At 74.0% G+C, this 41,718-nt stretch carries 40 protein-coding genes and 1 pseudogene; 17 read left to right on the forward strand and 24 right to left on the reverse strand.

Going from position 1 to position 41,718, the window contains the following annotated elements; all coding sequences use genetic code 11:
- Window positions 1–54: 54 nt before the first annotated feature.
- From ACFCY1_RS36765 to ACFCY1_RS36790, 6 genes are all read right to left on the reverse strand, one after another.
- Window positions 55–1,044: a bile acid:sodium symporter family protein gene (locus tag ACFCY1_RS36765; protein WP_375877371.1), complete on the reverse strand. Its 990-nt coding sequence runs from the start codon at window positions 1,042–1,044 to the stop codon at window positions 55–57.
- Between the two features lie 152 nt (window positions 1,045–1,196).
- The gene (locus ACFCY1_RS36770) at window positions 1,197–1,544 is read right to left on the reverse strand and encodes a hypothetical protein (protein WP_375877347.1); all 348 of its coding nucleotides are present in this window, start codon (window positions 1,542–1,544) and stop codon (window positions 1,197–1,199) included.
- A complete protein-coding gene (locus ACFCY1_RS36775; protein ID WP_375877348.1) occupies window positions 1,541–2,428 on the reverse strand; it encodes an oxaloacetate decarboxylase in 888 nt (295 codons plus the stop codon). The genes ACFCY1_RS36770 and ACFCY1_RS36775 overlap by 4 nt, the downstream gene beginning before the upstream one ends.
- A gap of 271 nt (window positions 2,429–2,699) precedes the next feature.
- Window positions 2,700–3,575, reverse strand: a complete 876-nt coding sequence (locus ACFCY1_RS36780) for a PhzF family phenazine biosynthesis protein (protein ID WP_375877349.1) — start codon at window positions 3,573–3,575, stop codon at window positions 2,700–2,702.
- Window positions 3,576–4,467: 892 nt separating this feature from the next.
- Window positions 4,468–5,340, reverse strand: a complete 873-nt coding sequence (locus ACFCY1_RS36785; protein ID WP_375877350.1) for a class I SAM-dependent methyltransferase — start codon at window positions 5,338–5,340, stop codon at window positions 4,468–4,470.
- Window positions 5,341–5,705: 365 nt separating this feature from the next.
- Window positions 5,706–6,260, reverse strand: coding sequence for a PadR family transcriptional regulator (locus tag ACFCY1_RS36790; RefSeq protein WP_375877351.1), 555 nt, complete (start codon window positions 6,258–6,260; stop codon window positions 5,706–5,708).
- A gap of 183 nt (window positions 6,261–6,443) precedes the next feature.
- Here ACFCY1_RS36790 and ACFCY1_RS36795 point away from each other — a divergent pair, with 183 nt between their 5' ends.
- Together ACFCY1_RS36795 and ACFCY1_RS36800 are read left to right on the forward strand one after the other, a co-directional pair.
- Complete coding sequence (locus ACFCY1_RS36795) at window positions 6,444–7,850, forward strand: MATE family efflux transporter (protein ID WP_375877352.1); 1,407 nt, start codon at window positions 6,444–6,446, stop codon at window positions 7,848–7,850.
- Entirely contained in the window at window positions 7,801–8,328 is a 528-nt protein-coding gene (locus ACFCY1_RS36800) for a DinB family protein (protein WP_074003529.1), read from the forward strand. Before ACFCY1_RS36795 ends, ACFCY1_RS36800 begins: the two co-directional genes overlap by 50 nt.
- 258 nt (window positions 8,329–8,586) lie before the next feature.
- Here the strand turns inward: ACFCY1_RS36800 and ACFCY1_RS36805 are convergent, their stop codons facing one another.
- Together ACFCY1_RS36805 and ACFCY1_RS36810 are read right to left on the reverse strand one after the other, a co-directional pair.
- Entirely contained in the window at window positions 8,587–9,492 is a 906-nt protein-coding gene (locus tag ACFCY1_RS36805) for a hypothetical protein (RefSeq protein ID WP_375877373.1), read from the reverse strand.
- Window positions 9,493–9,909: 417 nt separating this feature from the next.
- Window positions 9,910–10,101, reverse strand: a pseudogene (locus tag ACFCY1_RS36810) (TetR/AcrR family transcriptional regulator); the annotation flags it as partial.
- Window positions 10,102–10,217: 116 nt separating this feature from the next.
- Between ACFCY1_RS36810 and ACFCY1_RS36815 the strand changes: the two are divergent.
- Complete coding sequence (locus tag ACFCY1_RS36815) at window positions 10,218–10,391, forward strand: hypothetical protein (protein WP_375877353.1); 174 nt, start codon at window positions 10,218–10,220, stop codon at window positions 10,389–10,391.
- A gap of 54 nt (window positions 10,392–10,445) precedes the next feature.
- Here the strand turns inward: ACFCY1_RS36815 and ACFCY1_RS36820 are convergent, their stop codons facing one another.
- Window positions 10,446–10,622: an antitoxin gene (locus ACFCY1_RS36820; protein WP_049656309.1), complete on the reverse strand. Its 177-nt coding sequence runs from the start codon at window positions 10,620–10,622 to the stop codon at window positions 10,446–10,448.
- Window positions 10,623–10,775: 153 nt separating this feature from the next.
- Here ACFCY1_RS36820 and ACFCY1_RS36825 point away from each other — a divergent pair, with 153 nt between their 5' ends.
- The gene (locus tag ACFCY1_RS36825; protein ID WP_375877354.1) at window positions 10,776–12,431 is read left to right on the forward strand and encodes a M28 family peptidase; all 1,656 of its coding nucleotides are present in this window, start codon (window positions 10,776–10,778) and stop codon (window positions 12,429–12,431) included.
- Between the two features lie 266 nt (window positions 12,432–12,697).
- On the forward strand, window positions 12,698–14,104 hold the full coding sequence (gene lpdA, locus ACFCY1_RS36830) for a dihydrolipoyl dehydrogenase (RefSeq protein ID WP_074003526.1): 1,407 nt from the start codon (window positions 12,698–12,700) through the stop codon (window positions 14,102–14,104).
- A 107-nt stretch (window positions 14,105–14,211) separates the two neighbouring features.
- On the opposite strand, the gene ACFCY1_RS36835 is transcribed toward lpdA, so the two are convergent.
- The gene (locus ACFCY1_RS36835; RefSeq protein WP_375877355.1) at window positions 14,212–14,976 is read right to left on the reverse strand and encodes a sigma 54 modulation/S30EA ribosomal C-terminal domain-containing protein; all 765 of its coding nucleotides are present in this window, start codon (window positions 14,974–14,976) and stop codon (window positions 14,212–14,214) included.
- A 280-nt stretch (window positions 14,977–15,256) separates the two neighbouring features.
- Window positions 15,257–16,522 (reverse strand): AI-2E family transporter, encoded by a 1,266-nt coding sequence (locus ACFCY1_RS36840; protein WP_375877356.1) that lies wholly within the window; start codon window positions 16,520–16,522, stop codon window positions 15,257–15,259.
- A gap of 258 nt (window positions 16,523–16,780) precedes the next feature.
- Between ACFCY1_RS36840 and ACFCY1_RS36845 the strand changes: the two genes are divergently transcribed.
- Entirely contained in the window at window positions 16,781–17,017 is a 237-nt protein-coding gene (locus ACFCY1_RS36845; protein ID WP_375877357.1) for a DUF6296 family protein, read from the forward strand.
- Window positions 17,018–17,183: 166 nt separating this feature from the next.
- Here the strand turns inward: ACFCY1_RS36845 and ACFCY1_RS36850 are convergent, their stop codons facing one another.
- Together ACFCY1_RS36850 and ACFCY1_RS36855 are read right to left on the reverse strand one after the other, a co-directional pair.
- Complete coding sequence (locus ACFCY1_RS36850) at window positions 17,184–17,408, reverse strand: hypothetical protein (protein WP_049656887.1); 225 nt, start codon at window positions 17,406–17,408, stop codon at window positions 17,184–17,186.
- Between the two features lie 137 nt (window positions 17,409–17,545).
- Window positions 17,546–18,031, reverse strand: a complete 486-nt coding sequence (locus tag ACFCY1_RS36855; protein ID WP_375877358.1) for a DUF6343 family protein — start codon at window positions 18,029–18,031, stop codon at window positions 17,546–17,548.
- Between the two features lie 250 nt (window positions 18,032–18,281).
- Between ACFCY1_RS36855 and ACFCY1_RS36860 the strand changes: the two genes are divergently transcribed.
- Window positions 18,282–20,273, forward strand: coding sequence for a LamG-like jellyroll fold domain-containing protein (locus ACFCY1_RS36860; RefSeq protein WP_375877359.1), 1,992 nt, complete (start codon window positions 18,282–18,284; stop codon window positions 20,271–20,273).
- Window positions 20,274–20,381: 108 nt separating this feature from the next.
- Here ACFCY1_RS36860 and ACFCY1_RS36865 read toward each other — a convergent pair whose 3' ends face one another.
- Window positions 20,382–21,128 carry a TetR/AcrR family transcriptional regulator C-terminal domain-containing protein gene (locus ACFCY1_RS36865; protein WP_375877360.1) on the reverse strand — a complete coding sequence of 249 codons (747 nt, stop codon included), beginning with the start codon at window positions 21,126–21,128 and terminating at the stop codon, window positions 20,382–20,384.
- An 85-nt stretch (window positions 21,129–21,213) separates the two neighbouring features.
- Here ACFCY1_RS36865 and ACFCY1_RS36870 point away from each other — a divergent pair, with 85 nt between their 5' ends.
- Window positions 21,214–22,617 carry an FAD-dependent monooxygenase gene (locus tag ACFCY1_RS36870; RefSeq protein ID WP_375877372.1) on the forward strand — a complete coding sequence of 468 codons (1,404 nt, stop codon included), beginning with the start codon at window positions 21,214–21,216 and terminating at the stop codon, window positions 22,615–22,617.
- 108 nt (window positions 22,618–22,725) lie between these two features.
- Here ACFCY1_RS36870 and ACFCY1_RS36875 read toward each other — a convergent pair whose 3' ends face one another.
- Window positions 22,726–22,899, reverse strand: a complete 174-nt coding sequence (locus tag ACFCY1_RS36875) for a CsbD family protein (RefSeq protein ID WP_082346046.1) — start codon at window positions 22,897–22,899, stop codon at window positions 22,726–22,728.
- Between the two features lie 130 nt (window positions 22,900–23,029).
- Window positions 23,030–23,668: an SRPBCC family protein gene (locus ACFCY1_RS36880; protein WP_117486453.1), complete on the reverse strand. Its 639-nt coding sequence runs from the start codon at window positions 23,666–23,668 to the stop codon at window positions 23,030–23,032.
- Between the two features lie 177 nt (window positions 23,669–23,845).
- Between ACFCY1_RS36880 and ACFCY1_RS36885 the strand changes: the two genes are divergently transcribed.
- The 3 genes from ACFCY1_RS36885 to ACFCY1_RS36895 all read left to right on the forward strand — a co-directional run bounded on the left by ACFCY1_RS36885 (window position 23,846) and on the right by ACFCY1_RS36895 (window position 26,601).
- Entirely contained in the window at window positions 23,846–24,505 is a 660-nt protein-coding gene (locus ACFCY1_RS36885) for a TetR/AcrR family transcriptional regulator (protein WP_375877361.1), read from the forward strand.
- Window positions 24,506–24,754: 249 nt separating this feature from the next.
- Complete coding sequence (locus tag ACFCY1_RS36890) at window positions 24,755–26,278, forward strand: threonine/serine exporter ThrE family protein (protein WP_074003516.1); 1,524 nt, start codon at window positions 24,755–24,757, stop codon at window positions 26,276–26,278.
- 167 nt (window positions 26,279–26,445) lie between these two features.
- Entirely contained in the window at window positions 26,446–26,601 is a 156-nt protein-coding gene (locus ACFCY1_RS36895) for a DUF6131 family protein (protein ID WP_143204583.1), read from the forward strand.
- Window positions 26,602–26,676: 75 nt separating this feature from the next.
- Here ACFCY1_RS36895 and ACFCY1_RS36900 read toward each other — a convergent pair whose 3' ends face one another.
- Window positions 26,677–27,018: a hypothetical protein gene (locus ACFCY1_RS36900; RefSeq protein WP_117486450.1), complete on the reverse strand. Its 342-nt coding sequence runs from the start codon at window positions 27,016–27,018 to the stop codon at window positions 26,677–26,679.
- 229 nt (window positions 27,019–27,247) lie between these two features.
- On the opposite strand from ACFCY1_RS36900, the gene ACFCY1_RS36905 reads away from it, so the two are divergent.
- The 3 genes from ACFCY1_RS36905 (at window position 27,248) to ACFCY1_RS36915 (ending at window position 30,210) form a co-directional block, all read left to right on the forward strand.
- Window positions 27,248–27,889 carry an L-threonylcarbamoyladenylate synthase gene (locus ACFCY1_RS36905; RefSeq protein ID WP_049660133.1) on the forward strand — a complete coding sequence of 214 codons (642 nt, stop codon included), beginning with the start codon at window positions 27,248–27,250 and terminating at the stop codon, window positions 27,887–27,889.
- Window positions 27,890–28,102: 213 nt separating this feature from the next.
- Complete coding sequence (ctaD, locus tag ACFCY1_RS36910; protein ID WP_375877362.1) at window positions 28,103–29,818, forward strand: cytochrome c oxidase subunit I; 1,716 nt, start codon at window positions 28,103–28,105, stop codon at window positions 29,816–29,818.
- Entirely contained in the window at window positions 29,815–30,210 is a 396-nt protein-coding gene (locus ACFCY1_RS36915; protein WP_049660513.1) for a cytochrome c oxidase subunit 4, read from the forward strand. Before ctaD ends, ACFCY1_RS36915 begins: the two co-directional genes overlap by 4 nt.
- Here the strand turns inward: ACFCY1_RS36915 and ACFCY1_RS36920 are convergent.
- On the reverse strand, window positions 30,176–31,885 hold the full coding sequence (locus tag ACFCY1_RS36920) for a cytochrome bc complex cytochrome b subunit (RefSeq protein ID WP_375877363.1): 1,710 nt from the start codon (window positions 31,883–31,885) through the stop codon (window positions 30,176–30,178). The genes ACFCY1_RS36915 and ACFCY1_RS36920 overlap by 35 nt on opposite strands.
- Window positions 31,886–32,244: 359 nt before the next feature.
- Here ACFCY1_RS36920 and ACFCY1_RS36925 point away from each other — a divergent pair, with 359 nt between their 5' ends.
- The gene (locus tag ACFCY1_RS36925) at window positions 32,245–33,444 is read left to right on the forward strand and encodes an enoyl-[acyl-carrier-protein] reductase FabV (RefSeq protein ID WP_375877364.1); all 1,200 of its coding nucleotides are present in this window, start codon (window positions 32,245–32,247) and stop codon (window positions 33,442–33,444) included.
- Between the two features lie 36 nt (window positions 33,445–33,480).
- Here the strand turns inward: ACFCY1_RS36925 and ACFCY1_RS36930 are convergent, their stop codons facing one another.
- The 6 genes from ACFCY1_RS36930 to ACFCY1_RS36955 all read right to left on the reverse strand — a co-directional run bounded on the left by ACFCY1_RS36930 (window position 33,481) and on the right by ACFCY1_RS36955 (window position 39,414).
- On the reverse strand, window positions 33,481–33,939 hold the full coding sequence (locus ACFCY1_RS36930) for a MarR family winged helix-turn-helix transcriptional regulator (protein ID WP_375877365.1): 459 nt from the start codon (window positions 33,937–33,939) through the stop codon (window positions 33,481–33,483).
- On the reverse strand, window positions 33,936–35,798 hold the full coding sequence (locus ACFCY1_RS36935; protein ID WP_375877366.1) for an MFS transporter: 1,863 nt from the start codon (window positions 35,796–35,798) through the stop codon (window positions 33,936–33,938). Before ACFCY1_RS36935 ends, ACFCY1_RS36930 begins: the two co-directional genes overlap by 4 nt.
- A 154-nt stretch (window positions 35,799–35,952) precedes the next feature.
- On the reverse strand, window positions 35,953–36,540 hold the full coding sequence (locus tag ACFCY1_RS36940) for a hypothetical protein (RefSeq protein WP_375877367.1): 588 nt from the start codon (window positions 36,538–36,540) through the stop codon (window positions 35,953–35,955).
- A gap of 177 nt (window positions 36,541–36,717) precedes the next feature.
- Window positions 36,718–37,926, reverse strand: coding sequence for an NAD(P)/FAD-dependent oxidoreductase (locus tag ACFCY1_RS36945; RefSeq protein WP_375877368.1), 1,209 nt, complete (start codon window positions 37,924–37,926; stop codon window positions 36,718–36,720).
- A complete protein-coding gene (locus ACFCY1_RS36950; RefSeq protein ID WP_049654383.1) occupies window positions 37,923–38,120 on the reverse strand; it encodes a ferredoxin in 198 nt (65 codons plus the stop codon). The genes ACFCY1_RS36945 and ACFCY1_RS36950 overlap by 4 nt, the downstream gene beginning before the upstream one ends.
- A 94-nt stretch (window positions 38,121–38,214) precedes the next feature.
- Window positions 38,215–39,414 carry a cytochrome P450 gene (locus tag ACFCY1_RS36955; RefSeq protein ID WP_117486442.1) on the reverse strand — a complete coding sequence of 400 codons (1,200 nt, stop codon included), beginning with the start codon at window positions 39,412–39,414 and terminating at the stop codon, window positions 38,215–38,217.
- A gap of 190 nt (window positions 39,415–39,604) precedes the next feature.
- On the opposite strand from ACFCY1_RS36955, the gene ACFCY1_RS36960 reads away from it, so the two are divergent.
- Complete coding sequence (locus tag ACFCY1_RS36960; protein WP_375877369.1) at window positions 39,605–40,210, forward strand: MarR family winged helix-turn-helix transcriptional regulator; 606 nt, start codon at window positions 39,605–39,607, stop codon at window positions 40,208–40,210.
- A 31-nt stretch (window positions 40,211–40,241) separates the two neighbouring features.
- Entirely contained in the window at window positions 40,242–41,696 is a 1,455-nt protein-coding gene (locus tag ACFCY1_RS36965; protein WP_375877370.1) for a PTS transporter subunit EIIC, read from the forward strand.
- Window positions 41,697–41,718: the final 22 nt, after the last annotated feature.

The following is a 41,718-nucleotide window of genomic DNA, read 5'->3' on the forward strand; positions in this document are numbered from 1 at the left end:
GGCTGCGCCCGCTCGGCCGACAGCCCGGGGCCTCGGCCAGGCTGCGCCGGGGGATCACCCGGGCGCTGGCGGAGCGCCCGGACCGGTGAGCGCGGGCGGGACCGATCCGGGCGCCGCGCCGCCCGCCGCCGCCCGCGACCAGCGACCGGCGAGGACGGTGCCGACGATCAGCTGGAGCTGGTGGTAGAGCATCAGCGGCAGCACCATCAGCCCGGCTTGCGCTCCGAACAGGACGGTGGCCATCGGCAGGCCGTTGGCCAGGCTCTTCTGCGAACCGCAGAGCACCGCCGCCACGGTGGCCGACCGATCGAGCCCCAGCAGCCGGGCACCGAGCCCGGTGGCCGCCAGGGCGGCGGCGAGCAGGGCGAGCAGCACCGCGAGGAGCCCGAGCAGTGCCAGCGGGGTGGCCAGGCCCCAGATGCCCTGGGACACCGCCGCGCTGAACGCCGTGTAGACGACCAGCAGGATCGAGCCGCGATCCACCGGCGTGAGCACCCGTTTGTGCCGGGACAGCGGACCGCCGAGCCACGGCCGCAGCACCTGCCCGAGCAGGAAGGGCGCGAGCAGCTGCAGCCCGATCCGCAGCAGCCCGTCGGCGGACAGCTCGGTGTGCGAACCCAGCAGCCAGGCCGCCAGCACCGGCGTCAGCACCAGGCCCGCCAGGCTGGAGTAGGTGCCGGCACAGATCGCCGCCGGGACGTTGCCCCCGGCGGCGCCGGTGAGCGCCACCGAGGACTGCACCGTCGAGGGCACCAGACAGAGGAACAGCACCCCGGTCTGCAACGGCCCGGTGAGCGGGACGGGCGTGAGCAGCGCGGTGGCCACGCCGAGCAGCGGGAAGAGGACGAAGGTGGTGGCCACCACCAGCCCGTGCAGCCGCAGGTGGCGCAGCCCGGCCAGGGCCTCGCGGGTGGAGAGCCGGGCGCCGTAGAGGAAGAACAGCAGTGCCACTGCGAGGTCGCAGGCCACTTCGGCGACCCGTGCCGAGGCGCCGGAGACCGGGAACAGCGCGGCCAGCCCGACCGTCCCGGCCAGCGCCGCCATGTACGGGTCCAGCCAGCGCGGCAGCAGTCTTCGGGAGCGGGGCCCGGAGCCGCGTCGCGTCCGCGCCCGTACCTCCAGCGCCTTTGCCCCGCGGGGCCGCTCCCCGCGCGCCCGGAGCCCTGGTGGCTGCTCCGGGCGCGCCAGGCCGTCGGTCACGGGCCGCCTCCCGTCACCGGGCGGAGGGCGGGCCCGGAGGAGGAACCCGGGCCGAGCAGGCCGCCCACCAGCGAGCCGGCGCCGTCGTGGTCGCTGCCCGCGGAGCCGCTGCCGTTCTGGAGGTTGGCCGTACGGTCGATCTCGAGCCAGGAGTCGGCGTTCGAGTTGTCCACGACCGTGATCAGCCCGCCGCCGGCGGCCGCGGGCGCCGCGGCCCCCGCGAGCAGGGCGCAGGCCCCGGCCAGCCCCAGCGCGGTGGCCCGCAGGGCGGCGGCCGCCGAGGGCTGGGCCGACGAGGGCAGGACGGGCGAGGGCCGGGCCGGCCTGAGCTGCCCGGCCCTCATGCCGTCACCGCCATCAGCCCCCTGGGGCGCGCGATGTTCCGCTCCAGCAGCTCGGTCGACTCCCGCACGCCGACCTGCTCACGCCCCCCGGACGGGGTGGGCAGCCGTCCGTCGGCGCTCTTCAGCTCGGACAGGGCGTCGTCCATCGCCCGGTGCGCGGCGAACAGGCACGGGGTGCTGTAGATGGCCACGTCCACCCCCAGGGCCGACAGCTCCGAGAGCGACAGCCGGGGCGACTTGCCGCCCGCGATCTGGTTGAACAGCAGCGGCTTGTCGCCGACCACCCGGCGGATCCGGCGGATCCACTCCTCGCTGCGCACGCCGTCCACGAGCACCACATCGGCGTCGGTGGCGGCGAGCGCCCGGGCCCGGCGCAGGATGTCGGCCTCCTCGGTGGCGTCGGTGCGCGCGACCACCACCAAGTCCGTCCGGTTGGCGAGGACGAGCTCCAGCTTCTCCAGGTACTCCTCCAGCGGGAGCACCAGCTTGCCGTCCGCGTGCCCGCAGCGGCGCGGCCGCTTCTGGTCCTCCAGGATCACGCCCGACGCGCCGATCCGTTCGAGCTTGCGCACGACGTGGCAGGCCACCTCCGGATCGACGTAGCCGTCGTCGATGTCGACCAGCAGGTGGTGCCGGGGAAAGGCTCCGCGCAGCCGTTCGACGAAGCCCACCATGTCGGGCCAGGCGATGAAACCGATGTCCGGCAGCCCGTAGTAGGAGGCCGCGAAGCCGAAGCCGGAGACGAACATGCCGTCGTAGTGCTCGGCCGCGATGGAGGCCGAGTACATGTCGTAGACGCCGATCAGCGGCGTCGCCCCCGGGCCCGCGATCTCCGCGCGCAGCCGCTGCCCGGGGCTGTCCGTTGCCGTGTTTCCGTGGAACAAGGTCTTCTCCTCACTGGGGATGACTTTGCCTGAACTTGGTGCTTACCAGACCGAACTGAGGTGTCATCACTATGCGCTCTTTAAGGTTCCGTGGGCAAATCTTTAAGTGAGATTCACTCGCGAGAGTGAAGAAATGTCGAAGATATGGAAGATGCTGATATGCATATCGGCTAAATGATGTGACGCTTCAGCAAGGTGGTCGGGGTCGGCGCCCCGGAGGCAGGGCTGTCGGAGTCGACTGCCGTCACGTGAATCGCCGGGCGGGCGGTTCTCAGGCCCGGTCGACCATTTTGCCCGTCATGAGCTGCCCTTTCAGCAAGGTGCGTACCCCGCCGCCGACGCTTGCGAATATGCCCCCATCGGCATTCCTGCGGACTTCCACCCGCAATCTGGAGAAGCCGAGTTCGGTGGTGCCCTGGACGATGTCGAACACCAGGGGCTTGTCGATCGGCCCCGTGTGCGCCAGCCATCCGGCCGTCGCCAGTGCGGCCGAGCCTGTGGCGGGGTCTTCCGCGCAAACCGGCTCGGGAACGAAGACCCGAGCGCGGACTTCGGGCAGTTGCGGAACGAACACTGCCACCCCGAAGACGCCGGCCAGTCCGGGCACCCTCTCGGCGAGCGCCGCAACCCTGTGCGGCAGGGCCTCGGCCGACTCCAGATCGGCGGCGCTCACCGGGAGGCAGGCGAACCCGAGCCCGGCCGATGCCAATCTCACGGGCCCCACTGCCGCGTCCGGAGCGAGCCCAACCGCTTCGCATACGAGATCCGGAACGACGGGCGGACCCACCTGGCAGGCCCGTTCCTCCAGTACCGCACTTTCCCCTGTCGGCCCCACCTGCGCGTGAACGATTCCGCCTCGAGTGCGCAGCGCCACCCGGCCGGGCTGGGCCAGGCCCTGCCGCACCGCCACTGCGGCTGCTCCCACGAGTGGATGACCTGCGAAGTCCAGCTCGACGTAGGGGGTGAAGATTCGCACCTCCACCTCTCCTCCGTCACCCCGGCGCAGGAAGACGGTTTCCGGCATGGCCAGGCGGGCCGCCAGGCGTTGCATCAGCGCATCGTCACATGCGGCAGCGCACGTGACCACTCCGAGTGGCCCTCCGGTCAGCGGCTCATTCCCGAATACTTCGACCAGTTCGAATTTCATGCACCCGTCATCGCCGGAGAAGGTCGAGTTGTCGCTCGCGAGTGTGGGGAGCGCAGGGGTGCCGGCGGAGTGGGTCGTCATCGCGGTTCTCTCTTCGAGTGGCTCTGCTGTCGTCGGCTGGGCTGTCGTCCGTGGCTGCCGGGGTCGACATTGAGCATGGTGATCATCGGGCCGGCGGGGTCGGTTCGTGGAGGACGGCCGAGGCGAGTGCCGAGTCCGGGGCGCCCAGGTCTGCACGCGCGGATCCGTGCGTGCGTCAGGGCTCCTCATGGATTGGACGTTATATCCAGCCTGGACTAAGTGTCCACCAGGGGTGCCTTCTCGCGAACGGTCCGGTGCGAGAGCAAGGTCGATCACGGGGTGCCGGACCCCTGCCGGCAAGCCCCTCCGAAGTGCGCCGACCGACCCGGACCCGCCGAGCGCGGACGTCCGCACCGCCCACTCCGCGCGTCAACCCTCGAAGGGCTCGACAGCGCGGCCCGCAAGGGCAAGGACAGCGGCGGACCGCCCGTCATCACCGACCTCATGGTGCACACCGTCCTGCGGCGCCGCGCGGGCGGCGGTCGGTCGAACAGATCCAGCCCGGCCTGATCATCCCCGCAGGCAAGCGGAAGGGGCGGAACCCCTCCGTCGCGAGCATCTACCGGGCGCCGGCCGAGCACGCCAAGTGCGAGGTGTGCCCCGAGGCCGTCGAACAGGCCCACATCGACTTCGCCGTCCTTCAGGTCGGCCAAGTCCCCGGTGCCCGCCTGGCTGTCCCGGGCCGAGTGCCGCTCTGACCGCAGAGCACTGTCTCTCGCTTCGCCGTGGCTTCGGGGGAGCAGGGCCGTGTACGGGGCGAAGCCGGCGCCGGGGCCCGGCCGGTGAGGAGTGGGCCCCGGCGCGTGAGGGGTCAGGCGCGCGGGAGCGGGGGAGCGGCGCGGCGTTCGCGCAGTGTCCGGAGCATCCGGCGGGTGGCCTTGGTCGCGACCGGGGGCAGGAGCTCCAGGGCGAGCCGCCGTGAGGTGGAGCGCTGGATCGGGCCCTTGACCTGGTAGTTGAGGCGCATCACCCGGGCGCCGGCGATGGTGTCCTCGTCGACGGTGTACCCCTCGGCCGGCCAGTCGCGCTCCCGCAGGACGGCCTGGGCGGCCGCCGCGTCGCCCCAGGTGCCGTAGAACTTCATCGGGGTGAGCAGGACCGGCCGCAGTCCGCCGGTGAAGACCGCCTCCCAGACCGCGGCGGAGACGCCCGGGGTGTGCTCGGAGCGGTAGTCGTCCAGGGCGACCACGCCGTTCTCGCCGAGCGCGGCCCGGGCCACCGCGATGTCCCCGGCGACGTGCTCGTAGAGGTGGGAGGCGTCGACGTGGACGAAGCGGCAGCTGTCCGCCCGGACGCGGCCGTCGGCCAGCACCGAGGTCGGGGCCTGCACTATCTCGGGCAGCTCGCCGTGGAAGGCGAGGTAGTTGGCCTCGAAGGCGCTGCGGGTGAGGGTCTTGCGGTAGGACATGTTCATCTCGGCGGCGTTGTCGGCGTCGCCCGCCTCGGAGTCGAACAGGTCGCAGACCGTCAGCCGCTCACCCGGCTGCAGGTGGTCGCCGAGCAGGACGGCGCTGCGGCCGAGGTAGCTGCCGAGCTCCAGGATGTCGCCGGTGACGCCGGCCGCGGTCTGGGCGGACAGCAGGTGGCTGAAGGCGGCCCGGTCGAGGCTGAAGAACCAGCCGGGAATGTCGTCCCGCTTCAGCGGCGCGGAGTGGACTGCGGCCTCGACCGCGGTCTCGGACATGGGCACGGCGGCCTCCAGGGGGACGGCGGGGCGCGGTGGCGGGTCACGCCCGCGGAGGGGGACGCCGAGGACGTGAGGCGGATCATCATAGCGACGCCGGGGTGGGGGAGAGCCAGATGCGGAACGGCCTAAATCCGGCTCTTCGCTCTGCCGTTCGGCAGCGGTTCACGCCTTCGTTTTCGCTCCCGAATCGCCTGGTCGGCCTGGGCCCTCTCTTTCGGATCATGCCGGGCGCACGACGCCGGAGCACGCACCTCGCCGCGTTGTCGTCGGTCGCCGATGCTCCGCATGGACTCCCTCCTCCGCCTTGCGATGCACGCACTCCGACGCCGCACGCTGATCCGACGTGATCCGAAAGAGAGGACCTAGCCTTCCGAGAGCTCCGCCCCACCCGGCCGTTCCAGCTCCGCGATGGTCTCGGACAGCCAGGCCCGCTCGGCCGCCGTGGAGGCCCGGGCGACGAGCAGCATCCCGCGCCGGAAGGGGTTCGGCTCGCGCTCGGCGGTCACCGGCTGCCCCGTCCCGTCGTAGAAGAAGCTGCTCGGAGCGTCCAGGAAGGCCAGTCGGCGGCGGAGCACGGCGGCCTGCCGGGGCGGGTCGGCGAGATGGTGCAGGAACGTGGTGACGGTGAAGAATCGGATCTGGTCGGTGATCTCGGCCTGCTCCGGGTCGGCCAGGCGGCGCAGCAGTTCGGCCCGCCCCCGCGCCGTCAGCTCCAGCGTCTGCCGCGGTGCGGCGCCGCTGCCCGGTTCGGTGCGGCGGTGCAGCAGTCCGGCCTTCTCCAGCCGGGCGATGGCGGGGTAGAGCGCGCCGTCGCTCACCGGTCGGACATGACCGGTCAGTCCGGTGATCCGGGACTTGAGCTCGTAGCCGTGAAGCGGCTGGTCGTACAGGAAACCGAGGATCGCGAGCGTCAACACGGCTGGAGCCCTTCGGTCGGAGTGCGCCCTGTGGAGTCGTCATGTTACCTCTTGTCGATGTGCCTCGAAACGATGTATCTCTATTCGAGGCAGGTCGAGAGGGCCGCAGCCGATCGAGGAGAGCCGAGGCGGGCCGGGGCCCGCCCGGTCACGTACGAGCACCACAGGGGAAGGGGAAAGGGCATGCGCGGCCAGTTGCGCCGACTCACGGCATTGGCGGTACCCGTCTACGCGGAGCTGCTGTCCGGGGTGATCGCCTCGGTGATCGGGGCCCTCTGGGTGGCCGGTCTCGGCGGGGCCGCGGTCGCCGCCGTCACCCTGGCCGGCACCGTCGAGAACCTGCTGCTCGGCCTGGTCCTGGTGGTCGCCTCCGGCACCAGCGTCAGGCTCTCCCACGCCCTCGGTGCCGGCGACCACGCCGAAGCCGCCCGGACCACCCGCGCGGCCTGGCGGCTCTGTGCCGCTGTCAGCGCGGCGCTCGCCGTCCCCGGCTTCCTGCTGCGCGACCGCCTGGCAGGCGCCTTCCTGGACGGCGAAGCCGCCGAGCAGGCCGCCGGTTACCTCGCCGTCGCGTTCCCGGCCTTCGCGCTCTTCGTCGGCCAGCGCGTCGCCGACGAGCTGTTCAAGGGCGCGGGCGACACCCGCACCCCGATGCGGATCGCCCTGCTCTCCAACGCGCTGCTGCTCCTCCTCGACCCCCTGCTGATCCTCGGCCCGGGGCCGCTGCCCGCCCTCGGCGTGCCGGGCGCCGCCCTGGCCCTGGTCCTCTCCCGGGCGATCGCCCTCGCCGTCACCCTGCGAGTGCGGCGACGGCGGCGACTACGGAAGCCGGTGAGACGCGAGGAACCGCAGCCGCAGGACCCCGGCGGCACCGGGGGAGCGGGCGCGGCGGCGGTACGGATCCTGCGCGCGGGCGCACCGTTCGGTCTGGACTTCACCGCCCGGATGGCCGTCGGAACCGCCCAACTCGGACTGGTCGCGGGCTTCGGCGTCGCGGCGGTGGCCGGCTACGGCCTCGGCTACCGCGTCCTGCTCGTCGCCACCATGGCCTTCTACGCGCTGCGCCAGGCCGCCGCGATCGAGGCGGCACGGCTGACCGGCGCGGGAGAGGTCGCCGCGCTGCACACCCTGCGCCGCGCCACCGGACGCCTCGCCGCGCTGCTCGGTGGGGTGGCGGCGCTGCTCGCCGTCACGCTCGCCGTGCCGCTGACCGCGCTCTTCACCGAGGACCGGGCAGTGGCCGCGCAGTCCGTCGGCTTCCTGCGCTCGGCGGCCCTCTACCTGCTGCCGTACGCGCTGGTGGTGGCGGTCGGCGGAGTGCACCAGGCGGCGGGCGCCGGGCGCCCGCTGGTGATCTCCGTCCTGCTCGGTCTCGCGGCCCAACTCGCCGCCTCGGCGGCCCTGTCCGGGCCGCTGGGGGTGTCGGGGGTGTGGCTCGGGCCTGCGGTGGGCGCGGCCGTGCAGCTCGCGCTGCTCGCCACACTGACACGGTCGCGGAGTCCGCGCGGGACTGTCGGTGGTGTGTGCCAGGGTGGGGGCCATGGCACACACCCCGGACGGGCGGCCGATCCCGCCCCCGCACACCGATGAACGCACCACGCTGGAGAACTGGTTGGACTTCCAGCGGGCCACGCTCGCCCGGAAGGCCGACGGCCTCGACGACCACCAGGTGCGGCTGGCGTCCGTCCCACCGTCCACGATGACCCTGCTGGGCCTGGTTCAGCACCTCGCCGAGGTCGAACGCACCTGGTATCAGCGGGTGTTCGCCGGGCAGGACGTCCCGCCGGTGTACGGCGCGGACAACGCCGACGGCTACGGGCTGGCCCCGGAGCGCGGGATGGCCGAGGCGCTGCGGGACTGGCAGACGGAGGTCGACCGGGGCCGGGAGCTGACCGCGGACAAGCCGCTGGAGGCGGCCGGCCCGCTCTCCCCGCAGGTCGCCGCGGTGATCGGCGCGGACAGCGTCTCGCTGCGCTGGATCCTGGTGCACCTGATCGAGGAGTACGCCCGCCACAACGGCCACGCCGACCTGCTCCGGGAGTCCGTCGACGGCGCCACCGGGGTGTGAACCAAACCGGGGTCTGACGGCACGGGCGTTGCTCAGCGCCGGCCGGCGGACTCCGGCCGCGCGCCCGACGCCGGACCGGCGGCCCGGCCGGCAGCCCCACCGGCCGTCGGTCCGGCCGCCCGTCCGGGCAGCCGCGCGGCGAGCAGCGTCCCCGCGGCCTGACGTCCTCCCGGAGTGAATGCAGCGGACGGGCGGAGGTGAGTCCCCGGAAAGGTCGAGGACCTTGTCGCGGGGTTCATGGCGCCGCTGTCCGCGTCGCTATCTCGGCGACGCGGGCGCGCCGAGTTCGGCGGGTGTGGTGCGGCGGCGCCCGAACGGCCAGACCCGGAGGCGTCGTTGTCTCGGAGCGTTGTCTGCTTGCCGAAGCTCGGCGTATCGGATGAGCGACTCCGGACTCGCCGTGCGGACCCAGACCGGGGCGCCGATCAGGATGCGCTCCGTGCCGACCAGCCCCTCATCGTGGAAGGTCCAGCGCCCGGGGTCGAGGACGATGTCCTCGTAGATCACGGCGAACCACTCGCAGCGGTCTGCGGAGCCGAGGGTGAACCCACGAGTCCAGGGGCGGCCTGCGTGCTCTTCATCGGGGCGTGAACTTCCCTGGTACAGGGCGATCTTCAGCGCTTCGACGGCCAGAGCCTGCGAGTCGCCCCAGAAGGACTCCGGATCAGCGCGTCGGGCCTCCAGCAGGTTCGACACCGCGAACCACGCCGACGAGGACCATCCGCTCTCCGGCGCGTCGGACGCTCTGAAGTGGGGCGTGTTGTCGAGGCTGCCGAACAGGACCAGGTCGACTCGCTGCCCGCTGGAACTGTGGGTCCGCGTGTGAAGCAGTAGACCCTTGTCCCGGGCAGGCCCGCCGATGAAGCGCGCGAACTCGACTCGGCCGACGCCTTCGGCGAACTGGGCGGGCGGCGGCGAGTCGAAGGTCACCGCTGTCTGCGGGCCCAAGGCCTTGCGGATGCGGATCGCCATCTCCCGGCGGTCCGGCTCCTTGGCCGGCGGAGCCGCCGACACCTGCGGTACAGGGGCACCACCGATCGATGACGGCATGCCAACCGAGGTCAGCGTCCACTTCCCGAGCGAGATCCCGTTGTCGCCGGCCAGACCGCGCACCTGTCGGTCGGACCAGTACAGGAACCTGCCGACGTCATCCTGGCGAGCCACCGGAACTCCTTCTTGTGCTGCGCGAGGCCTCCGTGTCGCGCAGTGCGTTGGCGGGAGCGGCGGATTCGAGTCGAGCTGCAGGCCTCCCCGCTCCCGGGACGGTACCAGGAGGGCAGGGCCCTGCGGCCCAGTATCCGGGGCGGCCATCCGCAACAAGGGCGCTGAGTGTGGCTGTGTCACCGGTCTGCGGCCGACCCGGCTGTGCTGCCGAGCCTTGCGCACCCAAGTGATCATGAAAGTGCCGTTCCCCGAGCGCGTTTGAACGGGTCGGACGGGACGGCTCCGGTGATGCTCGCGGCCAGGACGAGCCCCCGGTGGTGCCGTGGCGGGTTCACCGGGCGGAGGGCCGAGGTGGGCGTCCAGTGTGGCGTGCAGCAGTGGCTCGACGGAGTCGTCGCCGGTGATGAGGCGCAGGCTGCCCCAGGTGCGCAGTTGGGCGAGGCCGTGCAGGTTGGACCAGAGGGCGGCGGTGGCGGCGGCCGGATCGTCGGACTGAGGGTGCACCTCGGTGACCAGGCCGACGAAGGTGAGGAACAGCGGCAGGGTGGTGCGGCGGAGTTCGATGCCGCTGCCCTCCAGCAGGTCGTGACGGAACATCAGCTTGACCATGCCGGGGTTGGCGGCCGCGAAGCCGAGGTAGGCGCGGGCGAGCGCGTCGAGGCGGCCAGTTGCGTGTGGACAGTGTCTACTCGCGGCCGCACCGATGCCCGGGCAGAATCGATCGCGTGACCGATCACGTGGACGAAGGCGGCGAGCCGGCCTGCTGGTTGGACCGGGTGTGCCCGGAGTGCGGACGACTGCGCGAGCGGACCGGCCCGGGCCCCTGCGAGAACTGCGGCGCGGACGGCGCGGACGGCACGGACGGCGCGGACGCGCAGGGCGACGGGTCAGGCGACTGAGACCGACCCCGGCCCGGCCGGGGTCAGCCGGGCCGGCGCCCCGCGGAGCCGCCGCTACTGGGGCGGCTGGTCGCGGAACTGGTTCTTGAGCTGCTCCTGGGCGGCGTCGACCTGCCCGCTGTACTTGCCCTCGGTGCGCTGGTCGACGGCGTCGCCCGCCTTGTCGACGGCCTTGTCGGCCTGGTCCTCGTGGCCCTTCAGCAGGCTCTTGAGCTTATCCATCATGGACATCTGGTCACACTCCTGGATGAGACGCCCCCACCCCTCCAATATCGCCGCGTGCGCTGCGGTCCGCATCCCGCAAGGTGTGCGTAAAGGCTTGGCAACGGGATTCCGATCATGTCCAATCATGACCCTCACGGCCCGTCGGAAGGAGTCGCCCTGATGCTGCGCACCCGTCGCTCCACCTCGCCGCTCGACCGTTCCACCCCGCTCGACCGTTCCACCCCGTACGACCGTTCCACCTCCCCAGGACGCCCGCGAACCGCCGTCACCCGGCGGAGTGCGGGCGCCGCCCTGACCGTCGCCGCCCTGATCGCCCCGCTGCTGCTGGCCGGCGCCGGCAGCGCCTCGGCCGACCCGGACCCGGCGCGCAAGGGCGCCAAGCTGGCCTCCCGGCTGGTCGAGGCGAGCAGCGCCCGGGACGCCCGGGCCACGCTGGCCGCGCTCCAGCTGATCGCGGACCGCAACGGCGGTACCCGGCCGGCCGGTTCGAAGGGGCACGACCAGTCCGCGCAGTACGTCTACGAGCAGGCGCGGCGGGCCGGACTCAACGTGTCCAAGCAGGAGTTCGTCTACACCTACTTCGAGGCCCGCTCCGAGCACCTCGACGTGGTCTCCCCGAAGGCCGAGTCGGTGCCGGTGATCGCCATGACGTACTCGGTGAGCGGTCCGGAGGCGGGCCTGACCGCGGACCTGGCGGTCGCTCCGGTCGGCGCCACCACCGGCTGCACGCCCGCCGACTACCCGGCGGGCGCCTTCACCGGCAAGATCGCCCTGATCCGGCGCGGCGGGTGCAGTTTCGCCGAGAAGCAGGCCGCCGCGGCCGGCGCGGGGGCGGCCGGGGCGATCATCTACAACAACACCGAGGGCAGCCTCAACGGGACGCTCAGCGAGCCGACGGCGGGGAGGATCCCGACCGGCGGGATCACCGAGGCCGCGGGCGAGGCGCTGGCCGCCCAGGCCGCCGCCGGGCCCGTCCGGGTGACCCTGGACATCCGCACCTTCATGGAGCAGCGCAAGACCTGGAACGTCATCGCCGAGACCCGCGGCGGCGACCCGAACCACACCGTGATGGTCGGCGCGCACCTCGACTCCGTCCCCGAGGGGCCGGGCATCAACGACAACGGCTCCGGCACGGCCGGAATCCTGGAGGTCGCGAAGAACCTCAGCGTCCACCCGGTGAAGAACAAGGTCAGGTTCGCCTGGTGGTCGGCCGAGGAGTTCGGCCTCAAGGGCGCCGAGAAGTACGTGACCTCCCTCTCCGACGCGGAGAAGAAGAAGATCAGCCTCTACCTCAACTTCGACATGATCGCGTCCCCCAACTACGCGCAGTTCGTCTACAACGGCTCCGGCAGCGCCGGCGGGGACGCGGGCCCCGAGGGCTCGGCCCAGCTGGAGCGGGACATCAACGGCTACCTGGAGGGCCGGGGCCTGCCGCACGACCCGACCGCCTTCGACGGCCGCTCCGACTACGGTCCGTTCATCGACGCGGGCATCCCGGCCGGCGGCACCGACACCGGTGCCGAGAAGGTCAAGTCCCCGGAGCAGGCGGCCCGTTACGGCGGTACGGCCGGCGTCGCGTACGACCCGTGCTACCACAAGGCCTGCGACAACCTGGGCAACATCGACATGGGCGCCTTCGACGTCAACGTCGACGTGATCGCGAACGCCGTCGGCACCTACGCCTGGGACCTCTCCTCGCTGCACCGGCCCGTCCCGGCCCAGCGCCCGGCCGTGAAGGCGGCGCCCGGCGTCGGCGCGGGCGCGACGGGTATCGGCGGCACCAACGGCGACCGCTCCCACGGCGTGGCGGCCTGACGCCCGGGTGGGCCCACCGCCACCCCTGGCCGGCGGGCCCACCCGACCGCCGTACGCGACTGCTCCATCCGGGACCTCCCTCCGTCATCGCCCCTGGTGGCCACGGGTGCCGTCACCGTAGCGGAGAGCACTGACAAATCCGGCCGCGGGCCGGTACGGTGCCGCGCGGGGCGCATCCGCCGAGACCCGGTGGGTGCGCCGAGCACGGTCCTGACACCATGGGACCGAGATCACGACACCGTGACACCCTCGGAGGAGTCAGCAACATGAGCACGCACTACGACGTCGTCGTCCTCGGCGCGGGCCCGGGCGGCTACACCGCCGCCGTCCGTTCGGCCCAGCTGGGGCTGAAGGTCGCGGTCATCGAGGCCAAGTACTGGGGCGGCGTCTGCCTCAACGTCGGCTGCATCCCCTCCAAGGCCCTGCTGCGCAACGCCGAGCTCGCCCACATCTTCACCAAGGAGGCCAAGACCTTCGGCATCAAGGTCGAGGGCCAGGTGACCTTCGACTTCGGCGAGGCCTTCCGGCGCAGCCGGTCGGTGGCCGACGGCCGGGTCAAGGGCGTCCACTACCTGATGAAGAAGAACGGCATCACCGAGTACGACGGCTGGGGCACCTTCGTCGACGACCACACCCTCCAGGTGGCGCTCAGCGGCGGCGGCTTCGACGTCGTCACCTTCGACCACTGCGTCATCGCCGCCGGTGCCACCACCCGCCTGCTGCCCGGCACCAGCCTGAGCGACCGCGTGGTCACCTACGAGGAGCAGATCCTCACCGAGCAGCTGCCGGAGAGCATCATCATCGCGGGCGCCGGCGCGATCGGCGTCGAGTTCGCCTACGTGCTGCACAACTACGGCGTGAAGGTCACCATCGTCGAGTTCCTGGACCGCGTGGTGCCGCTGGAGGACGTCGAGGTCTCCACCGAACTCGCCAAGCAGTACCGCAAGCTGGGCATCGAGGTGCTGACCTCCACCCGGGTCGAGTCGATCGACGACAGCGACCCGAACGCCAAGGTCCGGGTCACCGTCACCAAGGACGGCCAGCAGCAGGTGCTGGAAGCCGACAAGGTGCTCCAGGCGATCGGCTTCGCGCCGCGGGTCAACGGCTACGGCCTGGAGAACACCGGGGTCAAGCTCACCGACCGCAACGCCATCGCGGTGGACGGCCGCGGCCGCACCAGCGTCGAGCACATCTTCGCGATCGGCGACGTGACCGCCAAGCTGATGCTCGCGCACGCCGCCGAGACGATGGCCGTGATCGCCGCCGAGACCATCGGCGGGGCGGAGACCATGGAGGTCGACTTCGCCATGATCCCGCGCGCCACCTACTGCCAGCCGCAGATCGCCTCCTTCGGCTACACCGAGGCGCAGGCCCGCGACCTGGGCTACGACGTCAAGGTCGCCAAGTTCCCGTTCACCGCCAACGGCAAGGCGCACGGGCTCGGCCACCCGATCGGCTTCGTCAAGGTCATCAGCGACAGCACCCACGGCGAGCTGCTCGGCGCCCACCTGATCGGCCCCGAGGTCACGGAGCTCCTGCCGGAGCTGACGCTGGCCCAGCAGTGGGACCTGACCGTCCACGAGGTCGCCCGCAACGTGCACGCCCACCCGACCCTGGGCGAGGCGGTCAAGGAGGCCATCCACGGCCTCGCCGGTCACATGATCAACATGTGACGCGCCCTCCCCGAGCGCACGCCGCGCCCCCGTCGAGCGACCGCTCGGCGGGGGCGCGGCGCGGTTCCGCCCAAGGGCCAGGGGTGCTGGAAAGGGCCCCGTGGCCGTCAGGCGTGCCCGGCGATCAGGCCGAGCCGGCCGTCGAAGCGGCGGTAGAGCACCCGGCCCCGGCCGCTGACCGGGTGGGCGAAGAACAGGAACGGCAGCTCCGCGCCCGCCAGCCGGTCGACGGCCTGCGCCTCCGTCAGCCGGGGCGCGCCGTGCGGGCTGAGGGTGATCGGCGAGGTCCGGCGGCCGGGCGGACCGGCGGGGACGGTACGGGCGAGGCGGTAGCCGGTCGGGCCGACCCGGTAGACCACGGCGTCGGTCTCGGTCGCCGGATCGGTGAACAGGTGGATGTCGTAGTCCATCGCGTCCATGGTCCGGGCGGCGGCCGCCGGCGAGCACCACACCAGCGAGGGCTCCTTGCGGCGGACCACCCGGAGCTCGCGGACGGCCCCGCCGCCCGGCCCACTGCCGTCCGGCCCACCGCCGCCCGGCCCACCGGAGTCCGGCGCACGGTGGCCCGGCCAGGGGCGCGGCGCCCAGGCCCCGGTGACGGCCCTGATCCTGCCGCGCAGCGCGTCACTCACCCGGTCGATCGAGTCGCCCAGCCCGGCCGCGGCCTCCTGGACGCGGATCCGCCGACCGTCCACCTCGGCGTTCACCTGCGCCAGCACGCCCCCGGCCACGGCCGCGAGCCGGACCCGCAGGGCCTCCACCAGCGTCCCGACCCCCGGAGCCGCCGCCGCGGCGGCCACCCGGGCCCGCGTCTCGGCCAGGACCTCGCCGGTCAGCCCCTCGAACGCCCTCACCGTGACCAACTCGCCCATCCCCAGGCCCTTCCACTCCCAGCCGGCGCATACCGGCGACCAGGATCCCGGGCCCCTGGCCGCGCGGCCAGGGCCCAACGGCCCCACTGCGGGGGGCCGGGCGGACCAGCCGGGCGGTGGGGAGGGCGACCCGTGCCGCAGGTGAACGGGACGGGAGAGGCACCGTGCCCCGGCCGGTGGGCGCCGCTACGGGGGAGCGCGGCACGTTGCGGTGGCGGCTGCTGACGGCGGACCGGGGACGACGATGAGTCGTGGCCTGTGACGAACAGGCGCCGCGCCCTCACCCGCCGGGCCGGCCGCCCCCGCCCTGCTCCGGGCGCCGACCCCGGTCCGCTCCGCGGCCGGGCCGGTCGCCCGCCGCAGCGGCCTGCGCCCCCGGGAGGCCGGGCGTGCCGCGGGTGCGCAGCTCGCCGAGCACCGCCCAGCCGACCGACACCACCGGCACCGCCACCACCGCGCCCAGGACCCCCGCCAGCACCGCGCCGCCGGCCACCGACACCGCGATCACCACCGGGTGGATGCGGACGGACCAGCTGAGCACCAGCGGATGCAGCAGATGCCCCTCGATCTGGCCGATGACCACGATCAGTGCGAGCACCAGCAGCGCGATCACCGGCCCCCGGGCGGCGAGCGCGACCACGGCGGCGACCGCCAGGGCGATCGGGGAACCGATCAGCGGGATGAGGGTCGCCGCGAACTCCAGCACCATCAGCGGCAGGACCAGCGGCACCCGCAGGATCGCCAGCGCGATGCCCACCAGCACCGCGTTGGAGGCCGCCACGATCAGCACGCCCCGGGTGTAGCCCGCGAAGGTGAGCCAGGCGGCGCGGCCGGCGCGGTCCCAGGCCGAACGGCTCCGGACCGGCAGCTGCCGCTGCGCCCAGGTCCACATCCGGTCGCCGGAGTGCAGGAAGAACACCGAGCAGAACACCGCGAGGGCCAGCCCGGTGACCAGCTCGACGATCCGGCCGGCGCCGCTCAGCGCGGTGCTGAGCAGGGTGGAGCGGTGGGCCGAGACGAACGCGCCGATCTTGGCCCGCAGGTCGGTGACGGTGCCGGGCCGCAGGTGGAAGGGGGCGCCGGTGAGCCAGTGGTCGATCCGGGAGAGGCCGCCGCGCAGCTCGTTGCCCAGCCGGCCCCACTCGTCGGCGACGGTGGTGCCGACCAGCGCCAGCACCCCGCCGACGACCGCGAGGGCGCAGAGGAGGACGACCAGGACGGCGAGCGAGCGCGGCATGCCGCGGGCCAGCAGGTCGACCGGCGGGCGCAGCACGGAGGTGATCACCAGCGCCACGAACAGTGCGACGACCGGCAGTTCGAGCCGGGCGAGGACGTCGACGACCAGGTAGGCGGCGAGCCCGAGCAGCACCAGCCGCCAGGTGTACCCGGCCGTCGTCCGCAGTCCGGAGGGGACGTGCTCCCCGGGCGGATACGGGTCGGGGCCCGGGCCCGGAGCCCCCGTCCGGGTCCGGCGCGCCGACACCCGGGGGCGGCGGCTGCCCAGCGGCACGGGCCGCCGGTCCGGTCCGGCGCCGTTCACTCCCACGGGCGGTCTCCTCGGGCTCGGCCGGGTGTCGTCCTCTCACGTCACGATGACCCATACCGCGACGGTTCGCCCTGCGGCGCCGCCGGGTCCCGTCACCCGGACAGCGGCATGTCGGCCGCGTCGGTGTGCGGGCGCACCGGGCCCGGGCAGACACGGGAACGGCGCCGGTCGCCCCGGGAAGGGCAATGGTCCTCCGTGTACAAGCGGCCGGATGAGGGGAGAATCCATGGCGCAGGGAGGGGGGAGAAGGAGGCCGAGATGAAAAGCCTCACCCGCCGCTACGCGGTGACGCTCCCCGGCCCGATCGGCGGGCACGCTCCACCGTCCGTCGTCGTCGTGTATGAGACGCAGGCCGTCGGTCCCGGCGGGGGCCTGGTCTGGGAGAGCTCGGACGGCGACCTTCGGGTGGAGATCACCGGCGGGGTGGCCACCGTCCTGGCGGCTCCCACAACGGGCAGGCGGCACCCCTGCCTGATGGCGGTGCCGCTGCCGTGAGCACCTCGTCGTGAGCCGTGAGCACCTCGTCGTGAACCGAGAGCGCGTCGTCGTGAACACGTGGGCCGTGAGCGCGTGGTCGTGGGCAGGTGGCCGAGCGCACACGGCCACGACGCGTGTCGAGAGGAAGAGGAAGGCGACGGAGGGCGGAGGTCGCGACGAAAGGTCACCGAGCGCTGGCGGCCAAGGCCTCGCGCACGGTGACCAGGCAGGGGTCGCAGTACCGGTCCGGCCCGGCCGCACCGGCGCCGTCGCCCACCGGGACGACGCGCTGGGAGGGCTCCAGGAACCGCCCGCACAGCGAGGAGCTCGCGTCGTCCTTGGCCACCACGTGCCACACCACGGCGGGTGGGGAGACCGCCGGGTCGTGCTCGGCCCACATCTCGTACACGGCGCTACCTCCGGATCGCTGGGGGCTCGGTGACTCCATGCAAACCCGCGATCTGCCGAACGGCCACCGGGCCAGACCCGGTGGGATGGTTGAGGCGCCGGTGACGGTTGGGCGGGCGACGGTCGGGGGCCGCACGCTCAGTCCCGCCGGTCGGGGCCCGGGTGTCCTGGGGGCCCCGGAGGCCTGATTCCTGAGGCCGTGGTCCCCGAGTCTGTGCTCCCCGGGCCGCCCGCCCGGTCGCGGCCCTGGCCGGCGGCCAGGCGGCGCCGGATCACCAGCAGGTCGAGCGCGGTGATGCCGGCGAACCCGGCGCACAGGGCGGCGAAGAAGGCGTAGGTCCCCTGGTTGGGTGCGGGGCCCGGGCCGGCCAGCGCGGCCAGCACGGCGAACGCCACCGCCCCGCCGAGGAACAGGACGAGGAAGACCCGGGAGAGCACCCGCCGCAGCTCCAGGTCCGAGCGGGCGGTCACCGGCTCGGTGCCCCGGCGCACCGTCTCCTGCGGCCGGAGCTGGGGCATCGTCCGGCCGGGGCCCTGCGGGGTGTGCGGGAAGTCGTGGCGCTCGCCGCTCCGGCGGCGGGCCCCGCCCGCGTGCGGCAGGTCTGGGCTGGGTCGTACGGCCATGGCGGCCCCCGAACGGATTCGGCCGGTTGTGTTCCGTCGGCGCGCCTACCCGGTTCCGGCGCCGGCACACGCCCGCGGGGCACCCGCCCGCACCGGCCCGCCGATGCCCGCCGTCGCCCACCGCCGCCCGCCGCCCGGGCCCCGAAGCCCGGCGGATTCGGCCGCTGTTCACCGGGGCATGGCCCGCCCGATGATCTCCGACCAGTCCCGGTCCCTACCGTCAGGGCCCACACCACTTCCGGGAGCGAACATGCACGACAACCAAGCGACCGAGCACGAGTGCGGCTGCCCGCGGACGGCCGACCTCGACGGGGAGGGGCCGGCCGCGGACAGTCGGCGCCGGTTCCTGCGCGGGGCCGGTCTGCTGGGCGCGGGGGTCGGCACCGCCGGGCTCGGTCTGCTCGGCGCGGTGCCGGCGCAGGCGGCCGGGCCCGAGGCGGCGGGCGCGGCGGGTGCGGCCGTGAAGGCGCCCAGGAAGGGCAAGGGGAAGGGGCGGTGGCAGCCCGACCCGGACGCCCGGCAGTTCACCGTCGTGGTCATGCCGGACACCCAGTACCTGTTCGACCAGGACCGGATCCACCCGGCGCCGCTGGAGGCCTCGGTCCGCTACGTGCTGGACGGCGGGGTCAACCGGGAGGACGGGACGGACGACAACATCGTCTTCCTGGCCCACCTCGGCGACGTCACCGAGAACGGCCTGGCCGTCGAGTACGCCGCCGTCACCAAGGTGTTCGGCCTGCTGGACGACGCGGGCGCGGCCTACGGCGTGCTCGCGGGCAACCACGACGTCCGCTCCTCGACCGACGACCAGCGCGGCACCACCCCGTACCTGGAGACCTTCAGCAAGGCCAGGGCCGCCCGCACCTCCGGCTACCGCGGCTCCAGCCCGGACGGCTACAACACCTGCCACGTGTTCCGGGCGGCGGGCCGCGACTGGATGGTGCTCTCGCTGGACTGGCGGCTCTCCGACGCGGGCTTCGCCTGGGCGAACGGGGTGATCGCGGCGAACCCCAAGCTTCCGGTGATCCTGACCACCCACGACCTGGCGCACGCCGACGACGGCGGCCGCGCCGAGCTGTCCGACAACGGGAAGCGGCTCTGGGAGCGGCTGATCGACGGCAACGACCAGATCTTCCTGACCGTCAACGGGCACTACTGGCCGCCCGGGCGCACCGTGCTGCGGAACAGGGCCGGCCACGACGTGCACGTCCACATCACCAACTACCAGGACCGCTACTACGGCGGCGCGGCGATGATCCGGGCGTACCGCTTCGACCTCGACCGCGGCACCGTCGACGTGTCGACCTTCTCGCCCTGGATCCAGCAGATCGCGGCCGAGGAGCGCAACGCGCTGGCGGCCCAGCACGTCGAGCTGACCTCGGACGTGGACCGCTTCTCGCTCGCGATCGACTTCGAGCGCCGCTTCGCCGGCTTCGCACCCGTCCCGCAGCGCCCGGCGCGCCGGGCGGGGGAGCTGCTGGTCCGCGACACGGTGGCCTACTGGCGGTTCGACAACGGCGGCGCGGACGGTGCGGCCGTCGCCCCGCAGCAGGTCGTCAAGGACCTGAGCGGGCAGGGCAACGACCTGCTCTGGCAGAGCGCCCCCGGCACGCCCGACGGCGCGCTCAGCTGGTCCGCCGAGCACCACCCGGACCAGCCGGGCCACGGCAGCCTGCTGTTCAGGGGCACCCGCTCGCCGGTCCGCGGCGGCTACCTGCAGACGGTGCCCACCGCGCCGGTGAACCGGGAGACCTTCGAGCGCGGGTTCACCGTCGAGGCCTTCTTCAAGCTGCCCGCCGACTGGGACTCCGCGCAGAGCCGCTGGTCCGCCCTGCTCAGCCGCTGGGGGACGAGCGCCGAGGCGGGCAGGAGCGGGCCCGGGACGGACGCCGACGAGCCGGTCGCGACGCTCAGCGTCTCCGAGGCGCCGGCCCTCCAGTGGTGCGTCTATCCGCTCAACCAGACCGGGGCGTCCACCTGTTGGGGCCACCAGCTGCCGCTGGACCACTGGTGGCACGTCGCGGTGGTCAACGACGGGAAGCTCAGCCGGATGTACGTCGACGGCTGCGAGGTGGCACGCAACCCGGCGACACCCGCGGTCGGACTGACCACGCTGGGACGGCCGTGGATGCTGGGCGGCTACGCGTACGCGGGGGTGCTGGACAAGGTCTTCCACGGGTACATCGGGGACGTCCGGATCGTGAAGCGGGCGCTGCGGGTGGGCGAGTTCATGACCGCCTGACCCGCGCTCCCGCGCGGCACGGACACCGCCGGGCCCTGGTACGGGCCCGGCGGTGCGGTCGTTTCCGGGACGGCGAACGGCGATCGGCTGGCGACCACGCCGGAGCCGTCAGCCGAGCAGGGTGGCCTCGACCCCGGCGAGCACCGCCGCCAGGCCCTGCTCGAAGCCCTCGTCGAAGTCCTGGAACATCACCCGGCCCGATTCGGCGGCCAGCGGGTGGGCGGCCAGGCGCTCGGCGCGGGCGTCCAGGTCGTAGCCCTCCTCGCCGTCGAAGGGGTTGGGGCCCATCGCCTGCTCCTCGATGACGTAGCCGATGGTGTAGCTGTAGGCGGTCTGCCAGGCCCGGGCGGCGGCCACCGGGGTGAACCCGGACTCGACCAGCAGGCGCAGCCAGGTGTCCAGTTCGGCCGCGTAGCCGGTGTCGGTGAACCGGGAGCCGCTGTAGACCTTCGCGCCGTCGCGATAGCGCAGCAGCTCGGCGCGCAGGGTGCGCATGGTCCTCAGGTAGGTCTCCCGCCAGTCGCCCGGGGCCGGGGCGCGACCGGCCCCGTCGGCCCCGTCGGCCCCGTCGGCCCCGTCGGCCCCGTCGGCCCCGCTGGCCGCGTCGGCCCCGTCCGCCCCGGCGCCCGCGCCCGCCGCCGCCCGGGCCGTCATGCGGCGCATCATCTCGGTCGCCATCTCGTCCAGCAGCGCCTGCTTGTCCTTGAAGTGCCAGTACAGCGCGGGCGCCTTGACGTCGAGCCGGGCGGCGATGGCGCGCAGCGTCAGGCCGTCCAGGCCGGCCTCGTTCAGCAGGTCCAGCGCGGTGTCGACGACCTGGCCGCGGTCGAGCTTGGGGGTTCTCTGGGGGGTCACGGTTGACAGTTTAACGCCGTTAAGTGCACGCTGTCGGCAACGGCTACTTAACAACGTTAAGGAGGTTGTCGTGGCTTCTCACGGCATGCACACGGACGTCCTGGTCATCGGCGCCGGGCCCACCGGACTGGCCCTGGCGCTCGACCTCGCCCGGCACGGCGTCGCCGCGCTGGTGGTCGAGCGCGGCGCGGAACTCTTCCCCGGCTCGCGCGGCAAGGGCCTCCAGCCGCGCACGCTGGAGGTGCTCGACGACTTCGGCGTGCTCGACCGGGTCCGCGCGGTCGCCGGGCACTACCCGCCCAACCTGTTCTGGCGGGACGGCGAACCGCAGGGCGAGCGCCGGATGTTCGACCCGACCGAGCCCTCCGAGGCCGAGCCGTACACCGAGGCGCTGATGCTGCCCCAGTGGCGCACCCAGCAGGTGCTGTACGGGCGGCTGCGCGAGCTGGGCGGCGAGGTCGCGTTCGGCCGGGAGCTGGTCGGCCTGGCGCAGGACCAGGAGGGCGTGACCGCCGAGTTCGTTGCCGGCGGCCCGGTCCGGGCGCGGTACGTCGTCGCGGCGGACGGCGGCCGCTCGACGGTGCGGCGACTGCTCGGCATCGGGATGACCGGCGAGACCGTCGACCCGGACCCGATGCTGGTCGCGGACGTCCGGATCGACGGGCTGGACCGCGAGCACTGGCACGTGTTCGGCTCCGAGGAGGGGATGCTGGCGATCTGCCCGCTCGGCGGCACCGAGGACTTCCAGCTGGTCGCCCAGTTCCCGGAGGGGACGGCCGTCGACCTCACCCTCGACGGGCTGCGCACGGTGGTCGCGGCCCGCTCCCACCTGGCCGCCGAGCAGGTCACCGAACTGCGCTGGATCTCCGAGTTCCGCCCTCGTGCCGCGCTCGCCGACCGCTTCCGCGCGGGCCGGGTCTTCCTGGCGGGCGACGCCGCGCACGTCCACTCGCCGGCCGGCGGGCAGGGCCTGAACACCAGCGTCCAGGACGCCTACAACCTGGGCTGGAAGCTGGCCGCGGTGCTGACCGGGCGATCGGGGGAGGGGCTGCTCGACAGCTACCAGGAGGAGCGCCGCGGCAACGCGGCCGCGATGCTGGAACTGTCCACCAGGGTCCACCGCGGCGAGCAGCGCCGCGGCCGGGCGACCCAGCAACTCGACCTCGGCTACCGGGAGTCCGCGCTCTCGGTGGAGACCCGCCAGGACCTCCCGGCGGACGCGCTGCGGGCCGGCGACCGGGCCCCCGACGGCCGCCGGGGCGGCACCCGGCTGTTCGACGCCTTCCGCGGCCCGCACTGGACGCTGCTCACCGTCGGCACGGACACCCCGCTGCCCGCCGTCACCGCCCCGGTGGTCCGCATCCCGGCCTACGAGGCGTACGGCACCGGGGTGTTCCTGGTCCGGCCGGACGGCTACCTCGGGTGGGCTGGCGCTACCGCCGACGGCCTCGCGGCCTACGCGGGGCGACAGGGGCTGCTCGCCCCCTGAGGGGCTCCGGGGGTCCGTGCCCGGGCCGGCCGGCGACGCCGGTGCGCCGGGCGCGGTGGAAGCGCGGACACCCGGCGGCCGTCCGGGGACGACCGGCCGGGTGCCGGATCAGTGCTTGCCCGCGTCCTTGACCTTCTCCACGGCCTGTTTCAGGTCGCTCTTCGCCTGCTCGGCCTTGCCCTTGAGCTCGGTCGAACGGTCGCCGGTGGCCTTCCCGGCCGCTTCCTTGGCCTTGCCGCCGGCCTTCTCCGCCATGTTGCGCAGCTTCTCCTCGGTACCCACGGCGGGTGCCTCCTCTCGTCGACGGGGCGAAGGTCCGCCCCGGGCGGCGTCTGCCCGGGGAGCGGGCTTCCATGCGCGGGGTCCGCGAGTCGGTCCGGCGGGACAGTCCGGCGAGTCGGTCCGGCCGGTCCTACCGGGTGCGGGCCTCGGCGGCGGTCTTCAGGTCGTGCAGCCAGCCTTCGAGGCCCTGGCGGAGGATGTCGGTGGCGGCGGGGACGTTCGCGTCGACCTGGGGGCCGGTGTGGGTCTCCTCGGTGCGCACCAGGACGCCGCCGGGGACCTCGGTGAAGTTCCACACGTGGACGCCGTCGATCCGCAGCCCGGTCGCGACCGCCGGGCCGGTCCAGCGGATGCAGGCGCCGGGCCGCAGCTGTCGGACGGTGGAGGTGATCTCCAGGACGGGGTCGGCCGAGGCGGGGTTCGGGGGCAGCGGGGTGGTCCAGTGGAACGCCGACCCCGGGCGCAGCGGGCCGCCGTCGAGGCGCTCGGCGCTCCGCACCGGCGCCTGCCAGTCGGGCCAGCGCGCCACGTCGGTCTGGAGCCGCCAGACCGTCCGCAGCGGTGCGTGGATCACGGCCTCGGTCCGGTGGCGGACGGGGGCGTCGGGATCGACGCCCGCCCCGCCGCAGGTGAGCGAGGAGCCGGGGCGGTGGGCGGTGGCGGCCCCGGCCGGCGCGGCGGCGGCGCCGAGCAGCCCGAGGGCGAGCGGGAGGGTCAGCAGGGCGGTGCGGATGCCGGTGCCGCGGGTGGAGCTGCGCGTGGCGGACATGGAACTCCCCATTCACTGGTCGGCCGTCGGGACGGCTCGGACGCCTTGCGAGCTAGATGCTCACGCCTTCGTTAGAAGTTGTAACTCCGCGAGGACCGGGGCGTCAACAGGTTCCGTGATACCTTCTAACGGAAGCGTGAACATGTAGTCGGGCGACGCGGGGAGCGGGCGAAGGCCATGGCGAGGACGGGCGCGGACACCCCGCGCGAGCGCTACCGGGCCCAGGTGCGCGAAGAGGTCAAGGCGCACGCCTGGGAGCAGATCGCCACGGCGGGCGCCTCGGCGCTCTCCGTCAACGCGATCGCCAAGCGGATGGGGATGAGCGGCCCCGCGCTCTACCGCTACTTCGCCGGCCGCGACGAGCTGATCACCGAGCTCGTCCGGGACGCGTACCGCAGCCTCGCCGACACCCTCGGCGCGGCCGCCGCCGAGGGCGCCGACCTGGCCGGGCTCGCCCACGCCCTGCGCGACTGGGCGCTGGCCGACCCCCAGCGGTACTTCCTGATCTACGGCACCCCCGTGCCCGGCTACCGCGCGCCCGAGGACACCACCGCCATCGCCGACGAGGTCATGCGGACCCTGGTCGACGCCTGCGCGGCGCTCGCCCCGGCCGGAGCGGACACCCCGGAGGCGCCGTTCACCACCCACCTGCTGGGCCGGGACTGGGCGGGCGAGCAGCCGGCCCCGCCCGAGGTGCTCCACCGCTTCCTGGCCTTCTGGACCCGCCTGCACGGTGTGCTGTCACTCGAGCTCGCCGGACACTTCACCGGCATGGGCTTCCGGCCCGGGCTGCTCTTCGAGGCCGAGCTGGCGAGCCTGCTGACGCCGCGGTTCTGACCCGGCCGCCTCCCGGTCGTCGCCTGTCCGCCGTCGTCGCGCGGCCACGCCCCGTCGGTGCCACCGGGGCCCCGGCGCCCGGCCGGCCCCCGCCCCGAGGTCGGCACGCGCGGGGCACTGGGGCGTGTACGGCCGGTCGTGCTCCGGTTCGTACGGGTGTGCCGGGTGTGGCGCGTTCGCCGCAGCGTCACTCCGGGTAGTTGAAGGGCTGCACGGTGTTGGCGGAGGGGGTGGGGTCAGGGAGTCGCGATGACGGAACACGAGCAGCTCGGTGCGCCCGCCGGCCCGGAAGGACACCCCACCCGGCCCGAACGGGTGCCGCCCCAGGCCCCGGCGTCCGGGAAGCGCGGGGCGGGCGCCCGGCCCGGACCGGACGGTGACGGCACCGCGGTCCCCTGGCCCGACCTGATGCTGCCACTGCTGCGCACCCCCACGGCCGACCGCCGGCCCGCGCCGGAGGGGGCCGGCGCGGACCCGCCGACGGGCGTCGAGCCGGCCCGGGTGCTGGACCTCGCGCTGCTGGTCGGCGAGCTGCTGCTGGCCAGCGGCGAGGCGGCGGAGGACGTCGAGGCCGCGATGCTCGCCGTCGCCCACGCCTACCGGGTCCAGCCCTGCGACCCGCAGGTGACCTTCACCCGGGTGGCGATCTCCTACCAGCCCGGCCCGTCGGAGCCCTCGCTGACCGCCGAGTGCTCGGTGCGCCGCCCGGCCGTCGACTACGCGCGGCTGGCCCTGGTGTTCCGGCTGGTCACCGAGATCGCCGTGGGCGGGATGGCCGTCCCCGAGGCGCACGGCCGCCTGGTGGCGGCCCGCCGGCGCCGCCGCCGGTACTCCGGCCGGCTGTTCGTGCTCTCCTGCGGCGGGATGGCCGGGGCCGCCACGCTGCTGATCGGCGGCCGGGCCGACGCCCGGGCCTGGCTGGTGTTCGCCAGCGCCGTCGTCGCCGCGCTGGTGGGTGAGCGCTTCTCGGCCCTGGTGGCGCGCCACGACCTCCCGGCGTTCTACCAGTTCGTGGTGGCGGCGGTGCCCGCCGCCGTGATCGGCATCCTGCTGTCGTTCAACGGTCTGCACCTGCGCGGATCGGTGGTGATCACCGGCGGGCTGTTCGCGGTGCTGCCGGGGTGGCCCATGGTGGCGGCGGCCCAGGACGGCCTGGCGGGCTTCTACCTCACCGCCGCCGCCCGGCTGCTCGAAGCGCTCTACCTGATGACCGGCGTGGTGGTCGGGGTGATGACGGTGCTCTACGTCGGCGTCAACAACGGGGCCGACCTCGCCGCCCAGGACGTCCCGCCCGGGGCGGTCAACCCCCCGCTGCAACTCGCCGCCGCGGTGCTGCTCACCCTGGCGTTCGCGGTGCTGCTGAACACCGAGCCGGCCACGCTGCCGGCGGTCCTGCTGAACAGCGCGGCCGGCTGGACCACGTACGGGGTGCTGGTGAACGCGGGCGGCGAGCCGATCCTGGCCACCGGTCTGGCCGCCGGGCTGGTCGGCCTGTCCGGCCAGCTCATGGCGCGCTGCCGGGGCAGCTCGGCGCTGCCGCACATCACCGCCGCCCTGGGGCCGCTGCTGCCCGGCTCGGTGCTGTACTTCGGGATGCTGGCCTTCGTCCGGGGCGAACCCGAGATCGGGCTGAGCGGCATCGGGCGGGCCGCCGCCATGGCGATGGCCCTCGCCATCGGCGTCAACCTGGGCCGCGAGCTGGCCCGGCTCTTCCTGCCCGCGCCCCGGGTGGCCGCGCCGCCCCGCCGACAGGGCGGCCGCCACCGGCGCTGACGGGGGAGCGGCGGGGCGGTTTGCCCGGGCCGCGGCGCGGTAGACGCGGGGGGTGTGGAGACGGGCCGGGCAGGACAGGCCCCGATCCCCGGGGACGACCGCTGCGGCCGGTTCGGGCCGACCGGGCCGCCCCCGCCGACAGCCACCCACCAACCCGGGAGACCCTCGTGATACTCCTCGGCGTCATCCTGCTCATCATCGGCTTCGTCACCGGAATCTCGATCCTGTGGACCATCGGCATCGTGCTGGCCGTCGTCGGCCTGGTCCTGTGGCTCGCCGGAACGCTCGGGCACGCCGTCGGCGGCCGCCGCCACTACTACTGACCGGGACTGCGCCCTGTTCACCGCCGTGCGCCACCCGTTCGACGCCCCGGGCCCGCCGGGCTCGGGGACGGTCGTTCAGGGACGGTCCTCGTGCAGCCCGCAGAGCCAGGCCAGTGCCCGGTGGACGCCGAGGACGTAGGTGTGGTCCGCCCCCTGGGTGCGGACGAGGTGGAGGCGGACGGCGGCGGCCTGGCACTCGGCCAGCAGCTGGGCGAGGCACGGGCCGATGGAGCCGGCCGTGGCGGCGGCGGTGACCGGGGCCGCGACCTGGGCGCCGGCGGCCCACCGGTAGGCGCCGAGCACGCCGTGCTCGAAGCCGGTCCAGGGCCGGGGCCGCCGGTTGACCCTGTCGATCGCGGCGAACACCTCGTCCAGCGGACGCACTCCCACGGCCGGGACCGTCTCGTCACTGGTCATGTGCGCAACCTACGTCCGCCCGCCACCGCCCGCCCCCGGGGAAGGCGGCCCGGTACGGCGGCACTGTCCCGAGCCACCCGGGCGGCCGAGGAGCCCCGCACACCGCGACCCCGGGGCGTGGCCGGGCGGCGGGAGCGGGACGGGTAGGCTGACCAGGTCGTGTCCGGCCGGAGAGGTGGCCGGGCCGGAGGAACGGGGCGGGCCGGCGGCCCGCCGGTGGAGACCCCTGATGACTCGTCGTTTTGACTGTTCGGACCCGTCGGAGCGCGCGGCCGGGCTGCGCGAGGCCGTGGCCGCGGTGCGCCGCGGTGAACTCGTCGTCCTGCCCACGGACACCGTGTACGGCGTGGGCGCGGACGCCTTCGCACCGCGGGCGGTCGACCGCCTGCTGCGCGCCAAGGGCCGGGGACGGAACATGCCCTCGCCGGTGCTGGTCGGCTCCCCGGAGGCGCTGGACGGGCTGGTCGAGGTGACGGAGCGCGCGCGGGACCTGGTCAAGGAGTTCTGGCCGGGCGGGCTGACCGTGGTCGCCCGCCACCTGGATTCGGTCGAGCTGGACCTCGGCGAGACCAACGGGACGGTCGCGGTGCGGATGCCCGCGCACCCGGTCGCCATCGAACTGCTCAACGCCACCGGGCCGTTGGCCGTCTCCAGCGCGAACCTGACCGGGCACGACTCGCCGCAGGACTGCGACGCCGCCCAGGGCATGCTCGGCGACTCGGTGGCCGTCTACCTCGACGGAGGCCCGACCGCGGCCGCCGTGCCCTCCTCGATCGTGGACATCACCGGCGAGGTGCCGGTCCTGCTGCGGGCGGGCGCGATCGGCGCCGAGCGCCTGCGCGAGGTGGTCCCCGACCTGCGGGAGCGCTGAGCCCGGACACCCCGGAGCCCCGGCCCGCGTAAGCGAAGCCCCGGTCCGCGGGAGCGCCGCACCCGGTCGACGGGCCGTACCGCGTGGCGCCCCGGCGGCCCGGGCCGCCGCCGCTAGGGTCGGCGATGGCGTGCGAGGGCGGGCCCTCCGCCGGGCCGGGGAGGGGGTCGGCGCCGCGACCGGGGGCGTCACCGGCTCCGCTGCGGAGGTTCCATGAACGCTTCGTCCACCGCGCCGCCCCCCGCGCGGGACCGCACCCGGGTGAGGGTCCGGCAGGGCAGCACGCTGCTGCGCTGGCTGTTCACCACGGACCACAAGGTCATCGGGAACCTCTACCTGGCGACGGCCTTCGGCTTCTTCCTGGTCGGGGGCGTGCTCGCGCTGCTGATGCGGGCCCAGCTGCTGGGGCCGGACACCGGGCTGCTGTCGAACGAGCGGTACAACCAGCTGTTCACCATGCACGGCACGATCATGCTGCTGCTGTTCGCCACCCCGACCTTCGCCGGGTTCGCCAACGCGATCATGCCCCTGCAGATCGGCTCGCCGGACGTCGCCTTCCCCCGGCTGAACGCCTTCACCTACTGGGCGTTCCTGCTGGGCGGGCTGACGGTGCTGAGCGGCTTCCTCACCACCGGGGGCGCGCCCTCCTTCGGCTGGTTCGCCTACGCGCCGCTGAACGGCCCGCTGTTCTCGCCGGGGGCGGGCGGGGACCTGTGGGCGTTCGGCCTGGTGGTGGCCGGCCTCGGCACCATCCTGGGCGCGGTCAACTTCATCACCACCATCACCTGCCTGCGGGCGCCGGGCATGACGCTGTTCCGGATGCCGGTCTTCACCTGGAACGTGCTGTTCACCTCGGTCATGGTGCTGCTGGCCTTCCCGGTGCTGACCGCCGCGCTGCTCTGCCTGGAGGCCGACCGCAAGTTCGGCGCGCACGCCTTCGACGCGGCGAACGGCGGGGCGCTGCTGTGGCAGCACCTGTTCTGGTTCTTCGGCCACCCGGAGGTGTACATCGTCGCGCTGCCGTTCTTCGGCGTCATCAGCGAGATCATCCCGGTGTTCAGCCGCAAACCGCTGTTCGGCTACCACGGGATGGTCGGCGCGACCATCGCCATCACCGCGCTGTCCATGTCGGTGTGGGCGCACCACATGTTCGCCACCGGCCAGGTGCTGCTGCCCTTCTTCGCGATGATGTCCTTCCTCATCGCGGTGCCCACCGGGGTGAAGTTCTTCAACTGGGTCGGGACGATGTGGAACGGCTCGCTCTCCTTCGAGACCCCGATGCTCTGGTCGGTCGGCTTCCTGGTGACCTTCCTGTTCGGCGGGCTGAGCGGGGTGCTGCTGGCGGCGCCGCCGATCGACTTCCACGTCACCGACAGCTACTTCGTGGTGGCCCACCTGCACTACGTGCTGTTCGGGACGGTCGTCTTCGCGACCTTCGCGGGCTTCTACTTCTGGTGGCCGAAGCTCACCGGGAAGATGCTCGACGAGAAGCTGGGGAAGGCGCACTTCTGGATCCTGTTCACCGGGTTCCAGACCACCTTCCTGGTGATGCACTGGCTGGGCGCCCAGGGGATGCCGCGCCGCTACGCGAGCTACCTGGCGGTGGACGACTTCACGGCCCTGAACGTGTGCGCCTCGATCGGCTCGTTCCTGCTCGGGGTCTCCAACCTGCCGTTCTTCTACAACGTCTGGCGGACCACCAGGTACGGCGAGAAGGTCGCCGAGGACGACCCGTGGGGCTGGGGCCGGTCGCTGGAGTGGGCCACCTCCAGCCCGCCGCCGCCGCACAACTTCCACGCGCTGCCCCGGATCCGCTCGGAGTCGCCGGCCTTCGACCTGCACCACCCGGAGGTGTCCGCGGCGGAGTCGTCGACCGGCGACTCCGGTGTGCCGTACGGCCGTACCGGCGGACGGGGGAGCGGGCGGTGAAGGCGGAGGGGTGGCTGTTCGCGGTGATGACCGCGTTCTTCGCGGTGACCGGGCTGGTCTACGGCCTCTGGGCCCGGGAGCCGGCCGGCAAGGCGATCCTGACGGTGGCGTTCCTGATGTCCGGTCTGGTCGCGCTGTTCTGGTTCGTCCAGTACCGGCGGTCGGGCGGCGGCCGGGCGCAGGACCGCGAGGAGGCCGAGATCGCGGAGGCCGCCGGGCCGGTGGGGTTCTTCCCGGCCCGCAGCGGCTACCCGGTCCTCGCGGCGGTCGGCGTGACGGTCTTCGCCCTGGGGCTGGTGTTCGCCCGCTGGCTGATCGTCGTCGGCGCCCTGGTGCTCGCGCTCGCCGTCGCCGGCTTCATCTTCCAGTACCGCGACCACGGCGCGGGCTGAGCCGGCGCAGCAGCCACCGGAGCGGGCCGCCCGGGCCCGCCCCGGGTGCCGGGCCGGCCGGGGGAGCGGGATGGGCCGGGGCGGTGAGGACGGCCGCCATCCGCTCCGACTCCCCTGCGGTGGCGGGCAGTTCGACCCGGTCGCGGTGGAACCAGGAGCTCGCGGCGGCGCGCACCCGCTCGTGCCGCGGCGCCCCCTGCGGGGCGGTGACCGGCTCGGCCTCGGCGCGCGCCAGCAGCACGTACCGCTCGGCCTCGGGCAGCGGGCGGCGGTGGCCGGAGAAGCCGCCGTCGTGGGCCTGGTCGATCCGGCCGGTCTCGTCGCCGTCCAGCAGCCGGTCGCGGTCCCGGGCCTGGAGGGCCAGGCAGAGGCGCCGGGTGAGCAGGAAGACCACCGGCGGCAGCACGACCAGCGCCGTCCGCAGCACCACGGTGAGCGCGTTGACGTCGAGCCCGAAGGCGTACGCGATCACGTCGTTGCCGCCGGCGACCAGCAGCACCGCGTAGACGGTGATCCCGGCGGTGCCCAGCGCGGTGCGGGTGGGCCTGTTGCGCGGGCGGTCGCACAGGTGGTGCTCGCCGGTGCCGGGGTCGAGCCACCGCTCGACGAAGGGGTAGGCGTACAGCGCCGCGAACAGCAGGCCGGGCACCACCAGGGCGGGCAGCAGCACGTTCCAGGACAGGGTGTGCCCGAGCACCCTGGTCTCCGCGGCCGGCATCAGCCGCAGCGCCCCCTCGATGAAGCCGATGTACCAGTCCGGCTGCGCGCCCGTGCCGACCACGTCGGGGCGGTAGGAGCCGTACCGCCAGACCGGGTTGACCTCGGCGAGGAACGAGGAGAGCGCCATCACGCCGCCCACCGCGAACAGCAGGCCCGTCGTTCGGGTCAGGAACTGGGGGAAGAACGGCATCCCCACCACGTTGCGGTTGGTACGGCCGGGGGCGGCCCAGTGGGTGTGCTTCAGCACCACCACCAGCGTCAGGTGCGCGCCGACCAGGGCCAGCAGCAGGCCGGGGACCAGCAGGACGTGCACGGTGAACAGCCGGGGGATGACGTCGTGCCCGGGGAACTCGCCGCCGAAGGCGAACAGGGTGAGGTACGTGCCGACCAGCGGCACCGAGAGCAGCACGCCCTCGGCGATCCGCAGGCCGGTGCCGGAGAGGGTGTCGTCGGGCAGCGAGTAGCCGGAGAACCCCTCCAGCAGCGCGAGGTTGAACAGCGTCACCCCGATCACCCAGTTGAGCTCGCGCGGGCGGCGGAACGCCCCGGTGAAGAACACCCGCAGCAGGTGCGCGCCGATCGCCGAGGCGAACAACAGGGCCGACCAGTGGTGAATCTGACGGATCATCAGTCCGCCCCGCACCTCGAAGCTGATCCGCAGGGTCGACGCGTACGCCTCGGACACCCGGACGCCGTCGAGCGGCAGGTAGGCGCCCTGGTAGACGACCTCGTTCATGCTCGGCCGGAAGAAGAAGGTCAGGTAGACGCCGGTCAGCAGCAGCACCACGAAGCTGTACAGCGCGAGTTCGCCGAGCAGGAACGACCAGTGGTCCGGGAAGACCTTGCGCAGCAGCTCCCGGCCCGCCTCCGTGACCGGCAGCCGCCCGTCCAGGCGGGCCGTGACGCGCTCGCCGGCGGACGGCTGGTGCCCGTTCGAAGCCCTGGTTTCGTCCACGGCAGGAACCTAGTGGGCCGTACGGCACGCGGGGCGGCCGAGCGCGGTCGGCGGCGGCAGAGCACTCCAACGGCGGAACGGGCGGCCGTCGCGGTGAGCCGCCCGGGACAGCAGCACGGCCGGCGCGGTGCGACCGGGGAACGTCACCGACCGGAGGGACCTCGTGGAGATCGACCGGGGGACCTCGTGGACCGCCCAGCGGGATAGCCCACGCGGACGCCCGCCGCAATGACGACCCCCGACAACCGCGGGCCGAAACTTCCGTGACGGCATGGCAAGGGCGGCGCCCGCCGGCGCGGATAGGCTCCGGACGACCGACACCTTGATCACGATCTCCGGATCGGAGAGGGCGCCACCGCGTGAGCATCCAGCAGATCACCCCCAAGCAGCGGGGCTACCTGATCGTCAACTCCCACCCGGCCGGCAGCGAGGCCACCGTCGACCGCCAGTGGCGGCGCATCGAGCCCGCGGCCGCGACCGGACGGGCCCCGGTCGTCCTGGTCCTCGGCGCCAGCGCCGGGTACGGCCAGGCGATCCTGCTCGCCGGGCTGCGCCGCCACGGCGTCCGCGGGATCGGCGTCGCCTACGAGGGCGCCGCCACCGAGCGGCGCACCGCCACCGCCGGCTGGTACCGCACCGCCGCGACCTCCGCCCTGGCCGAGGGCAGCGGGGGAGACGTCACCTTCCTCAACGCCGACGCCTACGCCGACGCCACCCGCGCCGAGGTGCTCAAGCTGCTCGCCGAGCGGTACGGCCCGGTCGACCACCTCGTCTACTCGCTGGCCTCGCCCCGGCGCACCGACCCGGCCACCGGCGAGGTCCACCACTCGGTGATCAAGCCGATCGGCTCCCCGTACACCTCGCCGTCCCTGCTGTTCGACGACGGGGCCCCGCGGGTCGGCACCGTCGACCTCGCCCCGGCCGACGAGGCCGAGCGGGCGGCGACCGTCAAGGTGATGGGCGGCGAGGACTGGGGGCTGTGGGTGCGGGCGCTGGCCGAGGCGGACCTGCTCGCCCCCGGCTTCACCACCGTGGCCCTGTCCTACGTCGGCTCCGAGATCACCGCGCCGGTCTACCGGCAGGGCACGATCGGCGCCGCCAAGGAGCACCTGGAGGCCACCGCCCGGGAGCTGCAGACCGGGGTGCTCGCCGACCGCGGCCGGGCGTTCACCGTCGTCGCCGGCGCGGCCGTCACCCAGGCGTCCACCGCCATCCCCTCCATCGCCCTCTACACCTCGCTGCTGCGCAACGTCCTCGGCGAGGACGGCTGGCGCACGACCGACGACCAGGCCGTGGACCTGTGGGAGCAGCTGACCGGCGCGAGGGAACCCGCCCTGGACGACCGGGGCCGCATCCGCCTGGACGGCTGGGAGCTCGACCCCGCCGTGCAGGACCGGGTGCGGGAGCTGTGGGCCGACCCGGCGGCCGCGCTGGCCGCCGACCCGGCCGGGGCCGCCTGGTTCTACAACCAGTTCCGGCAGCTGTACGGCTGGGACGTCCCCGGCGTCGACTACACCGTCGGGGTGGAGACCTCGGTGCCCTGGCCGGGGCAGCGGTAGCGGTCCGGCCGTCGGCGGACCGGGGCCGGACCCGGGTCAGGGGGTGCCGGGTTCGTCGAGCAGCAGCTCCAGGAGGGGCAGCGCCGCCTCCAGGGCGCGGCACTGCTCGGGGCTGAGCCGGGCGCTGCGGCGGGCCAGCAGGGCGGTGCGCTCGCGGCGGATCCGGGCCAGCGTCTCCAGCCCGAGCGGGGTGGGGGCGAGCAGCTGGGAGCGTCCGTCCTGCGGGTCGGGGGTCTTGGCGACCAGCCCGTCGGCGACCAGCGGGGTGACCGTACGGACCATGGACGGCACCGCGACGCCCTCGCGTGCGGCGAGTTCGCCGAGCCGCAGCGGCCCGTGCTGCTCCACCCGGGCCAGGGCGGAGAGCTGGGCGGCGGTGAGGTCCTGGTCGCCGGAGGCGCGGACCAGCTGGCGGTTGAGCCGGCCGATCGCCAGCCGGAGCCGGACGACGGCCTCGGCGGACAGGCCGCCGCGGCCGTCGCCGTCCGCGCTCACGGCCCGGGCTCCTTCGTCGGCGGGGCGGCGGGCCGCGCGGGGGCGGGCGCGGTGGTGGCCGGCCGCCCGGCCGTCGGCGCGGCACCGGAGGGTGAGGCGCCGGACGGTACGGAGCCGGACGGTGCGGAGGCCGGACGCGCGGCGGCGGGCCGGGTCCGCTCGCGCACCAGCGAGGCGGCCGCGGCGACCAGCGACATCGCGATCGCCAGCCAGAACACCACCACCAGCCCGTCGTGGAAGGGCCCCGAGATCAGCTGGGGGAAGAACTCCCGACCGGTCAGCGTCCGGACGTTGTCCGCCGGCAGCTGCCCGAGCACCTGCGGGCCCAGCAGCTGCTGGATCGGGTTGTACCCGAGGAAGGCCGCGAACAGGGTGCCCACCGGCGGCAGCGAGGCGATGGCGTGCGCGTCGGCGGCGGGCACGCCCTGGGCGGTCAGTCCGGCGGTGAGCGTGTGCGGCAGCGAGCCCGCCAGGCCGGCCACCATCAGGGAGAAGAAGACGCCGATCGACAGCACCATGCCGGCGTTCTGGAAGGTGGCCCGCATGCCGGAGGCCGCGCCGCGGGCGGCGGCCGGCACGCTGGACATGATCAGCGAGGTGTTGGGGGCGGCGAACAGGCCGCCGCCCAGGCCGTTGACGAACACCAGCAGGGCGAACCACGGGTAGCCGAAGTCGGTGGGCAGCAGGAGCAGCCCGGCGAAGGACAGGGCCATCACCACCAGTCCGCCGGCGGCGAAGAGTCTGGCTCCGGCGCGGTCGGACAGGTAGCCGGCGACCGGTCCGGCGGCCAGGAAGCCGACGGTCAGCGGGACGAGGTAGATCCCGGCCCACAGCGGGGTGTCGGCGTAGTCGTAGCCGTGCAGCGGCAGCCAGATGCCCTGCAGCCAGATGATCAGCATGAACTGCAGTCCGCCGCGGGCGATCGAGCCCAGCAGGGTGGCCGCGTTGCCGCCCGCGAAGACCGGGTCGCGGAAGAGCGAGAGCGGGAACATCGGCTCGGCGGTGCGGGACTCGACCAGGCAGAAGACGGCGAGCAGGGCCACCCCGCCGAACAGTCCGGCCAGCACCCAGGGGTTGGTCCAGCCCATGGTGTGGCCGCCGTACGGCTGGATGCCGTAGGTGATCGCGGCGAGCAGGGCGGTCAGGCCGACGCCGAAGGTGATGTTGCCCCACCAGTCGATCCGGGCGGGCTTGCGCACCCCGGTCTCGCGCAGCGACCGGTAGGCCCAGACCGTGCCGAGGATGCCGATCGGCACATTGACCCAGAAGATCGACCGCCAGTTCCACTCGGCCAGCAGCCCGCCCAGGACCAGGCCGATGAAGGACCCGGCGATGCCCGCGACGATGTTCACCCCCAGGGCCGTGCCGCGTTGGCGGGCCGGGAAGGCGTCGGTGATGATCGCCGCCGAGTTGGCCATCAGCATCGACCCGCCGACCGCTTGCACGACCCGCCAGCCGATCAGCCACAGGGCCCCGGGCCCTCCGTGCAGCGGGTCGAGGGAGAGTGCCACCGAGGTGAGGGTGAAGATCAGGAAGCCCGCGTTGTAGATCCGCACCCGGCCGTGGATGTCGCCCAGTCTGCCGAGGGTGACCACCAGCACGGCGGTGACCAGCATGTAGCCCATCAGCATCCACAGCAGGTAGCTGACGTTGCCGGGGCGGAGCGGGTCCAGGCCGATGCCGTTGAAGATCGCGGGCAGCGAGATCAGCACGATCGAGGCGTTGACGGTGGCGATCAGGGTGCCGAGCGTGGTGTTGGACAGCGCCACCCACTTGTACCGGGGGTGCTCCGGTGCCACACCGTGGCCGGCCGGGTGCGGCCGCCCCGTCCTGCCGCCGTCGGAGAGTCGTGTCGCCACCGCTGCCTCCTGCTGGCCGGCCGGCGGGTCGGCGTGGGGAATTCGATAGCTTCCGCCAACTAACGATAGTCCGGCGGATGTTCGACCGGTAGACCCGGCCGGGGCACGGGGAGCGCGGGGGAGTGTCCGGGGCGCGCCGCCCGTCCGCCCTCCGTCACCCCTCGACGGACCGGGAGGGCCCCCGGCGGCCGCCCCGGTCCAGCAGTCGGACGGCGAGCGCGGCCAGCAGCGCGGCGGCCAGCGCGTACACGGGCAGCCAGAGCGTGGTGGTCGCGGACAGGCAGTCGGCGACGGCGTGCCGGGCCTGTTCGCCTTGGGCGGCGGCGAGCGCGGCGCCGTCCCGGGTGGCCAGGTCGCCGAGGGAGGCCTGGGCCTGCAGCCGGGCGTAGTCGCCCAGGCGGGGGCAGTCGCGGCGGGTGCCCGGCATCGGGAACAGCCAGGACCAGCGCTGCATCGCCGGGGCCAGGGCGAGGGCCACGCACAGTCCGATGACGAGCGTGTAGGCGGCCAGGCTCCGGGCGTAGCCGTCCCCGGTGTCGGTCGCGCGGCTCGGCGGGCGGGTGGAGGAGAGGACCACCGCGAGGAGGGTCAGCCCGAGGTAGGTGGAGAACCACTGCCAGGAGCCGGAGGAGAGCGAGAAGGCGAGGACGGCGGCCAGTGCGGTGCCCAGGACCCCGGCCCGCGAGGTCACCCCCGGGGCGGGGGCGGGCCCCCGGGCGGCTCGGTGGCTGTGGTCGTCCATGCGCTCTCTCCCCTGGCCGGCGGCGGGCCACCAGTCTCCGGGCGGGGCCGTGCCGGGGCCCTCGCACCATGCCGGTCCGCCCGCCGCCTCGCCCGGTTGGCGGGCGGGGACGGCGGGCGGCACTGGCAGGGCGACGGCGGCGGGGCTACGGCGGTGGGGCGGCAGCGGCGGGGCGGCTCAGGCCTGCTCGGACTGCTCGGGCGGCCACGGTCCGTGCGCCGCGACCTGGGCGCGCAGCCCGCGCAGCGCCCGGGCGGAGGCGATCCCGACCGCGCCGGTGACCAGGCCGTCCCGGACGCAGACGGCGGCGAAGCGGTGCTCCGCCAGGCTGCCGTCGACCACCTCGAACCGCTCGGCGCCGCCGGGCCGGCCGAACACCTGGACCCGCAGCCCGTACTGGTCGGTCCACAGGTACGGGACCGGCCGGTAGGCCTGCCGTTCGCCGTCCGGGCCGGCCAGCAGGTTCCGGGCCGCGTGCATGGCCTGCTCGGTGGCGTTGGTGCGCTGTTCGAGGCGGTGGTGGCGGCCGGTGCGCGGGTCGGGCCAGGAGGCGGCGTCCCCGGCCGCCCAGACGCCGGGGCCGGCGGCGCAGTAGGCGTCGCAGACCACGCCGTCGTCCAGCGGGACGCCGCTGCCGGCCAGCCACTCGGTGGCCGGTTCGGAGCCGACGGCCATCAGCACGGCGTCGGCGGCCAGTTCGGAGCCGTCGGCGAGCCGGACGCCGACGGCCCGGCCGCGCCGTTCGAGCAGCCCGGTGGCCACGCCCCGGTGCAGCCGCACCCCGTGCTCGCGGTGCAGGCCGGCCAGCAGCGCGGCCGTCTCGGTGCCCAGGACGGCGGCCAGCGGCATGGCGGTGGAGGTCAGCCAGGTCACCTCGGCGCCGAGCCCGACGGCGGTGGCCGCCGCCTCGGCGCCGAGCAGCCCGCCGCCGACCACCAACAGCCGTACGCCCGCGCGCAGTTCCTCGCGCAGGGCGAGGGCGTCGGCGAGGGTGCGCAGTACGTGCGCCCCGGGCCGGGGAGCGTCGGCGCCCGGGAGCCGGCGCGGGCGGACCCCGGTGGCCACGATGACGGCCTCGCAGCGCACCCGCCCGCCGTCGGAGAGCCGGACGGTCCGCTCCCGGCGGTCCAGCCGCTCGGCCCGGACCCCGAGGCGCAGGTCGAGCCGGAGCTCCTCCAGCGCCTCGGGGCCGCGCAGGGCCAGGCGGTCGGGCTGCCACTCCCCGCCGAGCAGGTGCTTGGACAGCGGCGGCCGGTCGTACGGCGGTTCGGGCTCGGTCCCGATCAGGGTGAGGCGGCCGTCGTAGCCGGCCCGGCGCAGCGCCTCGGCGGCGTGCAGCCCGGCCGCGCCGGCGCCGACCACGGCCACGTCCCGCAGTGCGGTCACGCCTGGTCCAGGGTGATGGCCGAGGCCGGGCAGACCGCGGCGGCGTCCCGGACGGCCTGGTGGAGTTCGGCGGGCGGTCGGGCGTCGAGCAGGACGACGATGCCGTCCTCGTCGCGCTGGTCGAAGACGTCGGGGGCGGCGAGCACGCAGTGCCCGGCGCCGCAGCACTTCTCCTGGTCGATCCGGACGAGCATGGTCTTCCTTTCGGAACGGGCGCCCCGGCGGTGTGGACTCCGGTGCGGGGCAGGTGGGTTGGTGTGGTTCCGGGGGCTCCCGGGGGAGCCCGGGTCACCAGGCGATCGGCAGCTCGTGGACGCCGTAGATGAGCATCTCGCCGCGGAAGCGGACCTCCTCGAACGGCACGGTCAGGCGCAGTCCGGGCAGTCTGCGCAGGATGGTGGCCAGCGCGATCTGCAACTCCAGCCGGGCGAGCGGCTGTCCCAGGCACTGGTGGGCGCCGAAGCCGAAGGCCAGGTGGCGGCGGGCGTCGCGGGTCAGGTCGAGCTCGTCGCCGTCGGGGAACTCCCGTTCGTCCCGGTTGGCGGTGTTGACCATGCAGATGACGCCTTCGCCCGCCGCGATCCGCACGTCGCCCAGGTCGACGTCCTCGGTGGCGACCCGGGTCACGCCGGAGTGCACGATGGTCAGGTAGCGCAGCAGTTCCTCGACCGCGCCGGGTACGGACTCGGGGTGCTCGCGCAGGTGGGCGAGCTGGTCGGGGTTGCGCAGCAGGGCGAGCACGGAGAGCGCGGTCATGTTGGCCGTGGTCTCGTGTCCGGCGATCAGCAGCAGCCGGCCCATGTCGCCGATCTGCTGGGTGCTCAGCTCGCCGCGCTCCACCAGGCGGCTGAGGATGCCGTCGTCGGGGTGGGTGCGCTTGGTCTCGGTGAGCCCGATCAGATAGTCGACCAGCTTGGCCTGGGCGTCGGCGACGTCCTCGGCGGCGGAGTCGCGGCGCAGCAGGACGCGGCTGCACTCCTGGAAGAAGTCGTGGTCCTGGTAGGGGACGCCGAGCAGCAGGCAGATGACCAGGGACGGCAGCGGCAGGGCGAACTCGTGGACGAGGTCGGCGCCGGAGCGTCCGTCGGTCATCCGGTCCAGCAGGTCGTCGGCGATCCGCTGGATCTCCGGGCGCAGCGCCTCGACCTTCTTGATCATGAACTCGCCGGTCAGCATCCGGCGGAAGTGGGTGTGCTCCGGGGCGTCCATCCGGATGATGGTCGGCCGTCCGGTGTTCAGCTGCCGGGCGCCCGCGCTGATGAACGGGTAGCCGGGCCGGGTGGAGTCGGAGCTGAACCGGGCGTCGGAGAGGACGGCCTTGACGTCCTCGTGGCGGGTGACCAGCCAGCTGGTGGAGCCGTCCCACAGGGTGACGCGGCTGACCGGCTCCTCCTGCCGGGCCTGGTCGTAGGCGGGCGGCGGGGCGAACGGGCAGGTGCCGCGGGCGGCGGGGTGGGTGAATCGGGGGGTCTTCTCGGCGGTGGCCATCGGTGGATCCCCTTCCGGGAGTCGAGCCGTGGGCACCTAGTTACGTGCCCAAAGCAACTAACTGAAAGTCACGCTAACTCGCGTTCCGTGGTGGCGAAAGGGCGGATCGGGTGACGGCCGAAACTGTCCGAAACCCGGCGCCGGCTCCCCGTCCCGGCCGCCGCCCGGACCGGATCGCTACAGTTCCCCCATGTCGGACGAAGAAGACGCCGAAGACGACCGGACCACCGCCTGCCGGCCGCAGGGCCCGAACGGCCTGGACGGCCTGGAGGACGTCCTGGCCACCCTGGCCTACCTGCTGACACGGTCACAGGAGCACGAGCGCCGCACCGCCAAGGCCGGCATCACCGCCGCCCGCTCGGACGTCTACCTGCTGCGCGCGCTCGCCGAGCGTGCGGAGGCCAGCCGGGTGAGCGACCTGGCCGACCGCCTGATGGTCAAGCCCTCCCACGTCACCCGCCAGATCGACCGCCTCCAGGGCCAGCAGCTGGTGGAACGCAGCCAGGACACGCAGGACCGGCGGGCCCGCCAGGTGGCCATCACCCGCGGCGGACGGGAAGTGCTGGACCGCCTGAAACAGGCCAACATCATCGGGCTCGCCGACGCGCTGGACGGCATCCCCGAGGCGGACGTCGTCACCACCGCCACCGTGCTGCGCCACCTCATCGACCGGTACGTGCACCGGGTGCGCGCCACGGGGGCCGACGACGACCCGCTCCCGGACCGGACGGACGGCGCCGCCGGCGCACCGGCTCCGGCCGCGGGGCCCAGAACGGCCGCGTACCAAGGCGGTTGAGCCGGGGGAGCGCCCGGGTACGTCCTCCGGCATGTCGGACGAGAAGAACCGCGCCGTGGCCGAGGCGATCCTCCCGCTGGTCGGCGGCGCCGCCAACATCCGCTCGGTCGCCCACTGCATGACCCGGCTGCGGCTGGGCCTGGCGGACCGCGCCCTGGTCGACACCGAGGCGCTCCGGGCGCTGCCGGAGGTCCTGGGCACGGTCGAGGACGACACCTACCAGATCGTGCTCGGGCCCGCCGCCGTCGCCGGGGTCACCGCGGGGCTGCGCCGGCTCCTGGAGCCCCCCGGCCCGCAGGACGGGGCCCCCGGCCCGGCGGCCGCCCCCACCGCCGAGGACCTCGCCGGGCGCGGCGAGCGCATCCGGGCCCAGGGCCGGGTGCGCAACGCCACCCCGGTGAAGCTGGCGCTGCGCCGGATCGCGAACATCTTCGTCCCGCTGATCCCCGCCCTGATCGGCTGCGGGATCGTCGCCGGCCTCTCCGGGGCGCTCGCCAACCTCGGCTGGGCACCGGCGCTGGTCACCGCCCTGGGCCCGGTCTCCTCCGGGTTCATGTCGCTGATCGCGGTCTTCGTCGGCTACAACACGGCGAAGGAGTTCGGCGGCACGCCCGTGCTCGGCGGCGCGGTGGCCAGCGTGATCGTCTACGCCGGGGTCGCCAAGGTGGAGGCCTTCGGCCACCACCTCACGCCCGGCCAGGGCGGCGTGGTCGGCGCACTCGGCGCCGCACTGCTGGCCGTCCACCTGGAGCGCTGGACCCGCCGGCTGGTGCCCGCCGCCCTGGACGTCCTGGTCACCCCCACCGTCACCGTCCTGCTCGGTGGGCTGGCCGCGCTGTTCGGCCTGATGTACGTCGCCGGGGAGGTCTCCACCGCCATCGGCCACGCCGCCACCTGGCTGCTCGCCCACGGCGGCCTGCTCGCCGGACTCGTGCTCGGCGGCCTCTTCCTGCCGCTGGTGATGCTCGGCCTGCACCAGGCGCTGATCCCGATCCACACCACCCTGATCCAGCAGCAGGGCTCCACCGTCCTGCTGCCGATCCTCGCCATGGCGGGCGCCGGACAGGTCGGCTGCGCGGTGGCGGTCTACCTGCGGCTGCGCCACAACGCCTCGATCCGGGCCACCATCAGGTCCGCGCTCCCGGCCGGCCTGCTCGGCGTCGGCGAGCCCCTGGTCTACGGCGTCACCCTGCCGCTGGGGCGCCCGTTCGTCACCGCCTGCGTCGGCGGCGCGGCCGGCGGCGCCTTCATCGGGGTGGCCGGACAGCTCGGCGACGCCGTCGGCTCCACCGCCATCGGCCCCTCCGGCTGGGCCCTCTTCCCGCTCCTGGCCGGCCCGCACGGTCTCCTCGCGAGCGCCGCCGTCTACGGCGGCGGGCTGCTGACCGGCTATGTCGCGGGCTTCCTCGCCACCTGGTTCTTCGGCTTCACCCGCGAGACCCTCGCCGAGTACAACGCCGTTGCCCCGGAGGGGGGTTCGGAATAGCCGCCGGGCCGCCGCCGAAGGG

This window comes from Kitasatospora sp. NPDC056273 (assembly GCF_042268845.1).
Taxonomy (GTDB): Bacteria; Actinomycetota; Actinomycetes; order Streptomycetales; family Streptomycetaceae; genus Kitasatospora.

What these genes read in the sequence shown, in the direction of transcription:
- ACFCY1_RS36765 (WP_375877371.1), bottom strand. Translation starts at nt 1,044, where the DNA reads ATGGCGGCGCTGGCCGGGACGGTCGGGCTGGCCGCGCTGTTCCCGGTC.
- ACFCY1_RS36770 (WP_375877347.1), bottom strand. Translation starts at nt 1,544, where the DNA reads ATGAGGGCCGGGCAGCTCAGGCCGGCCCGGCCCTCGCCCGTCCTGCCC.
- ACFCY1_RS36780 (WP_375877349.1), bottom strand. Translation starts at nt 3,575, where the DNA reads ATGAAATTCGAACTGGTCGAAGTATTCGGGAATGAGCCGCTGACCGGA.
- ACFCY1_RS36785 (WP_375877350.1), bottom strand. Translation starts at nt 5,340, where the DNA reads ATGTCCGAGACCGCGGTCGAGGCCGCAGTCCACTCCGCGCCGCTGAAG.
- ACFCY1_RS36795 (WP_375877352.1), top strand. Translation starts at nt 6,444, where the DNA reads ATGCGCGGCCAGTTGCGCCGACTCACGGCATTGGCGGTACCCGTCTAC.
- ACFCY1_RS36800 (WP_074003529.1), top strand. Translation starts at nt 7,801, where the DNA reads ATGGCACACACCCCGGACGGGCGGCCGATCCCGCCCCCGCACACCGAT.
- ACFCY1_RS36820 (WP_049656309.1), bottom strand. Translation starts at nt 10,622, where the DNA reads ATGTCCATGATGGATAAGCTCAAGAGCCTGCTGAAGGGCCACGAGGAC.
- ACFCY1_RS36825 (WP_375877354.1), top strand. Translation starts at nt 10,776, where the DNA reads ATGCTGCGCACCCGTCGCTCCACCTCGCCGCTCGACCGTTCCACCCCG.
- lpdA (WP_074003526.1), top strand. Translation starts at nt 12,698, where the DNA reads ATGAGCACGCACTACGACGTCGTCGTCCTCGGCGCGGGCCCGGGCGGC.
- ACFCY1_RS36835 (WP_375877355.1), bottom strand. Translation starts at nt 14,976, where the DNA reads ATGGGCGAGTTGGTCACGGTGAGGGCGTTCGAGGGGCTGACCGGCGAG.
- ACFCY1_RS36845 (WP_375877357.1), top strand. Translation starts at nt 16,781, where the DNA reads ATGAAAAGCCTCACCCGCCGCTACGCGGTGACGCTCCCCGGCCCGATC.
- ACFCY1_RS36855 (WP_375877358.1), bottom strand. Translation starts at nt 18,031, where the DNA reads ATGGCCGTACGACCCAGCCCAGACCTGCCGCACGCGGGCGGGGCCCGC.
- ACFCY1_RS36860 (WP_375877359.1), top strand. Translation starts at nt 18,282, where the DNA reads ATGCACGACAACCAAGCGACCGAGCACGAGTGCGGCTGCCCGCGGACG.
- ACFCY1_RS36870 (WP_375877372.1), top strand. Translation starts at nt 21,214, where the DNA reads ATGCACACGGACGTCCTGGTCATCGGCGCCGGGCCCACCGGACTGGCC.
- ACFCY1_RS36880 (WP_117486453.1), bottom strand. Translation starts at nt 23,668, where the DNA reads ATGTCCGCCACGCGCAGCTCCACCCGCGGCACCGGCATCCGCACCGCC.
- ACFCY1_RS36885 (WP_375877361.1), top strand. Translation starts at nt 23,846, where the DNA reads ATGGCGAGGACGGGCGCGGACACCCCGCGCGAGCGCTACCGGGCCCAG.
- ACFCY1_RS36890 (WP_074003516.1), top strand. Translation starts at nt 24,755, where the DNA reads ATGACGGAACACGAGCAGCTCGGTGCGCCCGCCGGCCCGGAAGGACAC.
- ACFCY1_RS36900 (WP_117486450.1), bottom strand. Translation starts at nt 27,018, where the DNA reads ATGACCAGTGACGAGACGGTCCCGGCCGTGGGAGTGCGTCCGCTGGAC.
- ACFCY1_RS36905 (WP_049660133.1), top strand. Translation starts at nt 27,248, where the DNA reads ATGACTCGTCGTTTTGACTGTTCGGACCCGTCGGAGCGCGCGGCCGGG.
- ctaD (WP_375877362.1), top strand. Translation starts at nt 28,103, where the DNA reads ATGAACGCTTCGTCCACCGCGCCGCCCCCCGCGCGGGACCGCACCCGG.
- ACFCY1_RS36940 (WP_375877367.1), bottom strand. Translation starts at nt 36,540, where the DNA reads ATGGACGACCACAGCCACCGAGCCGCCCGGGGGCCCGCCCCCGCCCCG.
- ACFCY1_RS36950 (WP_049654383.1), bottom strand. Translation starts at nt 38,120, where the DNA reads ATGCTCGTCCGGATCGACCAGGAGAAGTGCTGCGGCGCCGGGCACTGC.
- ACFCY1_RS36955 (WP_117486442.1), bottom strand. Translation starts at nt 39,414, where the DNA reads ATGGCCACCGCCGAGAAGACCCCCCGATTCACCCACCCCGCCGCCCGC.
- ACFCY1_RS36960 (WP_375877369.1), top strand. Translation starts at nt 39,605, where the DNA reads ATGTCGGACGAAGAAGACGCCGAAGACGACCGGACCACCGCCTGCCGG.
- ACFCY1_RS36965 (WP_375877370.1), top strand. Translation starts at nt 40,242, where the DNA reads ATGTCGGACGAGAAGAACCGCGCCGTGGCCGAGGCGATCCTCCCGCTG.